This window comes from Mycobacterium sp. NS-7484 (assembly GCF_001953975.1).
Classification (GTDB): domain Bacteria; phylum Actinomycetota; class Actinomycetes; order Mycobacteriales; family Mycobacteriaceae; genus Mycobacterium.
On sequence record NZ_MBEJ01000012.1, the window covers coordinates 1 to 54,929 of the forward strand.

Annotated in this window: 57 protein-coding genes, 4 tRNA genes and 2 pseudogenes; 25 read left to right on the forward strand and 38 right to left on the reverse strand. The window is 66.9% G+C overall.

Features of this window, described 5'->3' with window-relative positions:
- Positions 1 to 482: pseudogene (gene ligC, locus A5733_RS02475) on the forward strand (ATP-dependent DNA ligase); the annotation flags it as partial.
- Here ligC and A5733_RS02480 read toward each other — a convergent pair.
- From A5733_RS02480 to A5733_RS27400, 3 genes are read right to left on the reverse strand one after another with little or no spacing between them, the layout of a single operon-like run.
- Complete coding sequence (locus A5733_RS02480) at positions 419 to 1,327, reverse strand: hypothetical protein (protein ID WP_076238953.1); 909 nt, start codon at positions 1,325 to 1,327, stop codon at positions 419 to 421. The pseudogene ligC and the gene A5733_RS02480 sit on opposite strands and share 64 nt — an antisense overlap.
- Before the next feature lie 52 nt (positions 1,328 to 1,379).
- A complete protein-coding gene (locus A5733_RS02485) occupies positions 1,380 to 4,178 on the reverse strand; it encodes a LuxR family transcriptional regulator (RefSeq protein WP_076238987.1) in 2,799 nt (932 codons plus the stop codon).
- A gap of 47 nt (positions 4,179 to 4,225) precedes the next feature.
- On the reverse strand, positions 4,226 to 4,396 hold the full coding sequence (locus A5733_RS27400; RefSeq protein ID WP_158070583.1) for a hypothetical protein: 171 nt from the start codon (positions 4,394 to 4,396) through the stop codon (positions 4,226 to 4,228).
- Positions 4,397 to 4,450: 54 nt separating this feature from the next.
- Here A5733_RS27400 and gluQRS point away from each other — a divergent pair, with 54 nt between their 5' ends.
- Positions 4,451 to 5,338: a tRNA glutamyl-Q(34) synthetase GluQRS gene (gene gluQRS, locus A5733_RS02490; RefSeq protein ID WP_076238954.1), complete on the forward strand. Its 888-nt coding sequence runs from the start codon at positions 4,451 to 4,453 to the stop codon at positions 5,336 to 5,338.
- Here gluQRS and A5733_RS02495 read toward each other — a convergent pair.
- Together A5733_RS02495 and A5733_RS02500 are read right to left on the reverse strand one after the other, a co-directional pair.
- Positions 5,332 to 5,589 (reverse strand): Txe/YoeB family addiction module toxin, encoded by a 258-nt coding sequence (locus A5733_RS02495; protein ID WP_067772084.1) that lies wholly within the window; start codon positions 5,587 to 5,589, stop codon positions 5,332 to 5,334. The two genes, gluQRS and A5733_RS02495, sit on opposite strands and share 7 nt — an antisense overlap.
- Positions 5,586 to 5,867 carry a type II toxin-antitoxin system Phd/YefM family antitoxin gene (locus tag A5733_RS02500; protein ID WP_076238955.1) on the reverse strand — a complete coding sequence of 94 codons (282 nt, stop codon included), beginning with the start codon at positions 5,865 to 5,867 and terminating at the stop codon, positions 5,586 to 5,588. Before A5733_RS02500 ends, A5733_RS02495 begins: the two co-directional genes overlap by 4 nt.
- A gap of 110 nt (positions 5,868 to 5,977) precedes the next feature.
- Here A5733_RS02500 and A5733_RS02505 point away from each other — a divergent pair, with 110 nt between their 5' ends.
- The gene (locus A5733_RS02505; protein ID WP_076238956.1) at positions 5,978 to 7,474 is read left to right on the forward strand and encodes an ABC transporter permease subunit; all 1,497 of its coding nucleotides are present in this window, start codon (positions 5,978 to 5,980) and stop codon (positions 7,472 to 7,474) included.
- Positions 7,471 to 8,235, forward strand: a complete 765-nt coding sequence (locus tag A5733_RS02510) for an amino acid ABC transporter ATP-binding protein (protein ID WP_076238957.1) — start codon at positions 7,471 to 7,473, stop codon at positions 8,233 to 8,235. The genes A5733_RS02505 and A5733_RS02510 overlap by 4 nt, the downstream gene beginning before the upstream one ends.
- Here the strand turns inward: A5733_RS02510 and A5733_RS02515 are convergent.
- The 3 genes from A5733_RS02515 to tgt all read right to left on the reverse strand — a co-directional run bounded on the left by A5733_RS02515 (position 8,222) and on the right by tgt (position 11,471).
- Positions 8,222 to 8,803 carry a TetR/AcrR family transcriptional regulator gene (locus A5733_RS02515; protein WP_076238958.1) on the reverse strand — a complete coding sequence of 194 codons (582 nt, stop codon included), beginning with the start codon at positions 8,801 to 8,803 and terminating at the stop codon, positions 8,222 to 8,224. The genes A5733_RS02510 and A5733_RS02515 overlap by 14 nt on opposite strands.
- Positions 8,800 to 10,155, reverse strand: coding sequence for a hydroxysqualene dehydroxylase HpnE (gene hpnE / locus A5733_RS02520; protein ID WP_067772096.1), 1,356 nt, complete (start codon positions 10,153 to 10,155; stop codon positions 8,800 to 8,802). The genes A5733_RS02515 and hpnE overlap by 4 nt, the downstream gene beginning before the upstream one ends.
- A gap of 71 nt (positions 10,156 to 10,226) precedes the next feature.
- A complete protein-coding gene (gene tgt / locus A5733_RS02525) occupies positions 10,227 to 11,471 on the reverse strand; it encodes a tRNA guanosine(34) transglycosylase Tgt (RefSeq protein ID WP_076238959.1) in 1,245 nt (414 codons plus the stop codon).
- A 65-nt stretch (positions 11,472 to 11,536) separates the two neighbouring features.
- Here tgt and A5733_RS02530 point away from each other — a divergent pair, with 65 nt between their 5' ends.
- The 4 genes from A5733_RS02530 to A5733_RS02545 all read left to right on the forward strand — a co-directional run bounded on the left by A5733_RS02530 (position 11,537) and on the right by A5733_RS02545 (position 16,449).
- A complete protein-coding gene (locus A5733_RS02530) occupies positions 11,537 to 11,986 on the forward strand; it encodes a lipoprotein LpqH (RefSeq protein WP_067772103.1) in 450 nt (149 codons plus the stop codon).
- Between the two features lie 262 nt (positions 11,987 to 12,248).
- Positions 12,249 to 12,749, forward strand: coding sequence for a lipoprotein LpqH (locus A5733_RS02535; RefSeq protein ID WP_067772232.1), 501 nt, complete (start codon positions 12,249 to 12,251; stop codon positions 12,747 to 12,749).
- Positions 12,750 to 13,005: 256 nt separating this feature from the next.
- On the forward strand, positions 13,006 to 14,640 hold the full coding sequence (locus A5733_RS02540; RefSeq protein WP_076238960.1) for a PE-PPE domain-containing protein: 1,635 nt from the start codon (positions 13,006 to 13,008) through the stop codon (positions 14,638 to 14,640).
- Between the two features lie 27 nt (positions 14,641 to 14,667).
- Positions 14,668 to 16,449 (forward strand): penicillin-binding transpeptidase domain-containing protein, encoded by a 1,782-nt coding sequence (locus A5733_RS02545; protein WP_076238961.1) that lies wholly within the window; start codon positions 14,668 to 14,670, stop codon positions 16,447 to 16,449.
- Here A5733_RS02545 and A5733_RS02550 read toward each other — a convergent pair.
- From A5733_RS02550 to A5733_RS02565, 4 genes are all read right to left on the reverse strand, one after another.
- Complete coding sequence (locus A5733_RS02550) at positions 16,426 to 18,153, reverse strand: diol dehydratase reactivase ATPase-like domain-containing protein (protein WP_076238962.1); 1,728 nt, start codon at positions 18,151 to 18,153, stop codon at positions 16,426 to 16,428. The genes A5733_RS02545 and A5733_RS02550 overlap by 24 nt on opposite strands.
- Positions 18,150 to 18,485: a diol dehydratase small subunit gene (locus A5733_RS02555; RefSeq protein WP_067772116.1), complete on the reverse strand. Its 336-nt coding sequence runs from the start codon at positions 18,483 to 18,485 to the stop codon at positions 18,150 to 18,152. Before A5733_RS02555 ends, A5733_RS02550 begins: the two co-directional genes overlap by 4 nt.
- On the reverse strand, positions 18,482 to 20,701 hold the full coding sequence (locus A5733_RS02560; protein ID WP_076238988.1) for a propanediol/glycerol family dehydratase large subunit: 2,220 nt from the start codon (positions 20,699 to 20,701) through the stop codon (positions 18,482 to 18,484). Before A5733_RS02560 ends, A5733_RS02555 begins: the two co-directional genes overlap by 4 nt.
- Positions 20,702 to 20,788: 87 nt before the next feature.
- A complete protein-coding gene (locus tag A5733_RS02565) occupies positions 20,789 to 22,144 on the reverse strand; it encodes a wax ester/triacylglycerol synthase family O-acyltransferase (protein WP_076238989.1) in 1,356 nt (451 codons plus the stop codon).
- 85 nt (positions 22,145 to 22,229) lie between these two features.
- Between A5733_RS02565 and A5733_RS02570 the strand changes: the two genes are divergently transcribed.
- Positions 22,230 to 22,817, forward strand: coding sequence for a nitroreductase family deazaflavin-dependent oxidoreductase (locus tag A5733_RS02570; protein ID WP_233152598.1), 588 nt, complete (start codon positions 22,230 to 22,232; stop codon positions 22,815 to 22,817).
- Positions 22,818 to 22,933: 116 nt separating this feature from the next.
- Here A5733_RS02570 and A5733_RS02575 read toward each other — a convergent pair.
- From A5733_RS02575 to A5733_RS02585, 3 genes are all read right to left on the reverse strand, one after another.
- Positions 22,934 to 23,024 (reverse strand) — tRNA-Ser (locus tag A5733_RS02575).
- 133 nt (positions 23,025 to 23,157) lie between these two features.
- The gene (locus tag A5733_RS02580) at positions 23,158 to 23,613 is read right to left on the reverse strand and encodes a nucleoside deaminase (RefSeq protein WP_076238964.1); all 456 of its coding nucleotides are present in this window, start codon (positions 23,611 to 23,613) and stop codon (positions 23,158 to 23,160) included.
- Positions 23,610 to 24,116: a tRNA adenosine deaminase-associated protein gene (locus A5733_RS02585; RefSeq protein WP_067772125.1), complete on the reverse strand. Its 507-nt coding sequence runs from the start codon at positions 24,114 to 24,116 to the stop codon at positions 23,610 to 23,612. The genes A5733_RS02580 and A5733_RS02585 overlap by 4 nt, the downstream gene beginning before the upstream one ends.
- 99 nt (positions 24,117 to 24,215) lie before the next feature.
- Between A5733_RS02585 and A5733_RS02590 the strand changes: the two genes are divergently transcribed.
- Positions 24,216 to 25,160: a prephenate dehydrogenase gene (locus A5733_RS02590; protein WP_076238965.1), complete on the forward strand. Its 945-nt coding sequence runs from the start codon at positions 24,216 to 24,218 to the stop codon at positions 25,158 to 25,160.
- Here A5733_RS02590 and A5733_RS02595 read toward each other — a convergent pair.
- Genes A5733_RS02595 through A5733_RS02615 form a run of 5 tightly spaced genes read right to left on the reverse strand, consistent with a single transcriptional unit; the run spans position 25,123 to position 29,195 of the window.
- A complete protein-coding gene (locus A5733_RS02595; protein ID WP_076238966.1) occupies positions 25,123 to 25,713 on the reverse strand; it encodes a putative glycolipid-binding domain-containing protein in 591 nt (196 codons plus the stop codon). The genes A5733_RS02590 and A5733_RS02595 overlap by 38 nt on opposite strands.
- Positions 25,710 to 26,504 (reverse strand): ABC transporter permease, encoded by a 795-nt coding sequence (locus A5733_RS02600; protein ID WP_076238990.1) that lies wholly within the window; start codon positions 26,502 to 26,504, stop codon positions 25,710 to 25,712. Before A5733_RS02600 ends, A5733_RS02595 begins: the two co-directional genes overlap by 4 nt.
- Positions 26,501 to 27,172 carry an ABC transporter permease gene (locus tag A5733_RS02605; RefSeq protein WP_076238967.1) on the reverse strand — a complete coding sequence of 224 codons (672 nt, stop codon included), beginning with the start codon at positions 27,170 to 27,172 and terminating at the stop codon, positions 26,501 to 26,503. The genes A5733_RS02600 and A5733_RS02605 overlap by 4 nt, the downstream gene beginning before the upstream one ends.
- Complete coding sequence (locus tag A5733_RS02610) at positions 27,172 to 28,284, reverse strand: ABC transporter ATP-binding protein (RefSeq protein WP_076238968.1); 1,113 nt, start codon at positions 28,282 to 28,284, stop codon at positions 27,172 to 27,174. Before A5733_RS02610 ends, A5733_RS02605 begins: the two co-directional genes overlap by 1 nt.
- The gene (locus A5733_RS02615; protein WP_076238991.1) at positions 28,281 to 29,195 is read right to left on the reverse strand and encodes an ABC transporter substrate-binding protein; all 915 of its coding nucleotides are present in this window, start codon (positions 29,193 to 29,195) and stop codon (positions 28,281 to 28,283) included. The genes A5733_RS02610 and A5733_RS02615 overlap by 4 nt, the downstream gene beginning before the upstream one ends.
- Before the next feature lie 154 nt (positions 29,196 to 29,349).
- Between A5733_RS02615 and A5733_RS02620 the strand changes: the two genes are divergently transcribed.
- Complete coding sequence (locus A5733_RS02620) at positions 29,350 to 29,742, forward strand: lipopolysaccharide assembly LapA domain-containing protein (protein ID WP_067772139.1); 393 nt, start codon at positions 29,350 to 29,352, stop codon at positions 29,740 to 29,742.
- Positions 29,743 to 29,744: 2 nt separating this feature from the next.
- Here A5733_RS02620 and A5733_RS02625 read toward each other — a convergent pair whose 3' ends face one another.
- Together A5733_RS02625 and A5733_RS02630 are read right to left on the reverse strand one after the other, a co-directional pair.
- A complete protein-coding gene (locus A5733_RS02625) occupies positions 29,745 to 30,758 on the reverse strand; it encodes a phosphotransferase family protein (RefSeq protein WP_076238969.1) in 1,014 nt (337 codons plus the stop codon).
- Positions 30,759 to 30,767: 9 nt separating this feature from the next.
- A complete protein-coding gene (locus A5733_RS02630; RefSeq protein WP_076238992.1) occupies positions 30,768 to 31,376 on the reverse strand; it encodes a histidine phosphatase family protein in 609 nt (202 codons plus the stop codon).
- A 46-nt stretch (positions 31,377 to 31,422) separates the two neighbouring features.
- Between A5733_RS02630 and A5733_RS02635 the strand changes: the two genes are divergently transcribed.
- Both A5733_RS02635 and A5733_RS02640 read left to right on the forward strand, forming a co-directional pair.
- A complete protein-coding gene (locus A5733_RS02635; RefSeq protein ID WP_076238970.1) occupies positions 31,423 to 32,178 on the forward strand; it encodes an SDR family NAD(P)-dependent oxidoreductase in 756 nt (251 codons plus the stop codon).
- A 65-nt stretch (positions 32,179 to 32,243) separates the two neighbouring features.
- A complete protein-coding gene (locus A5733_RS02640) occupies positions 32,244 to 32,978 on the forward strand; it encodes a GntR family transcriptional regulator (protein ID WP_076238971.1) in 735 nt (244 codons plus the stop codon).
- On the opposite strand, the gene A5733_RS02645 is transcribed toward A5733_RS02640, so the two are convergent.
- The 5 genes and pseudogenes from A5733_RS02645 to A5733_RS02665 form a co-directional block, all read right to left on the reverse strand.
- Entirely contained in the window at positions 32,975 to 34,309 is a 1,335-nt protein-coding gene (locus A5733_RS02645; protein ID WP_067772151.1) for an MFS transporter, read from the reverse strand. The two genes, A5733_RS02640 and A5733_RS02645, sit on opposite strands and share 4 nt — an antisense overlap.
- A 172-nt stretch (positions 34,310 to 34,481) precedes the next feature.
- Complete coding sequence (locus A5733_RS02650; RefSeq protein ID WP_142253766.1) at positions 34,482 to 35,180, reverse strand: phosphonatase-like hydrolase; 699 nt, start codon at positions 35,178 to 35,180, stop codon at positions 34,482 to 34,484.
- 25 nt (positions 35,181 to 35,205) lie between these two features.
- On the reverse strand, positions 35,206 to 36,351 hold the full coding sequence (locus A5733_RS02655) for a TIGR03364 family FAD-dependent oxidoreductase (protein WP_076238973.1): 1,146 nt from the start codon (positions 36,349 to 36,351) through the stop codon (positions 35,206 to 35,208).
- An 87-nt stretch (positions 36,352 to 36,438) separates the two neighbouring features.
- Positions 36,439 to 37,266, reverse strand: a pseudogene (locus tag A5733_RS02660) (alkyl sulfatase dimerization domain-containing protein); the annotation flags it as partial.
- Positions 37,267 to 37,290: 24 nt separating this feature from the next.
- Entirely contained in the window at positions 37,291 to 37,791 is a 501-nt protein-coding gene (locus tag A5733_RS02665; RefSeq protein ID WP_076238974.1) for a metallophosphoesterase, read from the reverse strand.
- A 67-nt stretch (positions 37,792 to 37,858) separates the two neighbouring features.
- On the opposite strand from A5733_RS02665, the gene A5733_RS02670 reads away from it, so the two are divergent.
- Both A5733_RS02670 and A5733_RS02675 read left to right on the forward strand, forming a co-directional pair.
- Complete coding sequence (locus A5733_RS02670) at positions 37,859 to 38,212, forward strand: Fe-S protein (RefSeq protein ID WP_076238975.1); 354 nt, start codon at positions 37,859 to 37,861, stop codon at positions 38,210 to 38,212.
- 100 nt (positions 38,213 to 38,312) lie between these two features.
- A complete protein-coding gene (locus A5733_RS02675) occupies positions 38,313 to 38,726 on the forward strand; it encodes a hypothetical protein (protein ID WP_231965763.1) in 414 nt (137 codons plus the stop codon).
- Between the two features lie 1,078 nt (positions 38,727 to 39,804).
- Here the strand turns inward: A5733_RS02675 and A5733_RS02685 are convergent.
- A tRNA-Arg gene (locus A5733_RS02685) sits at positions 39,805 to 39,877 on the reverse strand.
- Positions 39,878 to 39,914: 37 nt separating this feature from the next.
- Positions 39,915 to 40,006: transfer RNA gene (locus tag A5733_RS02690), tRNA-Ser, on the reverse strand.
- Positions 40,007 to 40,094: 88 nt separating this feature from the next.
- On the opposite strand from A5733_RS02690, the gene hisC reads away from it, so the two are divergent.
- The 3 genes from hisC to A5733_RS02705 are packed head-to-tail and all read left to right on the forward strand — an operon-like array spanning position 40,095 to position 42,463.
- Complete coding sequence (gene hisC / locus A5733_RS02695) at positions 40,095 to 41,180, forward strand: histidinol-phosphate transaminase (protein ID WP_076238977.1); 1,086 nt, start codon at positions 40,095 to 40,097, stop codon at positions 41,178 to 41,180.
- A complete protein-coding gene (locus tag A5733_RS02700; protein ID WP_067772179.1) occupies positions 41,177 to 41,638 on the forward strand; it encodes a DUF4334 domain-containing protein in 462 nt (153 codons plus the stop codon). Before hisC ends, A5733_RS02700 begins: the two co-directional genes overlap by 4 nt.
- Positions 41,639 to 41,647: 9 nt before the next feature.
- Positions 41,648 to 42,463 carry a crotonase/enoyl-CoA hydratase family protein gene (locus A5733_RS02705; RefSeq protein WP_076238978.1) on the forward strand — a complete coding sequence of 272 codons (816 nt, stop codon included), beginning with the start codon at positions 41,648 to 41,650 and terminating at the stop codon, positions 42,461 to 42,463.
- On the opposite strand, the gene A5733_RS02710 is transcribed toward A5733_RS02705, so the two are convergent.
- Genes A5733_RS02710 through A5733_RS02720 form a run of 4 tightly spaced genes read right to left on the reverse strand, consistent with a single transcriptional unit; the run spans position 42,450 to position 44,931 of the window.
- On the reverse strand, positions 42,450 to 43,358 hold the full coding sequence (locus tag A5733_RS02710; RefSeq protein ID WP_076238979.1) for an NAD(P)-dependent oxidoreductase: 909 nt from the start codon (positions 43,356 to 43,358) through the stop codon (positions 42,450 to 42,452). The genes A5733_RS02705 and A5733_RS02710 overlap by 14 nt on opposite strands.
- The gene (locus tag A5733_RS02715; protein WP_076238980.1) at positions 43,359 to 43,775 is read right to left on the reverse strand and encodes a hypothetical protein; all 417 of its coding nucleotides are present in this window, start codon (positions 43,773 to 43,775) and stop codon (positions 43,359 to 43,361) included.
- Positions 43,776 to 43,825: 50 nt separating this feature from the next.
- Positions 43,826 to 43,966 (reverse strand): hypothetical protein, encoded by a 141-nt coding sequence (locus tag A5733_RS27405; RefSeq protein ID WP_157561337.1) that lies wholly within the window; start codon positions 43,964 to 43,966, stop codon positions 43,826 to 43,828.
- Between the two features lie 47 nt (positions 43,967 to 44,013).
- A complete protein-coding gene (locus A5733_RS02720) occupies positions 44,014 to 44,931 on the reverse strand; it encodes an acyl-ACP desaturase (protein WP_067772191.1) in 918 nt (305 codons plus the stop codon).
- A gap of 229 nt (positions 44,932 to 45,160) precedes the next feature.
- Between A5733_RS02720 and A5733_RS02725 the strand changes: the two genes are divergently transcribed.
- Positions 45,161 to 46,198, forward strand: coding sequence for a linear amide C-N hydrolase (locus A5733_RS02725; protein ID WP_076238981.1), 1,038 nt, complete (start codon positions 45,161 to 45,163; stop codon positions 46,196 to 46,198).
- On the opposite strand, the gene A5733_RS02730 is transcribed toward A5733_RS02725, so the two are convergent.
- Positions 46,199 to 46,288, reverse strand: a tRNA-Ser gene (locus tag A5733_RS02730).
- A 20-nt stretch (positions 46,289 to 46,308) separates the two neighbouring features.
- Positions 46,309 to 46,821: a MarR family winged helix-turn-helix transcriptional regulator gene (locus tag A5733_RS02735; RefSeq protein ID WP_067772198.1), complete on the reverse strand. Its 513-nt coding sequence runs from the start codon at positions 46,819 to 46,821 to the stop codon at positions 46,309 to 46,311.
- Positions 46,822 to 46,888: 67 nt separating this feature from the next.
- Between A5733_RS02735 and A5733_RS02740 the strand changes: the two genes are divergently transcribed.
- Positions 46,889 to 47,869, forward strand: coding sequence for an NAD(P)H-quinone oxidoreductase (locus A5733_RS02740; RefSeq protein ID WP_076238982.1), 981 nt, complete (start codon positions 46,889 to 46,891; stop codon positions 47,867 to 47,869).
- Between the two features lie 71 nt (positions 47,870 to 47,940).
- Here A5733_RS02740 and A5733_RS02745 read toward each other — a convergent pair whose 3' ends face one another.
- Complete coding sequence (locus tag A5733_RS02745) at positions 47,941 to 49,137, reverse strand: cysteine desulfurase-like protein (protein ID WP_076238983.1); 1,197 nt, start codon at positions 49,135 to 49,137, stop codon at positions 47,941 to 47,943.
- Between the two features lie 125 nt (positions 49,138 to 49,262).
- On the opposite strand from A5733_RS02745, the gene A5733_RS02750 reads away from it, so the two are divergent.
- Genes A5733_RS02750 through A5733_RS02770 form a run of 5 tightly spaced genes read left to right on the forward strand, consistent with a single transcriptional unit; the run spans position 49,263 to position 54,276 of the window.
- Complete coding sequence (locus tag A5733_RS02750; RefSeq protein WP_076238984.1) at positions 49,263 to 51,224, forward strand: DUF6541 family protein; 1,962 nt, start codon at positions 49,263 to 49,265, stop codon at positions 51,222 to 51,224.
- An 18-nt stretch (positions 51,225 to 51,242) separates the two neighbouring features.
- Positions 51,243 to 51,758: a bacterial proteasome activator family protein gene (locus A5733_RS02755; RefSeq protein WP_067772212.1), complete on the forward strand. Its 516-nt coding sequence runs from the start codon at positions 51,243 to 51,245 to the stop codon at positions 51,756 to 51,758.
- A gap of 7 nt (positions 51,759 to 51,765) precedes the next feature.
- Positions 51,766 to 52,563 carry an ABC transporter ATP-binding protein gene (locus A5733_RS02760; RefSeq protein WP_076238985.1) on the forward strand — a complete coding sequence of 266 codons (798 nt, stop codon included), beginning with the start codon at positions 51,766 to 51,768 and terminating at the stop codon, positions 52,561 to 52,563.
- Entirely contained in the window at positions 52,523 to 53,449 is a 927-nt protein-coding gene (locus A5733_RS02765; protein WP_076238993.1) for a glycosyltransferase, read from the forward strand. The genes A5733_RS02760 and A5733_RS02765 overlap by 41 nt, the downstream gene beginning before the upstream one ends.
- Complete coding sequence (locus A5733_RS02770) at positions 53,446 to 54,276, forward strand: ABC transporter permease (RefSeq protein ID WP_067772220.1); 831 nt, start codon at positions 53,446 to 53,448, stop codon at positions 54,274 to 54,276. The genes A5733_RS02765 and A5733_RS02770 overlap by 4 nt, the downstream gene beginning before the upstream one ends.
- 4 nt (positions 54,277 to 54,280) lie before the next feature.
- Here the strand turns inward: A5733_RS02770 and A5733_RS02775 are convergent, their stop codons facing one another.
- Positions 54,281 to 54,700, reverse strand: coding sequence for a pyridoxamine 5'-phosphate oxidase family protein (locus A5733_RS02775; RefSeq protein ID WP_076238986.1), 420 nt, complete (start codon positions 54,698 to 54,700; stop codon positions 54,281 to 54,283).
- Between the two features lie 103 nt (positions 54,701 to 54,803).
- Positions 54,804 to 54,929, reverse strand: a 126-nt coding sequence (locus A5733_RS02780; protein ID WP_198938711.1) for an MspA family porin, incomplete at its 5' end; no start/stop codon positions are given.

Genomic DNA, 54,929 nt, shown 5'->3' on the forward strand with positions numbered 1-54,929 from the left:
GCTACCGCGTCCACAAATCCGCGGACGACGCCGTCGGCTCGCTGCTGCTCGGGCTCTACACCGAAGACGGCGAGCTGGCCTCCGTCGGCGTCATCGGGGCGTTTCCGATGGCGACCCGGCGCAAGCTGTTCACCGAATTGCAGCCGCTGGTAACGAGTTTCGAGGATCATCCATGGATCTGGGCCGCGCAGGTGGCCGCCGACCCGGATGCGGCCCGCAGATACGGCGGCGGCTCACGCTGGAACGCCGGCAAGGATTTATCGTTCGTACCCCTGCGACCCGAGCGGGTGGTGGAGGTGCGTTACGACCACATGGAGGGGCGGCCCGGGGCGAGCGCAGCGACGGGGAGAAATCTACGATTCCGCCACACCGCGCAGTTCAACCGGTGGCGGCCCGAACGCGACCCGCATTCGTGCACCTATGGCCAGTTGGAGCAGCCGGTGACGTTCCGGCTTGACGACATCGTGCCGGGCCTCATCTGAGCCGACGGCTGCAACCACACCGCCAGATTCCGGACGTAATCCTTGAACACCGCCAATCGCGACGGATCGGCCTTGATCTGGCATCCGGGCCGGTCGGTGACGAACGACGGCGCCCCGCAGTCCAGATCCCAGTTGTAGTTCGCGAAGTGGTGGAAGGTCGACTCGGCCACGGCCCGGCCCATCAGCGTGCCGTCGGCGTTGCGTTCCCCATCAAGGGCAACCGCAAGGTTGAACTGCCGGCCCGTCGCGGTGCTGCGGCCCTGTGCCACCACGGTGGCGAACGGCACCGTGGCCGAGACCGCACCCTCGTGCGGATGGGCCGGGAACCACTCGATCCGTCCGCTGGCGGTCCTGGCGGTGCGCAACAGTGCGTGCGCCGGCGGCGGCGCCAGCACGGGCTGATAGTCGCCATTGGCGCCCGAGTGGTAATTGGGCCAGGAGATGTCGGGGTTGTCCTGGTCATCACACCGAGACACCGGATCGAGGCCCGGGTCGTGGAACTCGTTGACCAGTCCCAGCGAACCCAGGCCCAGCAGGCAGCTGCCGAGGTCCTGGTGGTCACGCGCGGTGAGCACGCCGCCGCCGAGCTCCCGGAACCTGCCGATCGCCGCGCACTCATCGGGAGTCAGGCCGTTACCGACCTCCACCGCCATCAGCCACAGCTGGTCGAATCCGAGTGTGTCGAGATGACCGAGCACCGGATCCTGCTCGCCGCGCTCGGTCCGGTTGCGCGCGAGCACGTCGTGCCCGGCGGCCCGGAGCTCGGCGGCCAACATGGTGAAACGGCTGACATCCCAATCGTCGGGGTCCGCCGGGATGGTGGTCTGCAGCAAGATCGTCGCCATGTGACGAGCCTGGCGGTTGCGATGACGCTGCGGACCCTTGAAACCCCGTGGTTCAGGCAGTCCACGACGCTGATCGCAGCTGCCTGCGCGAGCTCACGCCGAGCTTGACGAACACCTTGCGCAGGTGCCATTCGACGGTGTGCGTGCTGATGAAAAGTTGGGCACCGATCTCCTGATTGGTCAGCCCCTCACTGGCCAACTGCGCGATCTGCGCCTCCTGCGCCGTCAGGTCGTCGCCGCTGCCCACGGGTTGCTTGCGCACCTTCTCCCCGGTGGCGGTCAACTCACGACGGGCACGTTCGGCGAACGCTCGGGCACCCATCTTGGTGAACATCTCGTAGGCGGTGCCGAGATGTTCCCGCGCCTTGGTGCGCTGCTTGCGACGGCGCAACCATTCCCCGTACCGCAGGTGGGTGCGGGCCAGCTGCACCTTGACCCGACTGCGGCCGAACCGCTCGATGGCCTCTTCGAACAGCGCGTCGGCCTCCCCGTCACCGGCGAGCATGGCCCGCGCGGCAGCCACAGTGCCCGAGCCCCAGTCGGTTCCGCTGGACCCGGCACCCGCCTCCAACCGGCGCACCGCATCTTCGGCCACCGCGCGCTCCCCCATGCGGGCCGCGGCCTCGGTCAGCTCGAGCAGACACCACCCGTAGAAGCCGAGATCGTGGTATTCGCAGGTCTTCTGCGCCGCGGCCAACGCCTCCTCGTACCGGCCCAGGCCGTTGTAGAGAACCGCGGCGGCGTATCCGGTGACCCCGAGCAATCGCCCCTCACCCTTGGCGGTGCCCTCTGCCGTGCCGGCCTCGATCAGATCGCCGGCCTCACGCAGATCGCCGCGCCACGCCGCCAACTCGACCCGGTGGTATTTCATCGGACGGTGACCGATCGCCTCCGAGATGGATTCGGCCTCCTCCAGAAGCCTTGCTGCGGTGACGAATTCACCTTCGTGGACGTGCACACCGGCCTCGAAGGCGATCGCTGACGGGAGGAGGGCCAGCGCTCCGCCGGCGCGCGCGTAGGCGACCATGTCGGTGGCGAGCCGAGCGATCAACTCGTCGTCCCACATTTCACCGGCAACGGATTCCTGTACCACCGGGAAGGCAAGCGACAGCCACCGCAACGCCCGGCCGTCGTGGCGACGGGCGTGTTCCGACCAGAGTTCGAGCGCGGTGCGCAGGTGGCCGACGGCGGCTGGCAGGCCGTCGGTGACCAGGTTGGCCATGCCGATGAGCAGGAAGTCGATGGGCCGCGTGGGTGCGGTGATCTTCGCGACCGCGATACCGGCGGCCGCTGCGGCCACCTCAAGGGCCTCGGGCTGACTGCGCGAGGCATACATCGCCGCGGACAGCGCCTCGATGTAAGTCTCGCGGGCCAGGTCGTCGTCGAGCGTCTCCAGCCGGCCGGCCGCGTCGAGCAGCAGGGCCGCCGCGTGCCGCACCGGTGGTGCACCAGGCTGGCCGCCGCGGCTGCGGGTGAACTCCATCTGCGCCCGCAGCCGGCCCACCTGCGCCCGCTGCAGTTCGGACAGCGGGTTCAGTTCCGCAAGGGCCAGCAGTTCGTAGGCCGCCTCCGAGGCGGCCGCATCGCGCTTGGCCTCGGCGGCCGCGATCGCCCGGGCACCCCGCAGGCCGGAGTCGGCGGTCAGGACCGCGGCGCGTTCCAGAAATGAGGCCGCCGCGGCGATTCCACCACGCGCCTGTGCGCGCCACGCCGAGGCCTCGAGTTCGGCGGCCACCGCATCGTCGGGACCGGCGGACGCATTGGCCGCATGCCAGGCCCGGCGGTCTGGGTCCAGCTCCGGATCGGTCGTCATCGCCAACGCCTGGTGTGCCTCGCGACGCTCCGCCACGTCCGCCGCCCGGTACGCCGCCGACCGGACCAGCGGGTGGTAAAACCGCATGCGGGAACCGAACTCGATCACGCCGGCGGCCTCGGCCGGTGCCAACGCCTCCAGATCGATGCCCAAATGACTTGCGGCACGGGCGAACAGCACCGGGTCGCCGACCGGGTCGGCCGCCGCCACCAGGACCAGCCGGCGGGTGTCGGCCGGCAATGCCCGGATGCGGTGGACGAAACTCTCCTCGACCTGCCCCACCGAAGGGCGGGTCCCGACGTTCCAGAATCCGCCGGCCAACTCGGCGGCCGAGACATTGTGCGGCACTTCCAGCAGCGCCAGCGGGTTGCCCCGGGTTTCGGCGATGACGCGGTCGCGCACCCGCTCGTCGAGCCGGCCGAGCACCACCGAATCCAGCAGGTCCCTGGCGTCGCTGTCGGCCAGCCCGGGTACCCGCAACTCCGGCAGGCCGGGCAGCGCGTCCGCGGCGCCGTCGTGGCCGTCACGCACCGCGAACACCACCACCACCGGCTCGGCCAGCAGCCGCCGCGCCACGAAACCGAGGGCCTGCACCGAGACCTGGTCGAGCCATTGCGCGTCGTCGATCACGCACAGCAGCGGCTTCTCGTCAGCGGCGGCGGCCAGCAGGCTCAACACGGCCAGGCCGACCAGGAACCGGTCCGGGGCCGGCCCGACCCCGCGGCCGAAAGCCACCTCGAGCGCATCCCGCTGCGGCTCGGGAATCTCACCGAGGCGGCCCAGCAGCGGTGCACACAGGTGATGCAATCCGGCGAAGGCCAGTTCCATGTCGGACTGGATCCCGGCGACCTGCGTGACCCGGAATTCGGACGCCTGTGCAACGACATAGTCCAGCAGCGCCGTCTTGCCGACCCCCGCCTCGCCGCGCAGTACCAGCACCGCGCTGCTGCCCGAACGGGCCGCCGAGAGCAGCCCCCGAAGTGCCGTACATTCGCTGGCGCGGCCACGCAGGGGTACGCCTGCGCCCGTCATCACCATCAGCACCACCAGGTCGGATTTTTGCCGAAACTTTATCAAGTCCGCCGTCAGTCGAACACCAAGGGACCAGCCGGTAGGGATTCGGTCCCGCGGTGCGCGAATTGCGTCCAGCGGGTGCGCAATTCGATTCCCAGTCGCTCATCGATCGATCGCGCCGGCCCCAACATCGGCGCATCCGACCAGGCCTGGGCGGACCCCATCAGGAACGGCAGTTCCATACAGTGGCCCACCCTGGGACCGCGACTGAGCGTGGCGGTCGATAGATTGCGGGCGTGAGCCCGACCCGCGCCGGGCGGTTCGCGCCGAGCCCGTCGGCCGACCTGCACATCGGCAACCTCCGTACCGCGGTGCTGGCATGGTTGTTCGCCCGCTCGACCGGACGACGGTTCTTGGTGCGGGTCGAAGATCTCGACGACCGGACGTTTCCGGAGATCGGGCACCGCCAGGTGGCGGATCTGGCCGCGATCGGAATGACCTGGGATGAGCCGGTCCAATGGCAATCAGCGCATCCCGATCACTACGACGCGGTGATCGGCCAATTGTCCGACCGCGGCTTGTTGTACGAATGCTATTGCAGTCGAAGGGATATCGCGCAGGCCCCGCGGGCGCCACATGCTCCCGAAGGCGCGTATCCGGGCACCTGCCGGGACCTGACCGAAGCCGAACGTGTCGCGCGCCGCGCGGAAACCGGCCGCCCGCCGGCGCTGCGGCTGCGCACCGACACGTTCGTCGGCACCGTCACCGATCTGGTGCACGGGCAGTACACCGGAATCATCGACGACTTCGTGGTGCGCCGCGGTGACGGCGTACCCGCCTACAACCTGGCCGTGGTGGTCGATGACGCGGCCGGCGGCGTCGACCAGGTGGTGCGTGGCGACGACCTGTTGAGCTCGTCCCCGCGCCAGGCCTATCTGGCCCGGCTCCTGGACTATCCCGAGCCCGTCTACGCGCATGTACCGCTGGTGCTCAACGAAGACGGCGCCCGGCTGGCCAAACGCGACGGCGCCGTCACCCTGGCCGAGATCGGCGTCGAGACCGCGCTGGAGCAGATCAGTGCGTCACTGGGCTGGCCGCCCGTGGACCTCGACGGGATGCTGGACCGGTTCGACCCGGCACGGCTGCCGCGCCATCCCTGGATCTATCGGCCGGCCGCTCAATAGTGGTACCGGGCCTTGAGAATCTTCACTTCGGTATCGGTGGCGCGGTAGATGAGCCGATGTTCGTCGTCGATCCGGCGTGACCAATATCCCGACAGATCGCCTTTCAGCGGTTCGGGCTTACCGATCCCGGCGAACGGATCGCGTTGGATCTCATCGATGAGCCGGGTGATCCGTCGCGCGACCTTGCGGCCCGAGGCCAGCCAGAACAGAAAATCGTCCCACCCGTCAGGATCGAAGTGGATACTTCTCACTCCTGGCCGCCGGCCATCTCCCGGAGTGTGTCTATCGACGTGGTGTGATCAGAGGTGGCCGCGCCCGCCCTGTCGCGAGCGACCGCCTCCATGAGACGACGGGCATTTTCCGGTGAGCGCAACAGATAGACAGTTTCCTGCCAGGAGTCATAGTCATCAGCCGACATCAGCACCGCTTCACCCGATTTCGATGTGATCCGCACCGGTTCGTGATCGGTGTTGACCTGTTCGATAAGCGGAAACAAGCGTTTCCGGGCCTCGCTGGCACTGAGCGTCATATCCGGGCCTTCCGTACCACTGTGGTACAAGATTACCGTACAAGTCCGGCCGCGCGACCCGCGTGAGCAGAACCCTTCGCCCCACCGGCGGATATTGCTACGTTGCCGCAGTGAGATTCCCCCCGAACAGCCTCCCGAAGAGGATTCTGCTCGCCTTCGTCTTGCTCGCCACTCTTCTGAGCGCGGCGTGCGGATCGAAGGGCGACAGTGCCGACAAGGCCGACGGACCGCTGAGTTCCGGTGTGCTGAGGGTGGGCACCGAGGGCGTGTACGCCCCATTCAGCTATCACGACGCCGCCACCGGGCAGCTCACCGGCTATGACGTCGACGTGGCCCGTGCGGTCGCCGACAAACTCGGTGTGCGCGTGGAATTCGTCGAGACACCATGGGATTCCATCTTCGCCGCCCTGGAGGCCAACCGGTTCGACGTCGTCGCCAACGAGGTGACCATCAACGACGAACGCAAGGCGAAGTACGACCTGTCCGAACCGTATTCGGTCGGCGAGGGAGTGATCGTCACCCGCGCCGACGACAACTCGATCACCTCCCTGGCCGACCTCAAGGGCAAGGTGGCCGCCGAGAACGCCACCAGCAACTGGTCGGAGATCGCGCGGGCGGCCGGCGCCCGGGTGGAAGCCGTCGAAGGTTTCACCCAGGCCATCAAGCTGCTCAACCAGGGCCGCGTCGACGTGGTGGTCAACGACAGCATCGCCGTCTACGCCTACCTCGCCGAAACCGGCGACACGACCGTCAAGATCGCCGGCAAGGTCGGTGAGAAGGCCGAACAGGGCTTCGCCGCCCGCAAGAACAGCGGGTTGCTGCCGGAACTCAACCAGGCCCTCGACGAGCTACGCGCCGACGGCACGTTGGCCGCCATCTCGCAGCGTTACCTCAAGGCCGACGCCACGGGTGCGCCCGCGTCGGCGGAGAACCCGAAGCAACCTCGGTCGACGTGGCAACTGGTGCTCGACAGCTTGGGCCCGCTGCTGAAAGCGGCGATCACCATGACGATCCCGCTCACCATCGTCAGCTTCGTCATCGGCCTGGTGATCGCCCTGGCGGTGGCGCTGGCCCGGCTGTCGGGCAACCGCGTGCTCAGTTCCGTTGCGCGGTTCTACATCTCGCTCATCCGCGGCACGCCGCTGCTGGTGCAGTTGTTCATCGTGTTCTTCGCGCTGCCCGAGTTCGGGGTGAAGATCGATCCGTTCCCGGCCGCGGTGATCGCGTTCAGCCTCAACGTCGGCGGCTATGCGGCCGAGATCATCCGCTCGGCGATCCAGAGCATCCCGAAGGGGCAGTGGGAGGCCGCTGAGACGATCGGCCTGAACTACACCGGCACGCTGCGGCGCATCATCCTGCCCCAAGCCGCCCGGGTGGCGGTGCCACCGCTGTCGAACACCTTGATCTCCCTCGTCAAGGACACCTCGCTGGCGTCGACGATCCTGGTCACCGAACTGTTGCGGCAGGCCCAGATCATCGCGGCACCGACCTTCGAATTCTTTGCCCTCTACGGCACGGCCGCGATCTACTACTGGGTGATCTGCCTGGTGTTGTCGTTCGGCCAGAGTCGTCTGGAACGCCGACTGGAAAGGCACGTTGCGCGATGACCACAGAACGCGAAGACCGGATCGTCGCCACCGACGTGCACAAGGCATTCGGTGACTACCAGGTGCTCAAAGGCGTGTCGTTCACGGTGCCGCAGGGTTCGGCGACGACGGTCATCGGCCCGTCGGGGTCGGGCAAGACCACGCTGCTGCGCACCCTCAACGCACTCGATGTGGCCGATTCGGGCGTGATCCGGGTCGGTGACACCGAACTGGACTTCTCCAAGCCCGTGGCCAAGGACCAGCTGCGCCGCTACCGGGCACAGAGCGGGTTTGTGTTCCAGTCCCACAACCTGTTTCCGCACAAGACGGTGTTGCAGAACGTCACCGAAGGCCCGCTGGTGGTGCAGAAACGTCCACGCGACGAGGTGGTGGCCGAGGCGGCCGAACTGCTCGGGCAGGTGGGACTGGCCGATCAGCAGGACAAGTACCCCTACCAACTCTCGGGCGGACAGCAGCAACGGGTCGGCATCGCCCGTGCCCTGGCGCTGAAACCCAAGGTGGTGCTGTTCGACGAGCCGACCTCGGCCCTGGACCCGGAGCTGGTCGGTGAGGTGCTCGGCGTGATCCGCGACCTCGCCGTCGAGGGCTGGACCCTGGTGATCGTCACCCACGAAATCCAGTTCGCCCGGCAGGTTTCCGATCAGGTGCTGTTCACCGATCGCGGGGTGATCCTGGAGCAGGGGCCGCCGGCCTCGGTGATCGGTGATCCGAAAGAAGAACGCACCCGCCAGTTCCTGCAGCGGATTCTCAACCCGCTCTAGTCCGGTCGACCGCCCAGGCGACCAGGGAGCGCAAATGGCCGAGCACCGCCTCGTCGGGATGGGCTTTTGGATCGTCCAGGTGGATCCGCGCAAGTTCTTCGATGGCGGCCAACAGGATTCGCACGGACGCGCCGTCGGGGTCGATGTCGGCCCCGGCGGCCCGGGACAACCGGCGGGCGCTGATCTTCCTGGCGTAACTGCGGCCCAACTCGATGCGCTCGCGCACCTGCGGTGGTGCACCGTCAGGCGGGCGCAAGATGATGCGCCAACTCGTCGGCGCGGCATGCAGGTAGTCCAGAACACCGCGGCCGAGATCATCTGCCCCGAGATCGGGGTGGTCGACCGTGCTCATTCCCGCGAACGCGATGGCCGATTCCCGGTCGAGCAGCGCGGTCATCAGGCCGGACAAATCGGTGAACTGTTGGTAGACCACGGTTCTCGTCACACCGGCCTGGCTCGCCACCCGCTCGATGGTCAACGCCGGGTAGCCGTCGTCGGCGACGATGTCGCGGGCGACGTCGAGCAGTTGCGCCCGACGGTCCGCTGCGCTGAGCCGGCGCCGGGTCATCGCCGGAGTTCCAGCAGCAGGTCGACGGCCTTGGCGGCGCTCTGCACGGCGCTTTCCATCGTGGCCGACCAGTCGGTGGCCGTCCAGTCTCCGGCCAGTACCAGCGACGGCACCGAGGTGCGTTGCGACGGACGCAGCGCGTCGGTGCCGACCACCTGGGAGAACGTCGCCTTGGGCATCTTGACCACTTGCGCCTGAAGCACTTTCGCTTCGCGGGCGGCGGGATAGTACCGACGCAGCAGGGCCATCTGCTCGTCGACGATCTCGTCGTTGCTCTTGTGGATCTGCTCGTACGCCCCGCTGGTCGTCAGGCAGTACAACCACGCCTGGTCGGTGTTGCGACCGTGCATGATCTGCCGGTCGAACACCTCGTCGATGACGCCGGTGCCGCCGATCAACCCCTCGAACGCCGACTCGGTACCCAACGGGCGGTCGAGATAGAGGTTGGTGCTTACGATCGGCGTGTAGCCCAACTTGTCGGCGGCGGCATAGATTTCGGGGTGCTCGGGCAGATCGTCGAGCAGCCCACCGATGTTCGAGTTGGGTACCGCGCACACCACGGCGTCGGCTGGGACCTCGGTGCCGTCGGCCAGCAGCACACCGGTGACGGCGCCGTCCTCGATGCGGATCCTGCGGGCCACCGCGCGGTAGCGGACCTCGACACCCCGCTCGGCGAACACCTTCAGCGCACCGGTGACATACAGCGTGTCGAGATCGACGGTGGGATAACCGATGGTGACCGGGGTGCGGTGTTTGATGCCCAACCGGATGCCGGTGGCCATCACGTTGGCGAACACCTTCGCCGATTCCCGGGACACCGGCTCGGCGGCGATGCCCAGGGCCAGCCAGTCCCACAACGCTTCTCGGGCCGGGGCCGGCATGCCGACCCGCTCGAACCACTGCTCGGTGGAGATGTCGGCCAGGTCTGCCGGCGGCCTCAGCGCCTGCCAGCCCAGCAGAACCGTCGCCCGCGCCGCCCGAAAGCGATCGGCCCAGCCGGCGTCGGGATGGACCCCGAACAAGGTGCGGATCGCTCCGAGACCCGTGGTCTGCATGGTGACCTTGCGCCCGTCGGGCCAGCGCAGCGTCGAGCTCTTGGGAAATTCGAGGTACTGCCGGGTGCCCACACTGGTCAGATACCGGTACAGGTGTTGATACCCGCTGGCGATCACGTGCTGCCCGTTGTCGGGGATGTCGTCGACCGCGTCGGCCCGCATCGCGTGGGTGCGCCCGCCGAGTTGACCGCGTCGCTCCAGCAGGGTGACGTTCTTGCCCGCCTCGCTGAGCCAGACCGCGGCAGCCAGGCCGGCGAGGCCGCCGCCGATCACCACATACCGGTCGGTTTCGCCCATGGCCGCCTCCCCCGCGTTCAACTTACGATTTGTAAGTTAAGTCGCGGTCGGCGGTGCGGTCAATACCGCGCTCAGCTCACCGAGGCGCCGTAGTAGCGGCCCAGCACTTCAGCACGCAGCTCGTCGAACTCACCGGCGACGATCGCCGCGCGGATCTGATCGACCAACCGGATCACGAACCGCTCGTTGTGGATCGTGCACAGCGTCGCCGACAGCATCTCCTTGGCCTTGAACAGATGCCGGATATAGGCGCGCGAGTAGTTGGCGCAGGTGTAGCAATCACATTCGGCGTCGATCGGGGTGAAATCCCGCTTGTACTTCGCACCGGTGATGTTGAACCGCCCGGTCGCCGAGTACACCGCGGCGTTGCGGGCAACCCGTGAGGGCGACACACAGTCGAAGGTGTCCGCGCCCGCGGCGATCGCGTCGAACAGATCGTCCGGCTCGCTGATGCCCAGCAAGTGCCGGGGTTTGTCGGCGGGCAGCTCACTGCTGACCCACCCGACGATCGTGGCCAGGTTCTGTTTCTCCAGCGCGCCGCCGATCCCGTAGCCGTCGAAGCTCAACCCCTCGGCCGGGCCGGCCTGCTCGCCGATCGTGGCCAGGCCGCGCGCGGCCTGCCGACGCAGGTCCTCGTACTGGGCGCCCTGCACCACCCCGAACAGCGCCTGGCGTGGCCGTTCCGGTGCCAGCGCCTGCAGGCGATGATGCTCGGCCACGCACCGCACCGCCCACTCGTGGGTGCGCTGCATCGAACGTTCCTGGTAACCGCGGGTGTTGACCAACGTGGTGAGCTCGTCGAACGCGAAGATGATGTCGGCACCGAGCTGGTTTTGGATGCCGATCGAGACCTCCGGGGTGAACCGGTGTTTCGAACCATCCAGATGCGAGCGGAACGTCACACCGTCGTCGTCGACCACGGCCAGCCGTTCCTTGCCCTCGGCGATGATGTCGTCGGCCTGCACCCGGCTGGTGTCCATGGCCAAAACCTTCTTGAAGCCGACACCCAACGAGAGCACCTGGAAACCACCGCTGTCGGTGAACGTCGGGCCCGGCCAGTTCATGAACGCCCCCAGGCCACCGGCCTCGGCCACGATGTCGGGGCCGGGCTGCAGGTAGAGGTGATAGGCGTTGGCCAAAATCGCCTGGGCGCCAATCTGTTTCATGGTCTCGGGCAGCACCGATTTGACGGTGGCCGCGGTGCCGACCGGGATGAAGGCGGGCGTGTGGATGTCGCCGTGCGGAGTGTGGATGGTGCCGACCCGGCCGAAGCGGCCGTCCAACTCGGCCTCCACGGTGAAATACGGCTGGTCCACACCCGGTATTCAACCGGATGCGCGTCCGATTTCCGTCATGGGGGCGGACGCACCATACTGCGGACGTGAATTTGGTCATGAGCCGCGGGATCGTCGCCGCCACCGGATGTGCACTGTTTCTGGCCGCTATCGCCGGATGCTCGTCGCAGGACTCGAGCTCGTCGGAGAAGACCGGTGAAGGCCGGGTGACCTTCGGTCCCAACGACGCCGGTCCGGTGACCAGCGTCAGCTGCGAAACCAAGGACGGATTGACCACCATCGGCATCGAAGGCAAGATGCCCACCTCCGTCGTGCTGACCGAGGGCGAGGCCCCCGTGGTGCAGTCGGTGAACATCGGTGACGTCAACGGTGAAGGCGCCTCACTGACGTATCTCGCCGGACTGTCCAGCGCACCCGTGGTCGCCGCGCGCGACGGCAAGGGCTACACCATCACCGGCACCGGCATGGGGATCGACCCCAACGACCCGGGCACACCGGTGGACATGCCGTTCGACATCGCCGTCACCTGTCCCTAGCGGGGTGACCGACCGGAGTCATTGCACATGCAATGACTCCGGTCACCGCATCGGGCCGGCAGCCACGGCGCTGATTCAAGATCGGAACACCTTGACCTGTCAGGGAATTCACAGCATCCGGTGCGCTCACCGCTGCCGCTGACACCGCCCGTCCCAGCACGGCAATTCATCCAAACTCACGCCCACGACCTGCGCAAACCCCATACTTCTGGCTGACAGTCCGCCATCGGAGACGGGCTGCGCAACCGTGAGGAGAGCAGTGGTGAAGCGTGAGTTCCTGGTCGCCGTCAGCGGCGCCGCGATCGTCGTCGCAGGCCTGTCCGGCTGTTCGTCGAGCGACAAGAAAGAGACCTCCGGTGAGACGACGGTCAGCGCGTCGCCATCGGCAACGACGTCAATCGAATCCGGCGACACCACCGCCACCACCGGCTCCGGCACGGCCCGGGTCACCATCGACGGCAAGGACCACCAGCTCGAGGGCAGCGTCATGTGCGCCACCGTCGCGGGCAACGTCAGCCTCAACGTCGGCCAGGGGATGTCCGGCGTCAGCGCCACCCTCAGCGAGGGCGACCAGCCGTCTGTGACCGCGCTGGCACTGGGCAACATCGACGGCGTCAGCCTCGGCTACACCCCCGGTGTGCCCGGCGGCAGCGCCGACGTGGTCAAGGACGGCAAGAAGTACACGATCAAGGGCAACGCGACCGGAGTCGACGGGATGAACCCCGTGACCAAGCCTTTCGAGCTCGAAGTGACGTGCCCTTAGCAAATCCGCAAATCTGTGTGTGGGCCCGGCCGATGCCGGGCCCACACGTTCTCCGCCCGGCCGGCGCGGAAGGCAAATCAGTCCGCCATCGCTTGCCCCGACCAGACCCGGACCGGGCGATATCCCCTAGCAGGCAAACCATTACAGTTCTGCTACACCGCGCAGATTCTTGGTGCAAAATGCTGTGCGGACTGGGGAGACGACACCGAAGCCGACGCGGATCGGTGTCCGGGCAGCTTATTAGGAGACGTCGCGGATGCGTTGGAAGATGAGTTCGCTGGGCATGGCCATCGCGGCACCGATCGGAGCGGCCACCATCGCTTGGTCCGGCGCCGGACCGATACCCCTGCCGATCGTGCCGGCTCCGACGGAACTGCTCGCCCAGTCGCTGTACATGCGGGGCACGAAGATCGGCAGCTACACGGACAACGACGTGTCCTTCGTGGATTTCGCCAATGGCGTCATCACCCAGACCACCGGTTCGGCGGGCGATCTTGCCGTCGACAACGGCGATGACTGGATGACCGGCGATCAGGTCGAGTACAACGGCGGCTTCTGGCCCATCTCGCAAGGTGGGTTGAACGATCTGACCTATGGGGCGTCCGTCGGGCAAGGCCTCGAACGGCTCGGCCAACGCGTCGCCGCCGAAGACCCGGACGAACCACTGGTGCTCGTCGGATATTCGCAGAGCGCGGTGATCCTGAGCCAGTACAAGGCGAACACCACCAACGGCAACATCGTCTATGTCATGGTGTCCAACCCGACTCGGCCGAACGGCGGCATCCTGTCCCGCTTCCGCGGCTTCACGATTCCGGTCCTGGACATCCCGCTCTCCGGGCCGGCACCGACCACCAGTCCGGGTTGGGAGGAAGGTGACCCGCCGACCACCTATGACGTCGCCCAGCAGTACGACGGCTGGGCCGATTTCCCGCTGTATCCGCTCAACGTGTTCGCCACGGCCAACGCGGTGCTCGGAATCGTCTATCTACACGGTAATTACGAGACCACGGTGGATCCGGGGACCGACCTGGCCCCGGGCGCCCCCAACACCGACACCCGCACCTACCGCGACACCACCTACTACACCGTCGGCACCGACCTGCTGCCGCTGTTGCGTCCGCTCGAGCAGATCGGCATCCCGCGGCCGCTGCTGCTGGCCCTGGACGCACCCCTGCGCGTCGTGGTCGAGCAGGGGTATGACCGCACCTTGAGTCCCGGCGCCGACGCCGCGGCCCGCCTGTTCCGGATCTCCAACCCGATCACCGACCTCGCCAACTTCATCAACGCGATCCCCGTCGGGCTCGACGACGGCTTCGAGGCGGCTGGGATGGGACGCCCGTTCGGCACCACCTCGGCCGGTATGTACGGCGTCGGTGGGCCCGCGGTGCAGCCACCGACCGAGACCCCGCAGCAGCAGACGACCCAACCGGATGAGTCGTCACGGCAACCGGCGTCGACCCCGGCCAAAACTCCGCTCAAGGGCTTGACGCCGGTAGAGCCTCCCCGGGACGACAGCACGGTGCAGGACCCCGACGTCCCCGAGGACGTCGACGAACCGGCCGACACCGCGACGCCGGCCCCTGCCGTCACCGTGGCGCGGACCAAGCTGCGCAGCTCGGTGGGCCTGACCGACTCGACCGTGACGTCCGCGACCGAAGTTGACGCCGACGAGAGCGCCGACAAGTCGGAGACCGCGGAGACCTCCGAACAGAACGGCAAGATCACCCGATCAACCGCCAAGCATGCCGCCGCCACCGAACCCGCCACCGACAAACCCGACCGGATCCGCGGATACGTCGGCAAGCACCGCAAAGCGGCCACCGACAAAGCGCAGGCCAAGACCGCACCCAAGACCCGCGCACACGCCGAGAAGAGCGCCGATCAGAAATAGGGCACGCCCAGCTGGAAAGCTGGGGGCATGATTCGACGGCACCGTCCCGCCAGCATCGTGCTGCTGTTGCTCGGCTTGTTGCTCTCCATCGTGGGATGCTCGTCGGCGCCGGACCCGGCTGACCGCTTTGCCGCGTTCGCCGACGCGTTGCAGCGCAAAGACGCTCACGCTGCCGCCGCGCAGACCGATGACCCGGCAGCGGCAGAGGCGGCAATCACCTCGATGTTCGACGGCATGGGCGAGGCGGCCGCGGTGAAGGTGGGTGCCGATACCGACGACGACGAGACCGGCGCGACCCTCAAGTACCAGTGGTCGTGGGGTGAGGGACGCGGGTTCGACTACGACACCACCGGCACCGCCGCCAAAACGGGAGACGACTGGCTGATCACCTGGTCGCCGACCCTCCTACACCGAAAGCTGCAGGACGACTTGACGTTCCAGTACAGCACCGACAGTGATCTGCAGACCCCCGTGCTCGACCGCACCGGCCAGCCGCTGATGACGTGGCAGACCGTAGGGGTGATCACCCTGGACCGCGCGCACCTGGAGTCCGCGGCGCCGCTGGCCGCGCTGCTGGCCCCGTTCGACGCCTCCACCACCGCCGAATCCATCGGCGCACAGTTCACGTCGACCTCCGATGACCGCGTGACGGTGATGAAGCTGCGCCAAGAAGACCTCGCCACGGTGCGTGACCAACTCGGCCAGCTTCCGGGGGTCACCGTGGCCGAACAAGGAGAACTGCTGACGGCGGACCGGCAGCTGTCCTCGCCGGCCATCGGCGGTCTGCAGCAACTCTGGCATGACCGGATCACCAAGGGGGCGGGTTGGTCGGTCTACCTGGTCGACGGGAAGGGTGCGGCGGCGCAACGGCTGGCCTCGCAGCCACCGGCGGAGACCGACCCGCTGCGCACGACGCTGGATCTGCGGCTTCAGCTGCTCGCCCAACAGGCCGTCGCCACGGAGACCCGCCCCGCGGTACTGGTGGCGATCTCCGGATCGACGGGCGGTATCCTGGCCGCCGCACAGAACGCCGCCGCGGATCCACAAGGCGCCATTGCCTTTTCGGGTTTGTATCCGCCGGGGTCGACGTTCAAGACCATCACGACCGCGGCCGCACTGGAAGCAGGGCTGGCGACGCCGGAAACCCCGGTGGCCTGCCCGGGCCGATTGACCATCGAGAACCGCACGATCCCCAACGACGACGAGTTCGACTTGGGCACCGTCCCGTTGGCGTCGGCCTTCTCCCATTCCTGCAACACCAGCATGGCGGCGCTGTCGGACAAGCTTTCCGGTGATGCACTGACCAACACCGCGCGGCAGTTCGGTATCGGCGTGGACTTCACAATCCCAGGCCTGACCACCGTGACCGGCCGAGTGCCCAACGCGGACAACGCTGCCCAGAAAGTGGAGAACGGCATCGGTCAGGGCACCGTGACGGTCAGCCCGTTCGGTCTCGCGGTGGCCGAGGCCAGCTTGGCGCACGGCTCGACGATCCTGCCGAGCCTGGTGGACGGCGAAAAGGTCACTGCCGACGCCGAATCGGTGACGCTGCCGGCCGACGTGACCTCGGCGCTGCGCGACATGATGCGCAAGACCGTGACCGAGGGCACCGCCACGCAGCTGCGCGACATCGCCGATCTGGGCGGCAAGACCGGGACGGCGGAATTCGGCGATAACACCCATTCGCACGGCTGGTTCGCCGGCATCGCCGGTGACATCGCCTTCGCCACCCTGGTGGTGGGCGGCGACAGCTCGACACCGGCGGTGCAGATCTCCGGGGACTTCTTACGCCCCGCGCTCGCCGGCTGACTCCGCACAGAGATGGACCAACCCCGAGGCCACCGCGAACCGGGGACCGTGCACGCCGTCGATGTTGGCTCGTCCCACCACCACGTTGACGCTGCGCAGGGATTCACCGACGGTGCGCAACAGCTCGTCGTCGAGGGCACCGCCACCGGCGAGCACCAGCGCGGTCGGCATCTTCTCGAAAACCCTCAGGCAGCGGGCGATGTTGGCGGCCACGGTCTCCTGTTTGATCGCCAGCCGGAGGCTGCGCCATTCCTCGGCGGCGAGTTTGGTGGAGAACGGCACCAACCCGGCGGTGCCGCGGGTACATAGGCGGCCGATCGCGTCAGCAGGCGCCGGGGCGTCAAGAAACAGGCGCCGCCCGTCCTCCTCATGCGCGACGTGTGGGCCTTCGACGCGGATCGCCGGGTTGCGCTTGACCCGCTCGGCCAGCGCCTTGGGGATGTTGAGCATCCGGGCCACCGCCACCGTGATGGTCTCCCCTGCGCCTGCGGCCGTCACCGCGTGCTCGGTGCCGACGAGATCGATGGTGCCACCGCCGATATCGCACACCACCGAGTCCGGCGGCAGGCCAGGCGTGGTGCGGGCACCACGGGCCGCCGCTTCCGGTTCTCCGGCGAGGGTGCGGGCCGGCCGCCCGGTCAATTCGGCGAGGGTGGCCGCGGCGTCCTCGACGTGGTCGGCGGCCAGCAGCGCCACCACCGTGCCGCGGGCCTCGGCGATGCCGCGTCGTAACCAGGTTCCGTTGTCCAGCGCGGTGAGGTCAGTGAAAAAGGCGTCGTCGACGGGCATCTCGTGATCAGCGGTCGGTATCGACCGCAGCCGTACCCGCACCACGCTGCCCGGCGGTTCATGGCGCAGCAGGGTGTGGGCCTGCGCGGGCGAGTAGCGCGTCACCTTGCCATCGGTGCGGAACTCGACGTAGTCGTCATCCATTGCGGGCGGTTCCGGCGGCTCGGTGCGTGGTGTCACCGCGATCGCCGGTGAGTCGGACAGCTCCCTGGTGAACGCGGCCACGTCGTGAATCTGCTCATGGCCCAGTTCCAATGCGGCGCACAGCGCAATCGGATCGGCCAGGGCGCGGTAGGCACGGCCCTCGGCCACCACCTCCACCGCCACCAGCGCATCGGGGGCCAATCCGTCCACGAGCACCTCGTCGACCACCGGCACGTCGAGGTGAATGCGGTTGCGAATCAACACTGCATCGTCCTGGGCAGCCAGCACACCGACGACGGTCCACCCCCGATCGACGGCGTCGGTGATCCCGGCGGCGGCCACTTCGAAGTCGGTGTCGGCATCCACCGAGACGATCACCGGGCCCTCGTAAGGCTGCCCGGTGAGGTGCTGCATCGGGACGTGCCGGCCCACCGCGAAACCGGTGCCGGCCGGGGTGCTGGCGTCGGGTTTGCGCAGGCTTCGTACCGGTGCGCGTGGCGATGGTGCGGGAGCCAGCGGCGCGGTCTCGGTGTCGACCGGCCGGATGGCCGAGAGCACCAGTTCGTCGGCGACGATCCCGGCGTCGACCTCGATGCGGTGCAGCAGCGCGGCCGCCCCCTCGAGCGACTCCCGAGACCCCTTGCGGCCCCGGGTCGGCGCCTGGCCGTGGGTGATCGGCTCGACTCGACCATCGACAATCCGGGCCAGGACGATCTCGGTGGTGTGGTTGCCCACGTCGATCCCGGCGACCACGCGTCCGATCGGGGTCACCGCAACAGGCCTCGGCGGGCGTAGACCGCAGCCGCCTGGCGCACGAGTTCCGCACAGCGGGCTGCGCCTCGGCTCTCCAGCGAGGCCTGCAGCGCGTCGAGTTCGGCGGCGGTGGAGCGGTGCGGCCGCAGCGCCTCGTACAGGCCCATCACCTCTTCGTCGTCGATGATCGCCAATTCGGCTGCGCGCAGGAAGTTCTCGGCGAGTTGCGGATTGCCGTGCTCCTCGGCCACGACGGCCTGGTGCGCGAGCACCGCCGGGTCCATCCGCAGATCCGACAGGTCGAGCTTGCCGTCGACGGCGGCGGCGACGGTGAATCTCTGCTCGCTCATGCCCGTCGCACCTCCACGGTCACCGGGAGCTGTCCCGGCTCGCTCGCCTCACGCTCCAACGCCACCAGAGCCACCGCCCGGGCGTGATAGCGGGCCGAGATCGACTCGTCGGTGCCGCCGGTGAGGATGGGCACCGGCGCCATGCCCTTGGCGTGCCGGGCGGCGTTCCGGCCGAGTTCGCGGTAATTACGCGCGGTCAGCAGCGGGGCCACGCTGAACAGCTCAAGGTTGGCCAGCGGCGCCAGATCCCGCCGGTGGATGAGTGCGGTTCCCTTGCCTTGCAAGCCGATTCCGATGCCCGAGCCAGACAGCTTGGCCGCGGTCAGGCCGATGAGTCCGACGTCGATGGTCGAGCGCACCCGGACGAACCGGGGCACGCAGCCCTCCTCCTCCAGGCCGGCGCACAGCTGTCGGATGACCTCGCCGATCGGCAGGCCGCACAGGCTCAGCCAGACACTGCGGCCCAGTGCCGGTGACAGCCCGATGACCACCTCGCGGGGGTCGCTGCCCTGTCGGGCGGGTTCGACGTCGGTGACCACGAGATGGCCGGCATGCTCGGCCTGATCGGTGGTGAGTTCGGCGGCGCTGCGCTGCTGGCGGATGTTGTCGATTTCGGCGCGGCGCTCGTCGGTGAGCGTGTAACCCGTTCCCGGACCGGCATAGTCATTCGGATCGGTGATCTTCGACAGCACCCGGAAGCTCTCGTCGAAGATCGCCGACGTCTGCAGCTGATCGCCGCGCAACCGTTCGGCGGTGAGCCGCATGATGGCCTCGGCTTCTTGGGTGTAGCCGGTGCGGTGCAGCGACGCGACGACGTCGAACACGGTGAGCTGCTTGGCCTCGATCGCGTTGGCTGCCTCCGCGACGGCCTTCGGATCACCGGGCGGCAGATCACGCGAGCCGTTGGCGACCACCACTTCCTCGATGTGACTGTCGTCGAAATCGGCCAGGCCGAGGTCGCGGTACACCGCCTGCACCGCCGTCGCCGCACGTCGTCGCACCGTGGCCAGATGCCCCGGCGTCACGGTGCGCAGTCCGCCATCGGCACCCCAGTCCCGTTGCAGGACAAGGAAATCGTCCATGTCGTCGGAGTTGAAGTTGGACAGCGCGAACGCGTTGTCGTAGCGCGGAATGGAGCCGAAGCCCGAGAAGATGAAGTCCGCACCGGCCAGCAGCACCGGCAGGGTGTGCGCGCTGCGGCGGATGTCCGATTCGGAGATCAGGTTGTCGTTACCGGCGCAGGACTCCAGCTCCCGCATCATCACCATCAGGTTCTCGGCGAGCAGTTCCTTCATGCCCTCGGGTACCGAGGCCACTACCCCGACCCCGTCGATGCCGCCGTTCTGCACGCCTTGCGCGCCCAGAGCGCGGGCCAGCGACACGCAGCGCGACTCCAGGTAGAGGATCGAGCATTTCTCGGCCGCGCCCATCAACACCTCGGCGCCACCACCGCTGGTGACGCGCATCTTCAAACCGCGCGAGGCGTAGGCGCTCGTCAGGATCGCCTTGGAGAACGGGGTGTCGTCACCGTCGACGAACACCTGCTCGGTGCCGTAGATGGAGATAGTCTCGGCGTAGCTGGTCAGCCCGCGCATGCCCAGCCGCAGCTCCAGCGCCTCCTCGATCGCACACTGTGCCATCGCACCCGGAACCCCGACCTGCGAACCGATCAGCAGCGCAACGGCATTCGACGACGCGTCGCCGAGCACCGGCACCGTCGTCTCCACCTCACGGAATCCGTAGGCCACCGCACTGGCCGCGTCGGCGGCGATCAGCATCGGATCGTCGAGCTGATTGGTGACGTGTGCCTGGTTGCTGGGAGTGCGCCGGACCCGCATCTTGGCCATCGCCATCTGGATCTCGACCGGACTGAGCAACGCGATGACCTTGGCCAGCTTGGCCGGGGTGGTCCCACCGATCAGCCGCACCACCTCGGCGCGCGGCACGTTGAGGTCGACGGTCATCCGGGCCAGCTCGACATCGCTGAGCGCCATCGCTTCCGCCGCGACATCGAGGTCCAGGCCGTAGCGGGCGATGAACTCGTCGATCACGTCGAAGTCCACCACGGCTTTGCCGTCCATCTCGACGACCTGTCCGTCGACGATGACCAGCGACGGTTCCGGATCGTTCGGACTGGCCATCGCGGCCAGACCGAGATCGGGATTCGCGACGCTGAACCCGTCGAGGTTCACCGGTTTCGCATCCAGGATCCGCATCCTGCCGAGATAGGCACCACCGTCGTCCGTCACGGGAGACCATTTTGCGCGAGGAACACTATTTGGTCTAGCCATTGCGCCTTTCGGTCAGGAGCCCGTCGCCACCTCGAGGGCCTTGAGGGAATCCTCCAGATGGCTGAGCATCCGCTGCAGGTGCGGCACACTGCGCCGGCAACCGACCAGACCGAAATCCAGATTGTCGGCGTTGGTGGCCAGCGTGATGTTCATGGCCTGCCCGTCCAGCGCGATCGACAGCGGGTAGTTGCCGTCGAGCCGGGCGCCCTTCCAGTACAAGGGGTTTCGCGGGCCCGGCACATTGGAGATGACGAGGTTGAACGGCGGCGACGTGGCCTTGACGAAACCGGGGAACGCATTGAGGCCGAGTGGGGCGATCATCATCGCCGACAATGCCAGGGCCTGAACCCGCGGCAACTCCGAGAACACTTCCTTGTTGCCGCGCATCGACTCGCCGACCGCCGTGAGCCGATCCGCCGGATCCTCGAGGTCGGTGCCCAAATTGCACAGCACCGTGCCGACCATATTGCCTCCGGCGTCGGCCTCGTGCTCGGCGCGCAGACTCACCGGCACCATCGCGATCAGCGATCGGTCGGGCAGTGCATCCTGCTCCAGCAGGTAGGCCCGCAACGCCCCGGCGCACACCGCGAGCACCACGTCGTTGACGGTGAAACCGGCGGCCCGCGAAATGCGCTGGAACCGCTCCAACGGCCACGACTGCGCCGCCACCCGGCGCGCGCCACCGATCTTGACGTTGAACATGGTCTTGGGTGCCGCGAACGGCAACGTGAGCTGCTGCTCCAGCAGCGCCGAGCGGGCCAGCTTGACCGTCGACGGTGCCAACCCGGCGACCGAGCCGAGCGCATCCGAGGCGGTTTGCCTCAATGACGCACTCTCGCGCGGACGCTTCTTGCGTGGCACCGCCCACGGCACCCGCACCTCGGTGTCGGCCGGATCTTCCGACAGCGTGCGCATCAGCAACTTGAGCGCCGACACCCCGTCGATCAGCGAGTGGTGCATCTTGGTGTACACCGCGAACCGGCCGTCGGCGAGCCCCTCGATCAGGTGCGCCTCCCACAGCGGACGGTGCCGGTCGAGCAGGCCACCGTGCAGCCGCGACGTCAGCTCCAGTAGATCCCGCACCCGGCCCGGGGTCGGCAGCGCCGAGCGGCGGAGGTGGTAGTCCAGGTCGACGTCGTCGTCGTAGGTCCAGCCGACGTTGGCGATGCCGCCCAGGATCGTGGCCGGGTGCTTGCGGAACACCGGCTCGAATTCCGTGTGGGCCACCATGTCCTCGTGCAACTCCCGCACGAATTCGCGGTCCGCGCCGGCCGGAGGTTCGTAGAGCGCGAGGCCGCCGACGTGGAACGGATGCTCCCGGGTCTCGGCGATCAGAAACATCGAATCGGTCGGCGACATCAGTTCCATGAACACATTCAACGCGGCCAAAACCAGGCAAAACAAGTAGCCGGCTACTCATGCGTCGACGCCGTGAGGCGCTCAAGATCTATCCATGCCGGGCCCTACTTCTCGCCAACCCGTTCCCGATCGCGGCGGCATGACCGGCTCCCTCAACGGCATCCCCCGGGTCGACCTCCGGGCTCGGCCCCGCTGGAAACGGCAGCTCGCCTGGTGGACCGGCGGCAAGGTGTTCACCACCGAAAAGGCCGCGGCGCTGTGGCGACGGTTCGTGGTGCCGCTGGAGGCGCCGGTGATGAAGGCGACGCATGGGCGGGTGCGGTTGAGCGTGGGCATCCCAGTACTGGTCCTCACCTCGACCGGAGCCCGCAGCGGCAAGAAGTATGAAACCCCGCTGGCGTATTTCACCGACGGCGACGACGTCGTGCTGATCGCCTCGAACTACGGCGGTGGCAAGCACCCAGGCTGGTATCACAACCTGCTCGCGCATCCGGAATGCGAGCTGCACATCGGGCCACGTGGCGGGGCGTTCATGGCGCGAGAGGCCACCGGCACCGACCGCGACCGGCTCTATGCGCTGGCCGCTGACCGGCTGAACAAGGGTTGGGACACCTACGAACGACGCACCGAAGGGATCCGGACCATCCCGGTGTTGCGGTTGTCGCCGGTGAGCGGGACGTGAGGGAGAGTCCGCCGAGGAGGTCCAGCGCCACACACAGTCCGCAGGATCGTGGTGCCACCCCGAAGCCGCCGCACCGCTAAAAACCCGCTACCTGCGAGAACAGGTGCGGGTTTCTATGGCGGTGGCGGAGGGATTTGAACCCTCGGACGGGGGTTACCCGTCACACGCTTTCGAGGCGTGCTCCTTAGGCCGCTCGGACACGCCACCGTGTGGCAGCTTACCGGGCGAGGGCCGTCAAGCCCTAATCGTGCCTCCGGCGCTCACACTCGGTCCGTGAGTGCGAAGAAGATGGCGAAGAACGGGCGAAAACTCGCAATCAACTTCACCCTCGGCGAGGGTCTCACCGCTGGGCCGCGAAGAACTCCTCAAGCAACCCCGCGCACTCGTCCGCCAGCACCCCGCCGACCACCTCGGGACGGTGGTTGAGCCGGCGATCACGCACCACATCCCACAGCGAGCCGACCGCTCCGGTCTTGGGTTCCCACGCGCCGAACACCACGCGCGCCACCCGGGCCAACACCAACGCGCCCGCGCACATCGTGCACGGTTCGACGGTCACCGCCAGCGTCGCACCTTCCAACCGCCACCCGTCGCCGAGCACCCGGGCGGCCTCGCGCATCGCCACGATCTCGGCATGCCCGGTCGGATCCCCGATGGCCTCACGGACGTTGGCGGCCCGGGCCAGCTCGGTGCCGTCGGCCGCGAACACCACTGCGCCGATCGGCACATCGCGCGGGCCGGCGGTACGGGCAGCTTGCAGCGCGCTGCGGATCAAGGCCTCGTCTGAGGCCCTCACCGTCCCAGCCGGTCGAGCACCGCGGCCAGTTCATCGGCGAAGCCCATCTCACGGGCGATCCGGCCGATCTGCTCATCGGCGTACAGGTCGATCTCGGACAGGATCACGCCGAGCACATCCTCGTGCAGACCGATGTCGGACAGCACCGACAGATCGCCCTCCTCGAACGGGTCTGTGTCCTCGAGGTCCTCTTCTTCGAGGTCGGCGTCGAGGTTCTCCAAGGCCTCGGCGGCGATGTCGTAGTCCAGCGCGGCGGTGGCATCCGACAGCAGCAGCCGGGTCCGCCCAGGTGCCGGCCGCACGATCACGAAGAATTCGTCATCGACGTCGAGCAGCCCGAAGACCGCACCGGAGCTGCGCAGTTCACGCAGCTCGGTCTCCGCGGCAGTCAAGCTCTTCAGCGAGGAGGACCGCATGGGGGCACACCGCCACTTGCCGTCCTCCCGAACAACGGCCACCCCGAAGCCATCGGGCAGGTCTGCCGGCGCACGCTGTGCTCCCATGCCCGCCTACGGTAGTCGCCGACCAGCGTTTTTGACCAGGGATCACCCTCGGCACCACCAGCACCGGTATGCCAACCTTGAAGCGTGACGAACACACCCGTGTGCGTGCTGGGTCTCGGCCTCATCGGCGGTTCCCTCATGCGCGCCGCCGCCCGGGCCGGCCGTGAGGTTTTCGGCTACAACCGGTCGGTGGAAGCCGTCGCGGCCGCGAAGTTCGACGGTTTCGACGCCACCGAGAACCTCGGCGAGGCGCTGCGCCGGGCCGCCGACCGCAACGCCCTGATCGTGCTGGCCGTGCCGATGCCCGCGCTGCCGCAGCTGCTCGAGCACGTCCGCGATACCGCGCCGCAGTGTCCGCTGACCGACGTCACCAGTGTCAAGGGCGCAGTCCTGGAAGAGGTCGGCAGGTTCGGATTGCTGCCGAACTTCGTCGGCGGCCATCCGATGGCGGGCACCGCGCACTCGGGCTGGGCGGCCGGCGACGCGAAGCTGTTCACCGGTGCACCGTGGGTGGTCAGCGTCGACGATCACGTCGACGCGAAGGTGTGGACACTGGTCGCACAGCTGGCGCTGGATTGCCACGCGGTCGTGGTGCCGGCCCGCTCCGATGAGCACGACGCCGCCGCGGCCACCATCTCCCACCTGCCGCACATGTTCGCCGAAACGCTGGCCCAGATCGCCGGCGAGGTGCCGCTGGCCTTCGCGCTGGCGGCCGGCTCCTTCCGTGACGGCACACGGGTGGCGGCCAGCGCACCCGACCTGGTGCGCGCCATGTGTGAGGCCAATGCCGACCAACTACTGCCCGCCTTGGAGCACGGCATCGAACTGCTCACCCGCGCCAAGGACACGTTGGCGGCCACGGGCTCGGTGGCCGATCTGGTCGAGACGGGTCACGCCGCCCGCATGCGTTATGACAGCTTCAGCCGGCCCGAGATCATCACCACGGTGGTCGGCGTCAACAACTGGCGCGCCGAGTTGGCGGCCGCCGGACGCGCCGGCGGGGTGATCAGATCCGCTCAGCCAGTCCTGGGTAATCCAGGATGAAGCCGTCGGCGTCCACCGTGATGGTGGTGTCGGCGATCGGCGAGTGCAGCTTCATCCCGGCCCCGGGCTCGCCGGTACTGCGGTACGTGATGTTGGCCGGCTCCACCGCGAAGTCCGGCAACCGCACATAGACCACCGGGACGGTCACCGTCTCAGCTTGCTGATGCAGGCCGGTCCGCCGGATCGGCAGTGCGTTGAAGAACGGGCTGAACACGACGTCGACATCGAGCGCACCACCGAAGTCCGACCGTTTGGTCTGGTTGTGATCCTGCACCAGCCACATGTTCTCCTCGTCACGCGCGATGGAGAGCTGACGCTCGCGCTCGGCCAGGGTGACCGACAGCGAGAGCCGCTTGGTGGCGCCCGTCTCATCGGTGACCAGGTCATAGGAGGCAGAGAACGCCGGGTGAGCCTCGGTGGCGGCGGCCACGATCCGGCCGTACGCCTTGATCCGGTTGCCCGACAACTGAACCCGAACCGATTCCATCCGAGGTTCCTCGTGCGCCCGCCACGTCAACACCGCAGGCCAGGCACTGTCCTTCTGGTCACTCACCCTCCTACCGTATGCGACGCCGCTCGGCCGTTGTAGTCGAGTCCAGAACTCCCGCGGTCGGCCCGCGCGGACCTCGAGTCGCGCACCACCTCGTCGTCGAGCAACGGCTGCGGCATCCGGCGCCATCCTCCCAACCGGCCACGACCGGGCACCGACAGCCACACCGCGAACGCAAGTGCGGCATCGAGGATCAGGGCTAGCGCGGTCACCATGAGCGCGCCCACCAACGCGACGTGGAACTGGCGCACCTTGATCCCGTCGATCAGATACCGGCCGAGCCCACCGAGGCTGGCGTAGGCAGCCACCGTCGCGGTCGCCACGATCTGCAACGTCGCGGTGCGCAGCCCTCCCAGGATCAGCGGCAGCGCGTTGGGCACCTCGACCCGCAGCAGCACCCGGCGTTCGGTCATGCCCATCGACCGGGCCGCGTCCACCACGGTGGGATCGACATTCGCGACGCCGGCATAGGTGCCGGCCAGCAGCGGCGGGATACCCAGCAGCATCAGCGCGACCGTCGGCGGCACCAGCCCGAGCCCCCACAACAGCACGCCGAGCAACAGCACACCGAGGGTGGGTAGCGCGCGCAGCGCATTGACCCCGGTGACGACGAGGAAGGTGCCCCGCCCGGTGTGCCCGATGAGCAGGCCGACGGGAATGGCGATCAGCGCCGAGGCCACCACCGCGACGACGGTGTACTCGAGGTGCTCGAGCAGACGGGCACCGAGGCCGGCGGGCCCGGCCCAATTGGCGGCGGTGAAGATGAAGTCGAGGGCCTGCTGCAGAAAGTTCATGCCGCGGCCCGAATCCGGGGAGTTCGCGGGCCGCGGGCGGTGCGGGTCCACGGTGTGATCGCCCGGCCCGTGAGCATGATGAGCGTGTCGATGACGATGGCCAACACGAAGATCGCGATGATCCCGGCGACGATCTGGTCGCTCTTGTTGGACTGATAGCCCTCGGTGAACCAGGTGCCCAGACCCCCGATGCCGATCACCGAACCGACCGACACCATCGAGATGTTGGTGACGGCGACCACCCGCAAGCCCGCCACCAGCACCGGGATGGCCAGCGGAAGTTCCACCTTGAGCATCCGCACCAATGGCCGGTAACCGATCGCGGTGGCGGCGTCACGCACCGGCTCTCCTACCGCGTCGAGCGCCTCCGGGACTGCTCGCACCAACAGGGCCGTGGTGTAAAGCGTCAGCGCCACAATAACATTGGCCTCATCCAGGATGCGGGTCGGGATGACCAGCGGCAGCACCACGAACAATGCCAGCGACGGGATGGTGAAGATGATGCTGGCGGTCAGGGTGGTCAGACGCCGCAGCGTCGTGGTGCGCTGAACCGCCGCGCCCAACGGGACCGCGATCAGCAGACCGAGCACGATCGGCACGAGCGACAACCGCAGGTGCACGACCGTCAGTGTCCACAGGTCGTCGAGGTGGTTCAGCAGGTACCGCATCACGGCTCCAATGCCGGGATCTGCCGTTGAGTCTTCAGGGCTGCCAGCACGTCTTCAGCCCGCACGCCGCCGATCACCTGCCCGTCGGCGTCGACGGCGACACCCAGGCCCGAGGGTGAGGACAGTGCCGCGTCCAGCGCCTGACGCAGGGTGCCGTCCGGCCGAAACAGCGAACCTCCGGCAATCGTGCTGTCGTACAACGATTTTCCGGCCCGATGCACGGTGACGCCCTCGGCGTTGACCCAGCCGTACGGGGAGCCGTCGGGCCTGGTGATCAGCACCCAGTCCGCAGGACCGAGCTGCAGCCCGTCGAGTTCGGCCTCGGCGACATGACGAATGATGTGCAACGGCAGCCCGGTGGCATGGAAGAACTGCAATCCGCGGTAGCCGCGGTCGGCGCCGACGATCCCGGCCACCAGATCGTTGGCCGGATTGGACAACAGCCGGCCGGGCGAATCGTATTGCTGCAGCACTCCCCCGCGACCGAAGACGGCCACCAGGTCGGCGAGTTTGATCGCCTCGTCGACGTCGTGCGTGACGAACACGATGGTCTTGCGCAATTCGCTCTGGAGCCGCAGGATCTCGGTCTGAAGATCCTCCCGCACCACCGGGTCGACGGCGCTGAACGGCTCGTCCATCAACAGGATCGGGGGGTCGGCGGCCAAGGCCCGGGCCACCCCGACGCGCTGCTGCTGCCCGCCGGACAGCTGCGCCGGGTAACGGTCAGCCAGTTTCGGGTCCAGCCCCACCCGCTCCATCACCCCGATCGCGGCCTTGCGGGCGCTGCGCCGGGATTCACCCCGCAGCACCGGAACCGTCGCGACGTTGTCCACCACCCGCAGGTGCGGCATCAACCCGGCACTCTGGATCACATAGCCGATACCGAGCCGCAGCTTGACCGGGTCGACGGTGCTGATGTCGTCCCCGTTGACGGTGACGGTGCCCGACGTCGGATCGATCATCCGGTTGATCATCCGCATCGAGGTCGTCTTGCCGCAGCCGGACGGTCCGACGAAGACCGTCAACGTGCCCTGTGCCACTTCGAGATTGAGATTGTCGACGGCGACGGTGCCGTCCGGATACTGCTTGGTGACGTTCTCGAAGCTGATCATCTGGTCACCGGCTTGTCGAAACCGTTGTCCCGCACCCACTTTTCGGCGGCCTCGTCCGGGTCGACGCCGGCGTTGCCCTCTACCGCGGTGTTCAGTTCGATCAATGCTTTGGTGGTGAGTTTGGCCGACACCGCGTCGAGCACGGTCTTGAGTTCGTCCGACTTCTTCTGCGAGGCGACCAACGGCACCACGTTGGCGGCCAGGAAGGCATTCTTCGGATCTTCCAGGACCACCAGATTGTGCTGGTCGATCGCCGGTGAGGTGCTGAAGATGTTCGCCGCGGTGACGGCGCCGCTGTTGAGTGCCTGCACGGTGGCCGGGCCGCCGCCATCGCTGATCGCGACGAAATTGGCCGGGGCGATGTCGAGGCCGTACCGCGACTTCAGGCCGACCAGACCGGTCTGACGGGTCTGGAATTCCGACGGTGCACCGACTTTCACCTCGGCCGAATGGGCGGCCAGGTCCGCGATCGTCTTCAGATTCCAGCGCTGGGCGGTCTCGGCGGTGACGGCCAGGGTGTCCTTGTCCTCGGCCGGTGAGGGCGACAGGATCGACAGATCCCCGGGCAATGCCTTGAACAGGGCCAGCAGCACGGCGTCCGGGGTGGTGGCGGTGGTGTGCTCGTCGAAATACTGCAGCAGGTTGCCGGTGTATTCGGGGATCAGATCGATCGAGTGATCCTGCACCGCAGGCACATACGTCTCCCGGCTGCCGATGCCGAACTGTCGGCGGACCTGAAAGTCGTTGGCCTCCAAGGCCTGAGCGTAGATCTCGGCGACGATCTTGGACTCCGGGAAGTCGGCAGACCCGACGGTGATCGTCAACAGATCACCCGAGATCTCTCCACCACCCAGCGGATTCGCGCTGCCGCACGCCACAGCCCACGGCAGCACCAGGGCGAGCAGGGTCATCGCGGTGGCCAGGGTTCTGCGCGGCACAGGCGCGTCCTTTCGGCGACGGCGGCTCGACGATCAGCCACTGACGACCCTAACGCCCACACCCGACATGCCGCCCGCTTTACCTCGGGGTGTTTGCTTTGCCGCCGTTAGGGGCAAAGATGGCAGAATGACCAGCGATCAACCTGTATCGCCCGATTTGCCAGAGCCGGCGCCGTACACACCGGGTACGCCACTGCCCGACGACGGCAAACCCGAGCCCGGCAAAACGCCTGCCAAATCCGGTAAGGCCACCGAACCCAAGCTCACCCGCGCCGCGGCCTTGTGGACAGCACTGATCCTGGGTTTCCTGGTGCTGATCGTGCTGTTGATCTTCATCGCGCAGAACACCGAGCCGGTGCCGCTGACGTTCCTCGGCTGGCACTGGTCGTTGCCGACGGGCGTGGCCATCTTGGGCGCGGCGGTGGCCGGCGGGTTGTTGACCGTGGCCGCCGGGTCGGCGCGGATCTTCCAGTTGCGCCGGGCCGCCAAGAAGAATTTCAAGGCCGCCCAGCGCGGCTGAGGCTAGCTCAGGGCGCGCAGGCCCGCCGCGATCAGAGGTGCCACGGCCTCGCCGACATGCTCGGGGCCGTCGGCCCCCTCGCGTCGTCGATAGTCGATGCCGGCGGCGATGATGGCCAGCTTGAAATCGGCCAGCGCCATGTAGAAGTCCCAGTGCGCCAGCTCGCGCCCGGACACCTTGGCGTACCGGTTGGCCAGTTCGTCGGCGGTGGGCAGCAACTCGGAGGTCCAGGCGGCGTCGGCATGGACGTGGCCGAACATCGGGTCGCGGTACACACACATCAGCGCGGTGTCGGACAGCGGGTCACCGAGGGTCGACATCTCCCAGTCGAGCACCGCGCGCACCACGGTGGCGTCCTGGGCGTCGAGGATCGTGTTGTCGATCCGGTAGTCCCCGTGCACGATCGAGGTGCCGCTCTGCGGCGGAACCGCCTCGGACAGCGCCTGGTGCAGGCGTTTGACATCGTCGTCGCGCGGATCGTCGGGTAACCGGACCAGGTCCCACTGCGAGCCCCAGCGGCGCACCTGGCGGGCCAGGTAGCCGTCGGGTTTGCCGAAGTCGCCGAGGCCGACCTCGGCCGGATCGACCGCGTGCAGATCGGCCAGCGCCTGGATCAGCGCGTCGACGCAGCCGTCAATGACGCTCTGGTCCCCCAGCGCTTCGAGTTCCGGAGCGGTGCGCACCACCCGGCCCTCGACGTGCTCGACCATCTGGAACGGCGCCCCCAACACCGAGTCGTCGTTGCGCATGGTCACCGCGCGGGCGACCGGGACGGCGGTGCCGGCCAAGGCCGCCACCACCTTGTACTCGCGGGCCATGTCGTGTGCCGAGGGAGTCAGACCGTGCAGCGGCGGACGGCGCAGCACCCACGCCGAGGCGTCGTCGTACACCCGGAAGGTGAGGTTGGAACGGCCGCCGGCGATGAGTTCAGCGCGGAGCTCACCGCTGCGGGCGATGCCCTCGGCGCGCAGGTGCCGGTCCAGGGCGATGAGGTCGAGCCCCTCGAGATTCGTCACGGTCTTTGTTTACCAGGTTAGATTTCTCGGCAGCAGATCCCATACATGTTCGGTGCCGTTGACCGACGCGACGGCCAGCCGCCCCGAGCGCGACGACAGCACCCGCGTCACCGAGGCGTAGTCCACATGGAACGACAGCAACCGCTCGGTCTGCAGGATCTGGTGCAGCAACACATTGATCACCCCGCCGTGGCTGAACACCGCGACCGTCTCGTCATGGCTGCCCGCGGTGACCAGGTCCTCGACGGCGGCACCGATGCGCGCCAGAAAGGCCGTCTCGTCCACGCTGCTGGGCAGGTGACCGCTGGCCAGGCGGGCCAATTCCTCGGGGTTTTCCTTGGCGATGTCCTCGATCGGGACGTAATGCGACATGTCGCGGTCGTACTCGGCGAGCCGCTCGTCGACATCGACCGGCAGGCCCAGTGCCTTCGACAGCGGTCCGGCGGTCTGGATGGCGCGCCGCTGCGGGCTGCTGACCAGCCGGCTGATCGGGAACCGGGACAGCGCGGCCGGCAGGCGCTCGGCTTGGGCGAGACCGTCCGGCGACAGGTCGGGGTCGGACCCTTGACCCGGCTCGCTGCGCAGCGGTAAAGCATGTCGGACCAGAAGCAGTTGCACCGTGCCACCATAGGGCCGCGGTGCGCGACGGCCGGAGAGGGTCAACATGGGATACGCCGACGAGTTGTTCGATCTGAGCGGCCGGGTCGTCCTGATCACCGGTGGCAGCCGGGGTCTCGGCCGGGAGATCGCGATGGGGGCGGCGCGCTGCGGCGCCGATGTGGTGATCGCGAGCCGCAACCTGGATTCCTGTGTCACCACGGCCGAGGAGATCGTGGCCGCCACGGGGCGGGCCGCCCTGCCGTATGCCGTGCATGTGGGCCGGTGGGATCAACTCGACGGGTTGGTCGAGGCCGCCTATGACCGATTCGGCAAGGTCGACGTATTGGTCAACAACGCCGGGATGTCACCGCTGTACGAATCGTTGGGCACGGTGACCGAGAAACTCTTCGACTCGGTGTTCAACCTGAATCTCAAAGGGCCGTTCCGGCTCTCGGCGTTGCTCGGTGAGCGCATGGTGGCCGACGGCGGCGGCGCGATCATCAACGTCAGCTCGTCCGGATCCCTGCGCCCCGACCAGTACATGCTGCCGTACGCCGCGGCCAAGGCCGGGTTGAACGCCATGACCGAAGGACTGGCCAAGGCCTTCGGTCCGACCGTGCGGGTCAACACCCTGATGGCCGGACCGTTCCTCACCGACGTCAGCAAGTCCTGGGACATGACCGGTGAGCCGTTCGGCCACCTGGCTTTGCAGCGGGCCGGCAATCCGGCCGAAATCGTCGGTGCCGCACTGTTTCTGATGTCGGACGCATCGAGCTTCACCACCGGTTCGATCCTGCGGGTGGATGGCGGCCTGCCCTGAGCCGCGCACGGTATGGTGACTCAGACAGCAAACTTGTCATGACAACCTGACCGGAGGGTGGAGCGATGTCGGAGCCGCGGTCGCGCCACGAACACGTCGCGGCCGAACTTCGCCGGCGCATCAGACGGCGGGACTACGCCATCGGTCAGCCGCTGCCCGCCGAGAGCGCGCTGTGTGCCGAGTTCGACGTATCCCGCGGGCCGGTGCGCCAGGCCCTGGCCACGCTGAAGAACGAAGGGCTGATCCGGGTGTCCCGCGGCAAACCCGCGGTGGTGCGCAGCCACGACGCCACCCAGACCCTGGACACGTTCACCCCGTTCACCCAGTGGGCCGAGCGCGCCGGACGCACCGCAGGTAACCGCACGATCGAGGTGGCCCGGCGCCGCCCGTCCGAAACCGCAATCGAGGCTTTGGGTTTGACGGCTGAGGACTTCGTGGTCGACGTGCTGCGGGTGCGGCTTCTCGACGGTGAACCGGCGATGATCGAGCGCAGCACGTTCATCGACTCCGTGGGTTCGATGCTGTTCGAGTTCGACACGGACTCCGGCTCGATGACCGATTACCTGGCCAGCCGTGGCGTGTACTTCGACTCGATGGAACACGTGCTCGACGCGGTGGCCGCCGGGCCCGAGGACGCCGCCAACCTCGGAATCCCGCTCGGCAGCCCGCTTCTGCGTGAGCGTCGGGTCTCCCGCGATCAGCATGGCGTGGTGTTCGAATGTGCCGACGACCGGTACCGCCCCGACATGGTCACGTTCAGCATCGTCAACGCGCGCACCAAGTTCTCGCCCGCCGGTTAGTCCGCGGCCGGCATCCGGTTCCAGTGCGGCAGGAGCAGCAGCATGGAAAGCAGTGCAGCACCGGCAAATCCGTAGAACAGGGCCGAGGTGCCGAGGTAGCCGGGGAGCAACCCACCCAGGATCGCGCCGACCGAACCGCAGCAGTTGATGAACCCGGCCGCGGTGCCGGCATGCTTGGAGGTTCCGAAGTCGACCGCCGCGACGCAGGAGATCATCGCGTCGGCGCCGTAGACACTCAGGCCGATCACGCCGAGCACGATCACCATGACCCAGGCGTTTCCGGTCGCGGTCAGCGGGCCGAACAAGGCCAGCACCGCCACCAGGATCCCCAGGCTGATCACGCAGGCGGGCACGCGCCGTGCACTGAACACCCGGTCGGAGATCCGGCCCAGCAGGATCGGGGCGACGACGCCGGCGACGCCGAATGCCACCGGGATCGTCACGGCCTGGAACTTGTCCCCGTCGGCGAGACGTTCGGCGACGATCACCGGGCCCCACAGCAAGATCGCGTACCGCGCCGGTTTCAGCAGAAAATACGACGCACCAAGGGTTCTCACCATGCGGTCACGCAGCACGACCGACAGCGAGTCGCGCCAGGACGCCTTCGGTTCGGCGACGGCCTCCGCGTCGGGCGAGTCGTCGAGTTCGACGCCTTCTCGGGCATCCTGACCCGCGCGGTACTCCTCGATCGGCGGCAGCCCGACATCCTGCGGCCGGTTGCGCTGGAGCATCAGGACGAGGACGAACACCCCGGCCACCACGGCAGCCCCGGTGAAGAACGCCGCCCGCCATGAGCCGAAGACGTCATAGGCGGCCCACCCCAGGACCGGAGCGGCCACCAGACCGCCGAATGCGTAGTTGGTGCTCCACAGGCCCAGCACGCGGCCGCGTTCTCCGATCGAGAAGAACTGGGCCATGTTGCTCAGCGTCGGGGACCAACCGGTGGACTGGGCCAGTCCTTGGACGATCATGAGCGGCAGCAGGAACACCAGCGCGGGCAGCAAGCCCATGAACACGGTGGCGACCGCCGAGATCGCCAGACCACCGAGGATCACCACCCGGGGACCGAACCGGTCGGAAACCTGGCCCCAGACGAACTGCCCGGCTGCATACGCCGCGAGGTAGGCGGCGTCGAGGTTGGCCAGGGTGCTCTTGGTCAGGCTGGTGCTGAGAATCGGGTCTTCGAGAATGCCCAGTTTGGCCACCGAGAAGGCCTGTCGGGTGAAATAGAAGCCGGCATAGGCGATCCAGGTGACGGCGAAGATCTGTATCCGCCAACGGCGGTAGCGCACAGCGGTTGACGGGTCGGTGGAAGTCGTTGCTTGGGTCATGAGAATGCACCTCTGGTGGGTGTGCTGCAGACGGTGTGCTGACGGGCCGGGGCAGATAGCCGAGTGAGTTGGCCGAACGTCACACGCAGGTTTCTCGGATGAGAACGACGTGAAGAAGCGTTGCGGCGGTCGGAAGGCGGGGCCTGCGACCGACCGCCGCGCGATCAATGAGCTACCGCAGTGCAGCCACCAAAGACGGCAGATCGGCGACGCTGTCGAGGATGTGCGTGGCACCTGCCTCGGACAGTTGTGCCCGGTTGTGGGCACCGGTGAGCACCCCGATCGAGGCTCGGGCCCCGGCGCGCAGCCCGCAGATGACGTCCGAGGAACTGTCGCCCAGAACGATCATCGAACGCACCGAATCGGTTTCGGTCTGCATCAGCGCGGTCAGTGGCATGTCCGGATACGGCCGGCCCCGCACGCCCGGGGACGGGCAGAGCACCACGTCGGCGAGATGATGCCAACCCAGCGCGTCGATGATGGCCGACTGGGTTTCTTTGGCGAAGCCGGTCGTCAGTGCGGTCTTGACCCCGGCCGACCGCAAGGAGGTGATGACGTCTTCGGCTCCGGGGATCGGACTGCAGTTACCCTCGGAGACCAATTGGGCGTAGCAGCGCTCGAATTCCTTGTTCGCGGCCTGGGCTTGCTCTTCGTTTCCTTTGGCCAGGTGACGGAACACCATGATCTTGGACTGCCCCATGGTGTCGGAGACGTAGCGCAGCATCTCCTGCCGATCGGCTTCCGTCTTCGACAGGCCGGCATGGCTGTCGGCGGCCAGGAATGACTGCTGCACGAGCCCGCTGTCCTCGACAGTGGTCCCGGCCATGTCGAACACGACCAGACCGATTGAATCAGTTGCTTTGGCACTCAATGGTTTAACCTTTCCTTTTGATCGTTCAGGCGGGTGCGACGACTTTGTCGCGGGTCAGCGCGTTCTCGACGCTGTCGTAGGCGAGGCCCATGCTGGTGGTCATGCCGATACCGGTGGTGACGGTGACGACATGGGTGCCCTCGATGGGCTCTTCGATCAGGAACTCCTGCCCTGGCGCCGACGTGTATACCCCCTGCCAACGCTCGGAGACGTCGATCTCCTTGGTTCCGAAGAGTTTCCGGGCTTCTTCGAGGAGAACGGCGAACCCCTCTTCGGATTGGAAGGGCGGCGCGGAGACGTCGCGGTAGTGGGTATCGCCGATCAGCAGCGAGCCGTCGGGCTGCGGGGTGTACATCTGGTGCAGATCGATCGCGACATACTCGGGATGCTCGGCACGCAACCGCTGGGCGACGGCCTCAGTGGAGGGCAGGTTCTCGAAACCGGAGTAGCGCAGCAACGACCACCCGGTGAACAACGGTGCGGGCAGCGCGAAAGCCAGCGGTAGGCGCGCCCGCAGCATGTGCAGGCGGCAGCGCAGCAGGCCGTCCCGTTCGGCGAGGTGCGGGAAGAGGCGGTCGATGTCGTAGTTGACCGTGACGAAGGTCGTCGTCGCCCGCAACGGCCCGCGTGAAGTGTGCACGACACCGGGTTCGAAACCGACAGCCGCAGTGCGCCAATGGAAGTCGACACCTTCATGTTCGAGCCAACACGCGATCGACGGGGCCGCCGTGCGGGGGTCGACCTGCAGGTCGTTCGGCAGGTACATGCCACCGGTCACGCGGTCACCAACTACCGGGATTCGCTCCAGGATCTGATCACGGCTCAGCAACCGCACCTCGGACGGCTCACGGGTGGTGGCGAACTCGCGCATCACGGCAAGTTCGTCGTCATGACGCGCCACCACGAGAGTGCCGGATTCGGCCGACCAGAAGCCGGCTTTGCGCGACAGGTCGAGCCAGTGCTGACGCCCGTTGCGGCCGTAGTCCCGCGCGACACCGGACTGCGCAGTGATGCAGGCATGGCCGAAGTTCTGCACCGACGCACCGACGATGCCGTCGGCGTGGTCGACGACGGCGACGCTGAGTCCGCGCTGATGCGCGTGGTAGGCGTGCGCCAGACCGACGATGCCGGCGCCGACGACCACGACGTCGTAGCTCTGATGATTTCCCATGCGGATACTGTGGTCCGCATCACCGCACTTGTCAATACAAGTGGGGAATTTTTACCTGGTGTCTATATATGTAAGGTTTCGTTCACCTCACGGCGTGACGATGTCGAAGTCGGGATCCGGCCGGTCCAGCGCCGACAGCAGGGCCTGCAAGGCCTCAGCGTCACCGGTGACCTCCAGGCCGGGTGAGGTCGCGTCACCCGCGATGACGGCCAGCAGCCGCAGCTTGTTGGCCAGCGTCACGGTGACGTGCGCACTCGCTCCGTCCGCCGTGGTTTTGCGGTAGACCAGCACTCCGTTGCGCACGGTCAGCCGGTAGTTGACGGCGCTGTCCAGGAAGGTCACGTCGATGGCCAGATCGAGATCCCACGCGCGCGGACCATTGATGCTGATCGCGAGGACGTCGAACATCTGCTCCGGACTCAGCTGGGCCAGCATCGTCGGCGCGGTCACCTGACCGACGGTGCCGACCTTGCCGTCGCGCAGTTCCTTGGCGCCGGTGAGGAAGAAGTTGCGCCACGTGGCGTTCTCTGCGCCGTAGGCCAGCTGGTCAAAGGTGTCGGCGTACAGCGTCCGGGCGTCGGCGTGATCGGCGTCGGTGAACATCACGTGATCCAGAAGCGTTGCCGCCCAGCGGAAATCGCCCTCGTCGAACGCCTTACGGGCCAGCTCGACGACCCGGTCGATTCCGCCCATCGCCTCGACGTAGCGGGGTGCGAGCGCTTCGGGCGGGTGCGGCCACAGCCGGCCCGGGTTGCCGTCGAACCAGCCCATGTAGCGCTGGTAGATCGCCTTGACGTTGTGGTTGACCGACCCGTAGTAACCGTGGGCGTGCCAGGCTTTTTCCAGCGCGGGCGGCAGCTGGAACTGCTCGGCGATCTCCACTCCGGTGTAGCCCTGGTTCAGCTGACGCAAAGAGCCTGCCACCTCAGGGTGTCCGCGTCACGAACGTTCGAGTGGGTGCAGACTGACCTCGGACAGCACACCGGCACCGATACGCGCCGTCATGTACGTGCAGTACGGCTGGCGTCGACGATCGGTCGGCGACCCTGGATTCAGCAGGCGCAAACCGGTTTTCGCGGTGGTATCCCACGGAATGTGGCTGTGGCCGAAGACCAGGACATCGGTTCCGGGATAGTCCCGCGCCATCCTGGCCTCCCGGCCGGTCGCTGCACCGGTCTCGTGGACGACGGTCAACCGCACCCCGTCCAGCGTCACGTCGGCACGCTCGGGGAGCCGCCTGCGGAGTTCGGCCCCGTCGTTGTTGCCCCAACAGCCGATCAGGCGGGCCGCACGCGCGCTCAGCGCGTCGAGCAGGGCGACGTCCACCCAATCACCGGCGTGGACAACGACATCGGCCCGATCCACCTCGTCCCACACCTGAGCCGGCAGATCTTTGGCGCGCTTGGGTACATGAGTGTCGGCAATGAGCAGCAGCCGCATCCAGCCGACCCTACGTGACAGACGTGTCTGCACGTGGGAGGCCGGCGCCACGTCCTACACTCCCCCCATGGAGCTACTACGCAACGTAGTTGTTTATGCGCATCTGATCGGTTTCGCCGTCATGGTCGGCGCCTGGGTGGCCGAGGCGGCGGCCCGCCGTTTCGAGATCACCCGGGTGATGGATTACGGCATCACCCTCTCGCTTGTCACCGGTCTGGCCCTGGCCGCGCCGTGGCCGGCCGGCATCGAGCTGAACTACCCCAAGCTCGCCACCAAGCTCGTCATCCTCGTCGCGCTCGGCGCGGTGCTGGGCATCGGGCGGGCACGGCAGCGTCGTACCGGTCGGCCGGTCATGCCGCTGTTCGTCGCCGCCGGCATACTGCCGCTGCTCGCAGCCGGGATCGCCGTCCTCTGGACCTGAGGTCACGGCCGAACCTGAGCTGAAGCTGAGACCGTCCCGTAAAGTTAACTGGCAAACCACATGTCGGCAGGTACGGGAATCGATGGGTCACAGACACGCCATGGCAACCGCCAGGGTCATGCGCACGGCGGCATTCACCGGGTGCGATTCACCGCACGGTGACGATGGCGTGCGGGCCAGGACCCGCCGCAGCGACCGGTCGCGCCAAGTTCATCACGGCGTCTTCGCGCAACGGCGGCAGCGCCGCTACGCCGGGCAACTGAAGTCCACGGCGGCCGCGGCCATCGACCGCTCTCCCTGGATGAACGATCGGGTGACCGTGCTGCGCCGTTTCCTGTCCGAACAGCACGGGCTGCATCTACCGCCGGAGCTGGCCCGGGTTCAGGTGGCCGGCCACGTCGAACTGCTCATCTCGGTGCTGCGGCTCGACCGCCAGGCCGCACGCCAGCTTGTCACCGACGACGTCCTGCGGGAGATCGCCATCGACATCGCGACCGCGGTCGCCTCGGAGTAGGGCGCCGACGTCGCGGCGCCGAGATCGACGTCAGGGTCGTCGCTGCGTACGAATCACAGCTCTGGTGTCGATCTCGATGGAAATCGAGGCCTACGACGCCGCGAACTCGACCGTACGAGCATCGCGTGCACAGGCCGGGTGCCCATTGCGGCCGAGACCTGCACTCCGTGCGGCCGACGCACAACGTATTCAAGAAACATCCCGACCGTGGCGTCGGCTCCAGGCGCGTCGTCACCAGTCAAAATGTCATCAGGCTCAGGTTCGCCGATCGCGCAGGCAGTTCCGATCACTGAGGCGGCCCACACTTTTCCACCCTCAGCTTCGACGAACAGGTTGGCGTACCCACCAACTGCGCGGATTCGGCCGAGCACGGTCGACCATCGCTCCTCGCTGAGCGCGACGATGACAGGAAACTCTCCGTCATCGTTCGTGACCTCAAGATCCACCTCAGCCAGCGCGCCACACGCCAACTGCCAGTTCACCTCACGCCGGAAAGCGTCGAGCCGGGATTCGCTCATCAACATGCTCCCTTATGGACCTTCCGCCCGGATGATACGCGCACGAGTGTGAGATTCCCCCCTCAACCTGCGCAAAAGCCCGCTGCACGTCGTCGATCGAATCTAGCCGAACCAAGCTTCGCGGGACTTCGCCGTTTTGCGTGTGTAGATGGCAGTGGCCGTGGCCGTGGCAGCAATCGAAATACTCGACTGTCTCCCAACCCTCTGAGGTGAGGACTTGGACATTGATCACGAAGTCGGCAAGCCGACCGTTGAATCTCCACAGGAAAAATTGCAGACGGACGGTATTGGCTTCGTCGTAAGGAGATTCCCACTGCCTTGGAGGCCCGCACCGTCGACGCATCTGCTTTGCGTCGTACTGTCCCTGGGAAGACTCAATCTGACGGATGGTTTCCCGCTGTGCCTTGCGCAGCTCGTGCCGACCCTGTTGCCCCCGCCGAACCATGCGGACACGATAGTCACAGCGATTTCCGGCGAAGTCGGCAAGCGAACATGCCCCGAAAGCAGCGACTCCCGGGCGTATTACCTAGGCCTCGGGAGTCGATACAGGTGATCAATTGTGCGCCCGAAGGGATTCGAACCCCTAACCTTCTGATCCGTAGTCAGATGCTCTATCCGTTGAGCTACGGGCGCCTAGCGCTATTCAGTTGTGCGGTTGACAAGTCAACCGTGGCGGAGGCGAGAGGATTTGAACCTCCGGTCCCCGGTAAGGGGGACAACTCATTAGCAGTGAGTCCCATTCGGCCGCTCTGGCACGCCTCCTTTGAACTTCTGTGAGGGTACCGGACTCCGTCCTGTCGCCCGAAACCGCCGAGGGCACACAGTACACAGCCTCCCCTATTCTGGCCAAGTGAGTATCCGTCTGCGCCCCGAAATGGCCGACCTTCCGGCGTACGCACCAGGCAAAACAGTTCCGGGCGCAATCAAGATCGCGAGCAACGAAACCGTGCATCCGCCGCTTCCCAGCGTGCGCGAGGCAATCCTGAAGGCCACCGAGAACATCAACCGCTACCCCGACAACGGCTATCTTGACCTGCGCGAACACCTCGCCAAGCATGTCGATTTCGCGCCCGAGAACATCGCCGTCGGCTGCGGTTCGGTGAGCCTGTGCCAGCAGTTGATACAAATCACATCCACCGTGGGCGACGAAGTCGTGTACGGATGGCGCAGTTTCGAGATCTATCCGTTGCAGATCCGCACCGCGGGAGCGACGGGCGTGCCGGTCCCGCTACGTGACGAGACTCACGATCTCGACGCGATGCTCGCGGCCGTCACCGACCGCACCCGGCTGATCTTCGTGTGTAACCCGAACAACCCGACTTCCACCGTCGTCGACCCCGAGGCCCTGGCCCGATTCGTGGCGGCGGTGCCCGACGACATCCTGATCATCCTCGACGAGGCCTACGTCGAGTACATCCGCGACCGGTGGGTCCCCGACAGCCTCGGGCTGGTGCGGGCCCACCGCAATGTGGTTGTTCTGCGCACCTTCTCGAAGGCCTACGGTCTGGCCGGTCTGCGGGTGGGCTACGCCGTGGCCGACCCGGAGATCGTCACCGCCCTGGGCAAGGTGTACGTGCCGTTCAGCGCCACTACCGTGTCGCAGGCCGCGGCCATCGCCAGCCTGGAGGCCGCGGACGAACTTTTGTCCCGCACCGATGCCGTCGTCGCCGAACGCACCCGCGTCAGCGACGCCTTGCGCGAGGCGGGTTTCGAGCTGCCGCCCTCGCAGGCCAACTTCGTCTGGCTGCCGCTCGCCGAACGCACCCTCGACTTCGTGGCCAGGGCCGCCGACAACCGCATCATCGTGCGCCCGTACGGTGAAGACGGTGTGCGGGTCACCATCGGTGCGCCGCATGAGAACGACGCCTTCCTGGAGTTCGCCAAACGCTGGAATGCGCCCGGTCTGGCCGGGCCTCGAACAGGAGACACCAAGTGACCGACGCACGCGGCACGTTCGATGGATTCGTCAGCCGCGAGGGGCAGATCCCCGACGCCGAACTCGACGCCTTCTGGGCCCTGCTCAAGCCGGCCGGCATCGACTTCATGCTCGGCGAGTGGAAGGGCGGCGAGTTCCAGACCGGGCACAAGGCCAACGGGTTCATGAAGAAACTCAACTGGTTCGGCAAGACGTTCCACTCGGCCGGCGACGCCAAGCCCCTCGTGTGCCTGGACGCCGAGGGCAACAAGTTCTCCAACACCGAGGCGATGAAGGGCGAGGCCAGCCTGTGGCTGGAGGAGTTCCGCGGTGAGGTGACCGCCACCATGGTGTACGACGGAGCGCCCGTGCACGACCACTTCAAGGTGGTCGACGACAACACCGTGGTGGGCATCATGAACGGCAAGGGCGCCGTGGTGGATGGCCGCTACCTGTACTTCTACCTGCAGCGCGTCTAGGAGATACCCATGGCTGACACGTACGAGTCCGTCTCCGTCGAGATCAAAGATCACGTCGCACAGGTGACGCTGCTCGGCCCCGGCAAGGGCAACGCGATGGGCCCGGCGTTCTGGGCCGAGATGCCCGACGTGTTCGGCACTCTCGACGCCGACCCCGAGGTGCGTGCGATCGTGCTGACCGGGTCGGGCAAGAACTTCAGCTACGGCCTGGACCTGCCGGCGATGGGTGCCGAGATGCCCGGGCTAGACGCGGGTGCCGCCGATCGCGCCGGGTTCCACAAGCGGCTGCTGAAGATGCAGGGCGCCATCACCGCCGTCGCCGACTGCCGCACCCCGACCATCGCCTCGATCCACGGCTGGTGCATCGGCGGTGGCGTGGATCTGATCAGTGCGGTGGACATCCGCTACGCCAGCGCCGACGCCAAGTTCTCGGTGCGCGAGACCAAACTAGCCATCGTCGCCGACGTGGGCAGCCTGGCGCGACTGCCGCTGATCCTGTCCGACGGACACCTGCGCGAGCTGGTGTTGACGGGTAAGGACGTGGACGCGGCGCACGCCGAGAAGATCGGTCTGGTCAACGACGTGTACGACGACGCCGACGCCTCACTGGCGGCCGCGCACGCCACGGCCGCTGAGATCGCCGCCAACCCGCCGCTGACCGTCGCCGGGGTGAAGGACGTGCTCGACCAACAGCGCACCGCCAGGGTGGCCGAGAGCCTGCGGTACGTGGCCGCGTGGAATTCGGCGTTCCTGCCGTCGAAGGATCTGGCCGAGGCGGTCACCGCGATGTTCCAGAAGCGCCCGCCCCAGTTCACCGGGGAATAGGCGTCCAGCCGAGCTCGGCTTTGGCCTTCGCATTCGACAGCGGCAGCCAGGTGGAGCCGAAGGCGGTCGCGGCGTACGGGGCGACGAGTTTGACCACCGACCGCGGCAGCGGCCACGGGCGGGGCCGGTTCCGCTTCGCGTTCAGTTCCCGGATGTAATCGCCGAAGGACTGGGGCCGGTCGTCGACGACGTTGTAGATCTGGCCGCCCCGGCCCTTGTCGAGGGCATCGGCGGTGACGCGGGCGACGTCGTCGATGTGCACCCAGGACAGCATCCCGTTACCGGTCATCGCCGGCATCGCCCACCAGGTGGCCAACCGGTGGAACATGTCGTCATGAGTGACGCCGGGGCCGTAGAAGACGCCGTAGCGCAACACGATTCCGTCGGTCCCACTCGTCTGCCCCGAGGCCAGCACGTTGCGTTCCATCCCCCGCAACGCCTCCAGCATCTGTTCTCCACGCGGTGGCGGCCGACCGAAGTACGGGTCGGTTTCGTCGATCCGGTCCGGCCCGGCCGTCGGGTAGCCATACGCGAAGATCACCGACTCGGCGACCACCCGGCGCACCCCGGCCCGTTGCGCTGCGGCGACGAGATTACCGGCACCGCGGCGCCACAGCTGCTTGGCCGGATCGAAGTCCTTGATCCGCATGGGGCCCAGCTTGGGCAGGGTGGTCAGCAGGCTCACCACTGCCTCGGGCTTGAATTCGCCCACTACCGAGTCGATCTGATGGGCGTCGAGCACGTCGGCCACCACGGGTTCGGCGCCTTCGGCGGAGATCTGCGCGGCCTTGCCCGACGAGCGCGTCACCCCGATCACCTCGTGACCACGCGCATTGAGTTCCCGTAGCAACGGGATTCCCGGGACGCTCGTCGCACCGGCCACAAGGACACGCATCTATCGCTCCCTGTCGTCAGACAGGCTGGCCCGCAAGGCGATTGCCAACAGCACCGTGGTGAACACCAGGCCGCCGGCTTCCAGCCAGCCGACCCAACTGCCGGCGGCATGGTCGGTGTCGACCAGATGGCTCAGCGCGTGCAACGCCCAGTGCGCGGTGGCGAAGGCTAACGCCGGCACCCGCCAGCTACGCCATCTGAGCGCGGCCAGCATCAGTAAACCGAGCGGCAGTTCGAAGGACGCATTGTCGAAGATGTAGTGGTCGTTGCGCGTGCCGAATGCACCGAGGGTTTCGAAAAACACGCCGGGGGCCACGAGCATGAACACGCCCAGCGCCACCGAGTAGACGCCGAACACAGCGAGGACCACTTCTGGGTAGCGCCGGGTGTGGGTCACCGGGCCCGCGGCGTTGGCCATGTCATCACGCTAACCCTGCGGTGGCCGCCGGCGTAGCGCGTCAGTGCGGCCTATTTGGCCGACTTGCGCTCAGCGAGCTTGTACTTCACAAGAGCGACCAGCGCCTTCGGATTACGGGCGAACGCGCCTGCAGCCTGCAAATACAACTTGGCCTTCTGCCCGAACGTCAGTTGCTGCTCTTGTTCCGTCACTAACTCTCCCCTATCCGACAGATGTGACCGAACAATAGCGTGCGCCGTCAGGAGGCCGCACCGACCTCCTGGCGCTGGCGCTTCTCCTCGTAGAACCGCGCCCGCTCGTCGAGTGCGTCGAGGAACTGGGCGAGCTCCTCCCGGGCCTTCTCCCCCTCGGGCCCGAAATCGGTTCTGTCGAACACGCGCCAGAAGCGCAGGACGGGCTGTAACACGTCGTCGTGATGGACCCGCAGATCGTAGATCCCGGCTTTGGCGATGGTGATCGCGTTCGAGGCGAAGTCGGTCATGCCGATGCCCGGCATGGCGAAGTTCAACACCTCGTCGCGGATGGCCGCCATCGCGGCGTCGGGCGCGATGTCCAGCGCGGCCGCCATGAGGTTGCGGTAGAAGACCATGTGCAGGTTCTCGTCGGTCGCGATCCGGGCGAGCAGCTGATCGGCGATCGGGCAGCCCGAGGCTCGCCCGGTGTTGCGATGCGACACCCGGGTGGCCAACTCCTGGAATGACACATAGGCCATCGCCGCCAGCGGCGTCTTGTCCCCCGAGTCGTACCCGGCGACCGTGTGCTCCATCCGAAGACGTTCCAGGGCAACGGGATCCACGCCACGGGTGACGACGAGGTAGTCACGCAACGCGATACTGTGCCGGCCTTCCTCTGCCGTCCACTGCCCGACCCAGCTGCCCCACGCGCCATCACGAGAGAAGCGGGTGGCGATCTCCCGGTGATACGACGGCAGGTTGTCCTCGGTCAGCAGGTTGACCGTCATGGCCACCTTGGCGACCGGGTCCAGCGGCGAATCCTCCGGCCGCCAATCCTCGCCGCCGAGGAAGCCGAAGTCACGTCCACGACTCCATGGCACATAGTCGTGCGGGAACCATTCCCGCGCCATCGACAGATGCCGGTCGAGGTTGCTCGCGACAACCGGTTCGAGTTCGTGGAGCACTCCGCTCTGGGCGTCCATTCCTGTCCTCCCATTCGTTCAACGCGTCCGATCCCAACCTACGCTACCGTAGGTTACGGAACCGTAGGTTAGGTTTCGCGTCGATTTCTACCGCAGGGTCGCTTGACCTCGACGAGTACCGCCCAGACGTAGGACACGGCGCAGCGATCCTCGACCTCACGTAGACCGAACCTGGTGTGCTGCCGTCGCATCCACCTGCGAGTGGAACTCGATCGATAAGGTCACTCGCATGTGCACACGAGTCATCTGGCCGGACACCGGCGGCAAGACCGGGAACTCCGTCTTGGTCGGCAGGAACATGGACTTCCATAAGGATCTGATGAGCAATCTGTGGAAGCAGCCCCGCGGCGTAGAGCGTGACGACGCCGTTTCGGGCAAGCTCACCTGGACCTCCCAATACGGCAGCGTCGTGGCCACGGCCTTCGACATCACCTCCGTGGACGGGATGAACGAAGCGGGACTGGCGGGGCACATCCTGTGGCTGGCCGAGTCCGACTACGGCAAGCCGGATGACTCGAGACCCCAACTCGGCCAAGCTATCTGGCTGCAGTACTTCCTCGACAACTTCGCCACCGTCGCCGAGGCCGTCGCTTGGATCGCCCAGACCGATGTGCAGGTGGTGCAGATGGACGACCCCACCGGCGGCGCCCGCCCGGGCCTGCACCTGGCACTCGACGACGCGGCCGGCGACTCCGCGATCGTCGAGTATGTCGACGGGCACGCACGGGTGTACCACTCGAAGGAGTTCACGGTGATGACGAACTCGCCGACCTTCGATCGGCAGCTCGAGCTGGTGAAGTCGTTCACCGGTCTCGGCGGTGACCAACCGCTCCCCGGATCCACCCTGGCCAGTGACCGATTCGCCCGGGCGAGCTACTACGCCGAGCGGCTCCCCACCCCGAACACCCAGGTCGAGGCCATCGCCGGCATGTTCTCGGTGATCCGGAACGCCGCACAGCCCTTCCGCATCCCCGACCCCGGCAAACCCGATGCCTCACAAACCATTTGGCAGACCGTCCTGGACCTGACCAACAAGCGGTACGTCTATGAGTCCACCACCAGACCCAACATCGTGTGGGTCGACCTCGCCGATCTCGACTTCTCCGAGGGCAGTCCACAGCTCAAGCTCGACCTCACGAGCAAGCTGTCCATCGAGGGCGGCATCGCGGGAAACGTCGCCGACAAGTTCGAGGACGACGGCCCCTTGACGTTCCTGTCCGTGAAGATCATGGAGGCACTGGAGGCCTCCGCGAAGCACGCAACCTGATGGCGGTGGCGGAGGGATTTGAACCCCCGGACGGTGTTAGCCGTCTCTCGCTTTCAAGGCGAGTGCATTAGGCCGCTCTGCCACGCCACCGCCGACAAGAGTACGGGGTGTCAGACCCGACCGATGTGAGCGGGCGGCGATCCGTTCTTCAACGCGACGCTGATGCGCCGGCAGTTCTCCCCCATCGCGGCGATCTGCGGACGGGAGAGCCGGCCGAGAAAGTGCGCGCGGACGCCTTGTCCGTAGGTCACCATCGCCTCACGCACAGCAGCTCGGCCTTCTTCGGTGATCGAGGCGACCACCCCGCGCCCATCGTCGGGACTGGCGCACCTGGTCACCAGGTTCTGCACTTCCAAGCGGCGGATCTGGCGAGTCACCCGGCTGGGCAGCGACATCAGGCGTTCGGCCAGATCGCCCATGCGCGCAGAGCCGGTCGGTGACTTGTCCAAGATGTCGAGCAGGCGCACATCGTTGAGTGTCAGGTGATGCGCGTCCACCAGCGACCGATTCAAGGTCGCGTACATACGTAAGGCCGAGTCCAGATAGTTCTGCCACGACCTCTGCTCAGCGATGTCCAGGCCCGGCATGTCGCCAGCCGTGCGCCCCGCAATCATCCCCACCATGGGCGCAATCGTAAGCGACGTAAGTATTGCTGCGCGGCCGAAACCGGATGCTTGTAGCGTTGAATAAATGCATGCAATTGTGGCCTCCTCGGAGGGGCATCTGACCTGGGAAAACGTCGCTGATATCGCTCCAGCAAACAATGAGGTTTTGATCAGGGTCCATGCAGCGGGCGTGAACCGGGCGGACTTGCTACAGGCCGCCGGCAAGTACCCGCCCCCACCAGGGGCCAGCGAGATCATCGGGCTAGAAGTAGCGGGCACCATCGCCGCTGTCGGCGCGGACGTCGCCGACTGGTCAGTTGGGCAACCGGTATGCGCATTGCTTGCCGGTGGCGGCTACGCCGAGTACGTCGCGGTGCCGGCAGCGCAGGTGCTGCCAGTGCCAGATGGCGTTGCTCTGACCGCCGCTGCGGGTCTGCCCGAGGTGGCCTGCACGGTGTGGTCGAACCTGGTGGACACCGCGGGATTGTCGGCAGGTCGTCTTCTGCTGCTGCACGGCGGCGCCAGCGGTATCGGCACCCACGCCACCCAGGTGGCTCGCGCACTCGGGGTCCGGGTCGCCGTGACCGCCGGCTCGACCGAGAAACTCGCGCTGTGCAGCGAGCTGGGCGCCGACGTGACGATCAACTACCGCGACGAGGATTTCGTCGAGCGGATACGCACCGAGAGCGGCGGGGCGGGCGCCAACGTGATCCTCGACATCATGGGTGCGGCCTACCTCGACCGCAATGTCGACGCACTCGCCGACGGCGGCCGGCTGGTGATCATCGGCATGCAGGGCGGGATCAAGGGAGAACTCAACATCGCCAAGCTGATCGGCAAGCGCGCGGGGGTGATCGGCACGGCTCTGCGGTCCCGCCCGGTCGACGGCCCCAGCGGTAAGGCCGGGATCGTCGCTGCGGTGGTGGACAACGTCTGGCCGATGATCGCCGACGGGCGGGTACGCCCGATCATCGGCGCCGAACTTCCCATCGACCAGGCCCAGCAAGCCCACGAACTGCTGGCCTCCGGCGAGGTGGCGGGAAAGATCGTGCTGACGGTGGGTTGACCCTGCGGCTACGGCGCAGCCCTCTCGCACTTTTGCGCCGTGGACGCAGAATGAACGACGCCGGGGCGGGCTCAGCCCAACGAGGCCAGGGCCCGCACCAGCTGATCCACCTCGGCACCCGTCGAGTAGTGCGACAGCCCGACCGTCACCGCGCCGCCGATGTCGTTCACACCGATCACGTCGAGCACCCGCGAGCTGGCATTCGAGATCGCCAGGATGCCGTTGTCGGCCAACCGCTGCACCACCCGCTCGGCGGGGATGTCACGCACGACGAAGCTGAGCACGGGAATCTGGGACTCGGGCCTGCCGATCACCATCACCAGCGGCAGCGAGCGCAGCGAGGCGACCAGATACTCGAACAGCCGGTCCAGGTACGCGCCGGCCGACTGCATCGACACCGCGAGCCGTTCACGTCGCGAGCCGCTGGCCGTGTCATCCAGGTTGGACAGGTACTCGATGCTGGCAACCACCCCGCCCAGCAGCCCGTACTGATGCATCCCCACCTCGAGGCGGGCCGGACCGGTGGCCTGCGGGTTCAGCGATACCGAACCCAACGAATCGATGGTCGACGGATCGCGGAACACCAGGGCCCCCACCGGCGGGCCTCCCCAGGGCACCGCGTTGAGCGCGACGACGTCGGCATCGATCTCGTTGATGTCGATGAGCCGGTACGGCGCCGCCGCCGAGTGGTCGACGACGACCATTCCGCCAACCTCGTGGGTGAGCTTGGTCACCTCGCTCAGATCGGTGACCGTGCCCAGGGTCGACGAGGCCGAGGCGATCGCCACCAGCCGAGTCGGCTTGTCGATCAACCCCTCCCACTGCCACGACGGCAGTTCGCCGGTTTCGATGTCGACCTCGGCCCACTTGACCTTGGCGCCATAACGATTCGCCGCCCGCAGCCACGGGGCGATATTTGCCTCGTCGTCCAGGCGGGTGACCACCACCTCGTAGCCGAGCCCGACGCGGCTCGAGGACGCCTCGGCCAGAGAAGTCAGCAGCTGTGCACGATCTGCACCCAGCACCACGCCGCGAGGATCGGCATTGACCAGATCCGCCACAGCCTGGCGGGCGGCGGCCAGGACTGCCGCGCTGCGGCGGGCCGACGGGTGCGGTCCCACAGCGGTGGGCATCGAGCCGCGAAAGGCGGTAGAGACCGTCGTCGCGACGGAATCGGGCACCAACATGCCGTTCTGGGCATCAAAGTGAACCCACCCATCGCCCAAAGACGGGTGCAGACCCCGCACCCGGGCGACGTCGTATGCCATGCCAGCCACCTTAGAGCGTCCGCAGATATCACAAACCGACACGATTTGGGGAGCGCCCGACGGCACGTTTGCACTTGGCGAGACCATGCTCGGACCGGGTCACCCTGGGCAGCCATACTAGTCCAGTGGGCTTCGGGTTCGGAGTGCTAATCGCACTGTTGTTGCTGGTGATCCCCGGGGCGCTGATAGCCAGGGTGGGCGGGCTGCCCGTGCCGATCGCGGTGACGGTGGGCCCAGCCTTGACCTATGGCACCGTCGCGTTGGTGATCGTCCCGCTCGGAGCGGTCGGCGTGCCGTGGAACGCGTGGACGGCTTTGTTTGCTGTGGCCCTGGTTTGCGCAGTTGCCGCCGGGTTGCGCAGGCTCCTGGCCCGCTATCGCGACCCGGACGCCGAAGCGTCGGGAGTGGCAACGCGTCCGGCCTTGCTGGTGGCGGCCGGCGTACTTCTCGGTGCCGCACTGATCGGCGCGGCGGCGCTCACCGGACTCGTGCACTGGCAGTCGATCCCCAGCACCTGGGATTCGGTGTGGCACGCCAACACCATCCGGTGGATTCTCGACACCGGCCAGGCCTCGCCCACCCACATGGGTGAACTGCGTAACGTCGAGACCCACGACGCGCTCTACTACCCGTCGGCCTTCCATGCCTTGGCCGCGGTCTACTCCCAGCTCACCGGCGCCGCCGCGACCACCGCTTACACCGTCAGTTCGGTCGCCGCGGCGGTATGGCTGTTCCCGGTCAGCGCCGCGGTGCTGACGTGGAAGATCGTCCGCCCGCGCACCAGCGAGGTGCGCTCAGCCGTCGCGGCGGCCACTGCCGGGGCGCTGGCCGCCTCGTTCACCGCGCTGCCCTACGTCGAGTTCGATGTGGCGGCGATGCCCAACCTGGTCGCCTACGGGCTCGCGGTGCCGGTGTTCGCGCTGATCGTCTCGACGCCCGCACACCGCGACCGCATCGGCTTGGCCGTGCTGGCCACCGTCGGCGTCTTCTCCGTGCATCTCACCGGCGGTGTGGTGACCGTGTTGCTGGTCGGCATCTGGTGGCTGGCCGACGCCCTGTGGCACCCGGTCCGCGGTCGGCTGACCGACTTCCTGGCCTTGTCCGCAGTCGCCATACCCGGCCTGCTGATCCTGCTCCCGCAGTTCCTCAGCGTGATCGGGCAAACCGACATCATCGTCGGGCACGCCTTCGTCAACCACCTGGGTAAGAAGTTCTCGCTGTTCGCCGCGGTCTTCCAGCACACCCGTCACCTCAACGACTTCCCGAGCCAGAACGCGATCCTCGCGTTGGCCGCCATCGGCGGACTGGTCCTGCTGTTCAAACGGATCTGGTGGCCCGTGGTGGTCTGGCTGATCCTGATCGCCTCGATCGTGCATTCCGGCGCGCCCTTCGGCGGGCCACTCGGGGTGATCACCGGCACGTTCAGCGATCTGTTCTACAGCGATCCGCGCCGGCTGTCGGCCGTGGTCGCGATGCTCTACGCACCGATGGCCGCGATCGGCCTGCGCACCGTGGTGCTGCTCGCCGCGATGCTGGCGCGGCGGGCCGGGGCACGCCCCACGTGGATCAGGGCGACGGCCGCCGTGGCGCTCGTCGCCACCGCCGTCGGGCTGGCCTGGCACTACTTCCCCCGGCACCAGTACCTGTTCGGCCAGAAGTACGACTCGGTGATGATCGGTGCCAAAGACCTGGAGGCGTTCGCCTATCTGGCCCAGCTGCCCGACGCGCACACCACCTTGATCGGCGACGCCAACACCGACGGCACCGCCTGGATGTACGCGGTTTCCGGGCTGCACCCGCTGTGGACCCACTACGACTACCCGGTGCAGCAAGGGCCCGGGTATCACCGGTTCATTTTCTGGGCATACGCAGATGATGCCGACACCGATCCGAGAGTTGCTGAGGCAGTCGACGCGCTGAACATCCGCTACGTGATCACCAGCACCCCGGTGGTCCGAGGTTTCGTCATGCCGGACGGACTAGTGTCGCTAGAACGCTCACGGTCGTGGGAGAAGATCTTCGACAACGGTGAGGACCGCATCTACCGCTGGCATGGCGAGAACGCGGCAACCAGGGCGACGAACTGACGAGCCAAAGGAAAGGCCATGACCATCAACCCCGACGACGACAACATCGAGATCCTGGCCAGCACGGCCGGTGAGTCCGATGCCGACGCTGACGGCAAGTCGCTGACCGACCTAGTCGAACAACCGGCGAAGGTGATGCGCATCGGCACCATGATCAAGCAATTGCTGGAGGAGGTGCGGGCAGCTCCGCTCGACGAGGCCAGCCGCAACCGGCTGCGCGACATCCACCGGACCAGCATCAGTGAGCTCGAGGACGGCCTGGCACCGGAGCTGCGAGAGGAACTCGAGCGGCTGACGCTGCCGTTCACCGACGACAGCGTCCCCTCGGACGCCGAGCTGCGCATCGCCCAGGCACAGCTGGTCGGCTGGCTGGAAGGGCTCTTCCACGGCATCCAGACGGCATTGTTCGCCCAGCAGATGGCCGCCCGCGCCCAGCTCGAGCAGATGCGTCAGGGCGCCCTCCCGCCGGGGCTGCAGGGCCCGGGCGGGCAGCGCGGCGGCCCGTCGCACCCCGGCACCGGCCAGTACCTGTAGGTCTGCGTTGTCCGATCCGTACATCTCGACGCACCAAGCGTGGGTTGAGTTCCCTATCTTCGATGCCAAGACGCGCTCGCTGAAGAAGGCGTTCCTGGGCAAGGCCGGCGGCGCCATCGGACGAAACGAGTCCAACGTCGTCGTGATCGAAGCGCTCCGCGACATCACGATGTCACTGAAGATGGGCGACCGAGTCGGTCTCGTCGGCCACAACGGCGCCGGGAAATCCACACTGCTGCGGCTACTTTCGGGAATCTACGAGCCGACGCGGGGCTCGGCCACGGTGAGCGGCCGAGTGGCCCCGGTGTTCGATCTGGGCGTCGGGATGGACCCGGAGATCTCCGGATTCGAGAACATCATCATCCGCGGACTGTTCCTCGGGCAGACGCGCAAGCAGATGCTGGCCAAGGTCGACGAGATCGCCGAGTTCACCGAGCTTGGCGAGTACCTGTCGATGCCACTGCGCACCTACTCGACCGGTATGCGCGTGCGCCTGGCGATGGGCGTGGTGACCAGCATCGACCCCGAGATCCTGCTGCTCGACGAGGGCATTGGTGCAGTCGACGCGGAGTTCCTGAAGAAGGCACAATCGCGGCTGCAGAGCCTGGTGGAACGGTCGGGAATCCTGGTGTTCGCCAGCCATTCCAACGAATTCCTGGCCCGCCTGTGCAAGACCGCGATGTGGATCGACCATGGCACGATCCGGATGACCGGCGGCATCGAAGAGGTCGTCGGCGCCTACGAGGGTCCGGACGCAGCGCGGCATGTGCGTGAGGTGTTGGAGGAAACGGCTCGTGGCGCCTGACATCGTCATCGCCGTCATCGTCACGCACCGGCGGCGTGAGCTGCTGGCCAAATCACTGGCCGCGGTGGCCGGGCAGGACCGCAAGCCCGATCATTTGATCGTCGTCGACAACGACGACGACGACGCGGTGCGCGAGCTGGTCACCGGACAGCCGGTGCCCTCGACGTACCTCGGCTCGCGTCGAAACCTCGGTGGCGCAGGCGGTTTCGCGTTGGGCATGCTGCACGCATTGGCCTTGGGCGCCGATTGGATCTGGCTGGCCGACGACGACGGCCGTCCCGCCGACGACACCGTGCTGTCGACCCTGCTGGCCTGTGCGGAGCAGTACAGCCTGGCCGAGGTGTCCCCGATGGTGTGCAACCTCGACGAGCCGCAGCGGTTGGCCTTCCCGCTGCGCCGCGGGCTGGTCTGGCGGCGGTTGGTCAGCGAACTACGCACCGAAGGCGAGGGCGACCTGCTGCCCGGCATCGCGTCGCTGTTCAACGGCGCCCTGTTCCGGGCCGCCACAGTGGAGGCCGTCGGGGTGCCGGATCTGCGCTTGTTCGTCCGCGGTGACGAGGTGGAGTTGCACCGGCGCCTGGTCCGCTCCGGCCTGCCGTTCGGAACATGTTTGACCGCAAGCTATCTGCATCCGTGTGGCACAGACGAGTTCAAACCGATCCTCGGCGGACGGATGCACACCCAGTACCCCGACAACGACACCAAGCGGTTCTTCACCTACCGCAACCGCGGCTACCTCCTGGCCCAACCCGGGTTACGCAAGCTGGTCCCGCAGGAGTGGGTGCGCTTCGGCTGGTACTTTCTGGTGTCCCGCCGCGACCCCGCAGGTCTGCGTGAATGGATTCGTCTGCGGCGGTTGGGCAGACGCGAAAGGTTCCAGAGATGAGCTTTACCGACGCGGCGTCCGACTCCAAGACGATGACCCGGGCGGTTCGCGACCTCACCGAGGGCTTCGGCAAACGTGAACTGTGGCTGCACCTGGGTTGGCAGGACATCAAGCAGCGCTACCGACGCAGTGTGCTGGGGCCGTTCTGGATCACCATCGCCACCGGCACCACCGCGGTGGCCATGGGCCTGCTGTACTCGAAGCTGTTCAAGCTGCCGCTTGAGGAGCACCTGCCCTACGTCACGCTCGGGCTGATCATCTGGAACCTGATCAACGCCTCCATCCTCGAAGGCTCCGAGGTGTTCATCGCCAATGAGGGCCTGATCAAACAACTTCCGACACCGCTGTCGGTGCATGTGTACCGCTTGGTGTGGCGGCAGATGATCCTGTTCGGACACAACATCGTCATCTTCGTCGTGATCGCGATCATCTATCCCAAACCGTGGAAATGGGTTGATCTGGCCGTCATCCCGGCGCTCGGGCTGATCGTGCTGAACTGCGTGTGGGTGTCGATCTGTTTCGGCATCCTGGCCACCCGTTACCGCGACATCGGTCCGCTGCTGGCGTCAGTGGTTCAGTTGTTGTTCTTCATGACTCCGATCATCTGGAACGAATCCACACTGCAGCAGCAGGGCGCCGGTTCCTGGGCCAAGATCGTCGAGATCAATCCCTTGCTGCACTACCTCGACATCGTGCGGGCCCCGCTGTTGGGTGCCGATCAGGAGGTGCGCCACTGGCTGGTGGTCCTGGTGCTCACGGTGGTCGGGTGGGGGTTCGCCGCGATCGCCATGCGCCAGTACCGTGCCCGCGTCCCGTACTGGGTGTAGGCCACTACACGTCGCCAGGCGTGGGGCCGAACACGAATCGGCGGCCGGAGATCTCCCTCGGCTCGATACGCACATACCGACGCTTCGTCGTGGACAGCCAGGACAGTAGTTGGGCCTGTTCGGCTTCGGCGATCTCGGCCGGCGTCTCAAGGAGGTGCGGCACGCCGCGCACGATCACGCTCCAGCCGCCGACGACAGTGTGATCGTCGACTTCGAACATCACGCGGTCGCTGAGCAGGGCGCTGATCAACTTGGTGCCCTCAGCGGTCCGGAACAGCACGGTGCGACGCTGCACGACGAAGTTGACCGGGAAGATCTCAAGCCGGGTGCCGATCGTCGAGACCAGACGGCCCAGGGTCACACTCGACAGCAGTTGCCAACACTCATCTTCCCCGAGCACGGAAACCGGGCCCTGCGGCGTCATGGGGCAACCCTAACCGCCAGATAGCAATCGGCGCGCCAGGCTTCCGCAGAAGCAAGACGCGCCGACTGATTGTTTCTGTTGGTTATGTGCTCATTTCATGTGCTCAGTTCATGTTCCAGGGCTCGCCGTAGGTGGTGACGCTGTCACCGGTAGAGGCGATCAGCCGGGCGAACGGCCGCAGCAACACACCACCGGCCGCACCGGTCACCGTGCCGTGGGCGTTGGACAC

Coding starts and splice junctions, on each gene's coding strand:
- A5733_RS02480 (WP_076238953.1), bottom strand. CDS start 1,327: ATGGCGACGATCTTGCTGCAGACCACCATCCCGGCGGACCCCGACGAT.
- A5733_RS02485 (WP_076238987.1), bottom strand. CDS start 4,178: ATGGTGATGACGGGCGCAGGCGTACCCCTGCGTGGCCGCGCCAGCGAA.
- A5733_RS27400 (WP_158070583.1), bottom strand. CDS start 4,396: ATGGAACTGCCGTTCCTGATGGGGTCCGCCCAGGCCTGGTCGGATGCG.
- A5733_RS02500 (WP_076238955.1), bottom strand. CDS start 5,867: ATGACGCTCAGTGCCAGCGAGGCCCGGAAACGCTTGTTTCCGCTTATC.
- A5733_RS02510 (WP_076238957.1), top strand. CDS start 7,471: ATGACCACAGAACGCGAAGACCGGATCGTCGCCACCGACGTGCACAAG.
- A5733_RS02515 (WP_076238958.1), bottom strand. CDS start 8,803: ATGACCCGGCGCCGGCTCAGCGCAGCGGACCGTCGGGCGCAACTGCTC.
- hpnE (WP_067772096.1), bottom strand. CDS start 10,155: ATGGGCGAAACCGACCGGTATGTGGTGATCGGCGGCGGCCTCGCCGGC.
- A5733_RS02540 (WP_076238960.1), top strand. CDS start 13,006: ATGCGTTGGAAGATGAGTTCGCTGGGCATGGCCATCGCGGCACCGATC.
- A5733_RS02545 (WP_076238961.1), top strand. CDS start 14,668: ATGATTCGACGGCACCGTCCCGCCAGCATCGTGCTGCTGTTGCTCGGC.
- A5733_RS02555 (WP_067772116.1), bottom strand. CDS start 18,485: ATGAGCGAGCAGAGATTCACCGTCGCCGCCGCCGTCGACGGCAAGCTC.
- A5733_RS02560 (WP_076238988.1), bottom strand. CDS start 20,701: ATGCGGATCCTGGATGCGAAACCGGTGAACCTCGACGGGTTCAGCGTC.
- A5733_RS02565 (WP_076238989.1), bottom strand. CDS start 22,144: ATGGAACTGATGTCGCCGACCGATTCGATGTTTCTGATCGCCGAGACC.
- A5733_RS02570 (WP_233152598.1), top strand. CDS start 22,230: ATGCCGGGCCCTACTTCTCGCCAACCCGTTCCCGATCGCGGCGGCATG.
- A5733_RS02585 (WP_067772125.1), bottom strand. CDS start 24,116: ATGGGAGCACAGCGTGCGCCGGCAGACCTGCCCGATGGCTTCGGGGTG.
- A5733_RS02600 (WP_076238990.1), bottom strand. CDS start 26,504: ATGAACTTTCTGCAGCAGGCCCTCGACTTCATCTTCACCGCCGCCAAT.
- A5733_RS02605 (WP_076238967.1), bottom strand. CDS start 27,172: ATGCGGTACCTGCTGAACCACCTCGACGACCTGTGGACACTGACGGTC.
- A5733_RS02610 (WP_076238968.1), bottom strand. CDS start 28,284: ATGATCAGCTTCGAGAACGTCACCAAGCAGTATCCGGACGGCACCGTC.
- A5733_RS02615 (WP_076238991.1), bottom strand. CDS start 29,195: ATGACCCTGCTCGCCCTGGTGCTGCCGTGGGCTGTGGCGTGCGGCAGC.
- A5733_RS02620 (WP_067772139.1), top strand. CDS start 29,350: ATGACCAGCGATCAACCTGTATCGCCCGATTTGCCAGAGCCGGCGCCG.
- A5733_RS02635 (WP_076238970.1), top strand. CDS start 31,423: ATGGGATACGCCGACGAGTTGTTCGATCTGAGCGGCCGGGTCGTCCTG.
- A5733_RS02640 (WP_076238971.1), top strand. CDS start 32,244: ATGTCGGAGCCGCGGTCGCGCCACGAACACGTCGCGGCCGAACTTCGC.
- A5733_RS02645 (WP_067772151.1), bottom strand. CDS start 34,309: ATGACCCAAGCAACGACTTCCACCGACCCGTCAACCGCTGTGCGCTAC.
- A5733_RS02655 (WP_076238973.1), bottom strand. CDS start 36,351: ATGGGAAATCATCAGAGCTACGACGTCGTGGTCGTCGGCGCCGGCATC.
- A5733_RS02665 (WP_076238974.1), bottom strand. CDS start 37,791: ATGCGGCTGCTGCTCATTGCCGACACTCATGTACCCAAGCGCGCCAAA.
- A5733_RS02670 (WP_076238975.1), top strand. CDS start 37,859: ATGGAGCTACTACGCAACGTAGTTGTTTATGCGCATCTGATCGGTTTC.
- A5733_RS02675 (WP_231965763.1), top strand. CDS start 38,313: ATGGCAACCGCCAGGGTCATGCGCACGGCGGCATTCACCGGGTGCGAT.
- A5733_RS02705 (WP_076238978.1), top strand. CDS start 41,648: ATGGCTGACACGTACGAGTCCGTCTCCGTCGAGATCAAAGATCACGTC.
- A5733_RS02710 (WP_076238979.1), bottom strand. CDS start 43,358: ATGCGTGTCCTTGTGGCCGGTGCGACGAGCGTCCCGGGAATCCCGTTG.
- A5733_RS02715 (WP_076238980.1), bottom strand. CDS start 43,775: ATGGCCAACGCCGCGGGCCCGGTGACCCACACCCGGCGCTACCCAGAA.
- A5733_RS02720 (WP_067772191.1), bottom strand. CDS start 44,931: ATGGACGCCCAGAGCGGAGTGCTCCACGAACTCGAACCGGTTGTCGCG.
- A5733_RS02725 (WP_076238981.1), top strand. CDS start 45,161: ATGTGCACACGAGTCATCTGGCCGGACACCGGCGGCAAGACCGGGAAC.
- A5733_RS02735 (WP_067772198.1), bottom strand. CDS start 46,821: ATGGTGGGGATGATTGCGGGGCGCACGGCTGGCGACATGCCGGGCCTG.
- A5733_RS02740 (WP_076238982.1), top strand. CDS start 46,889: ATGCATGCAATTGTGGCCTCCTCGGAGGGGCATCTGACCTGGGAAAAC.
- A5733_RS02745 (WP_076238983.1), bottom strand. CDS start 49,137: ATGGCATACGACGTCGCCCGGGTGCGGGGTCTGCACCCGTCTTTGGGC.
- A5733_RS02755 (WP_067772212.1), top strand. CDS start 51,243: ATGACCATCAACCCCGACGACGACAACATCGAGATCCTGGCCAGCACG.
- A5733_RS02765 (WP_076238993.1), top strand. CDS start 52,523: ATGTGCGTGAGGTGTTGGAGGAAACGGCTCGTGGCGCCTGACATCGTC.
- A5733_RS02770 (WP_067772220.1), top strand. CDS start 53,446: ATGAGCTTTACCGACGCGGCGTCCGACTCCAAGACGATGACCCGGGCG.
- A5733_RS02775 (WP_076238986.1), bottom strand. CDS start 54,700: ATGACGCCGCAGGGCCCGGTTTCCGTGCTCGGGGAAGATGAGTGTTGG.